This is a genomic window from Micromonospora cabrerizensis, from assembly GCF_022230955.1.
GTDB lineage: Bacteria > Actinomycetota > Actinomycetes > Mycobacteriales > Micromonosporaceae > Micromonospora > Micromonospora cabrerizensis.
This window is the reverse complement of record NZ_JAKKFI010000013.1, coordinates 57,534-106,005: the sequence shown is the minus strand read 5'-3', so window position 1 is coordinate 106,005 and position 48,472 is coordinate 57,534. Positions and strand designations below refer to the sequence as shown.

The 48,472-nt window shown below is 72.0% G+C and carries 47 protein-coding genes and 1 pseudogene; 24 read left to right on the top strand and 24 right to left on the bottom strand.

What is annotated here, in order from left to right; genetic code table 11:
* Nucleotides 1-332: pseudogene (locus LADH09A_RS02170) on the bottom strand (chromosome partitioning protein); the annotation flags it as partial.
* Nucleotides 333-426: 94 nt separating this feature from the next.
* Nucleotides 427-1,575 carry a diacylglycerol kinase family protein gene (locus tag LADH09A_RS02165; protein WP_238643040.1) on the bottom strand — a complete coding sequence of 383 codons (1,149 nt, stop codon included), beginning with the start codon at nucleotides 1,573-1,575 and terminating at the stop codon, nucleotides 427-429.
* A gap of 124 nt (nucleotides 1,576-1,699) precedes the next feature.
* Here LADH09A_RS02165 and LADH09A_RS02160 point away from each other — a divergent pair, with 124 nt between their 5' ends.
* The 3 genes from LADH09A_RS02160 (at nucleotide 1,700) to purD (ending at nucleotide 5,526) form a co-directional block, all read left to right on the top strand.
* Nucleotides 1,700-2,989 carry an adenylosuccinate synthase gene (locus LADH09A_RS02160; protein WP_238643039.1) on the top strand — a complete coding sequence of 430 codons (1,290 nt, stop codon included), beginning with the start codon at nucleotides 1,700-1,702 and terminating at the stop codon, nucleotides 2,987-2,989.
* Between the two features lie 181 nt (nucleotides 2,990-3,170).
* On the top strand, nucleotides 3,171-4,127 hold the full coding sequence (locus tag LADH09A_RS02155) for a type IV toxin-antitoxin system AbiEi family antitoxin (protein WP_372492208.1): 957 nt from the start codon (nucleotides 3,171-3,173) through the stop codon (nucleotides 4,125-4,127).
* A 148-nt stretch (nucleotides 4,128-4,275) separates the two neighbouring features.
* Nucleotides 4,276-5,526 (top strand): phosphoribosylamine--glycine ligase, encoded by a 1,251-nt coding sequence (gene purD, locus LADH09A_RS02150; RefSeq protein WP_238643037.1) that lies wholly within the window; start codon nucleotides 4,276-4,278, stop codon nucleotides 5,524-5,526.
* A 91-nt stretch (nucleotides 5,527-5,617) separates the two neighbouring features.
* Here purD and LADH09A_RS02145 read toward each other — a convergent pair whose 3' ends face one another.
* From LADH09A_RS02145 to LADH09A_RS02135, 3 genes are all read right to left on the bottom strand, one after another.
* Complete coding sequence (locus tag LADH09A_RS02145) at nucleotides 5,618-7,180, bottom strand: AMP-binding protein (RefSeq protein WP_238643036.1); 1,563 nt, start codon at nucleotides 7,178-7,180, stop codon at nucleotides 5,618-5,620.
* A gap of 194 nt (nucleotides 7,181-7,374) precedes the next feature.
* On the bottom strand, nucleotides 7,375-8,589 hold the full coding sequence (locus LADH09A_RS02140) for an acyl-CoA dehydrogenase family protein (RefSeq protein ID WP_238643035.1): 1,215 nt from the start codon (nucleotides 8,587-8,589) through the stop codon (nucleotides 7,375-7,377).
* Between the two features lies 1 nt (nucleotide 8,590).
* On the bottom strand, nucleotides 8,591-9,043 hold the full coding sequence (locus tag LADH09A_RS02135) for an SCP2 sterol-binding domain-containing protein (RefSeq protein WP_238643034.1): 453 nt from the start codon (nucleotides 9,041-9,043) through the stop codon (nucleotides 8,591-8,593).
* A gap of 67 nt (nucleotides 9,044-9,110) precedes the next feature.
* On the opposite strand from LADH09A_RS02135, the gene LADH09A_RS02130 reads away from it, so the two are divergent.
* Nucleotides 9,111-9,749, top strand: coding sequence for a TetR/AcrR family transcriptional regulator (locus tag LADH09A_RS02130; RefSeq protein WP_238643033.1), 639 nt, complete (start codon nucleotides 9,111-9,113; stop codon nucleotides 9,747-9,749).
* 11 nt (nucleotides 9,750-9,760) lie between these two features.
* Here LADH09A_RS02130 and LADH09A_RS02125 read toward each other — a convergent pair whose 3' ends face one another.
* Nucleotides 9,761-10,405, bottom strand: coding sequence for a DedA family protein (locus LADH09A_RS02125; protein WP_238643032.1), 645 nt, complete (start codon nucleotides 10,403-10,405; stop codon nucleotides 9,761-9,763).
* Nucleotides 10,406-10,575: 170 nt separating this feature from the next.
* On the opposite strand from LADH09A_RS02125, the gene LADH09A_RS02120 reads away from it, so the two are divergent.
* Nucleotides 10,576-11,727, top strand: a complete 1,152-nt coding sequence (locus tag LADH09A_RS02120) for a sensor histidine kinase (RefSeq protein ID WP_238643031.1) — start codon at nucleotides 10,576-10,578, stop codon at nucleotides 11,725-11,727.
* Entirely contained in the window at nucleotides 11,724-12,365 is a 642-nt protein-coding gene (locus tag LADH09A_RS02115; RefSeq protein WP_238643030.1) for a response regulator, read from the top strand. Before LADH09A_RS02120 ends, LADH09A_RS02115 begins: the two co-directional genes overlap by 4 nt.
* Nucleotides 12,366-12,390: 25 nt before the next feature.
* Here LADH09A_RS02115 and LADH09A_RS02110 read toward each other — a convergent pair whose 3' ends face one another.
* The 7 genes from LADH09A_RS02110 to LADH09A_RS02080 form a co-directional block, all read right to left on the bottom strand.
* Nucleotides 12,391-13,008, bottom strand: a complete 618-nt coding sequence (locus tag LADH09A_RS02110) for a DedA family protein (protein WP_238643029.1) — start codon at nucleotides 13,006-13,008, stop codon at nucleotides 12,391-12,393.
* Nucleotides 13,009-13,121: 113 nt separating this feature from the next.
* The gene (locus tag LADH09A_RS02105; RefSeq protein ID WP_238643028.1) at nucleotides 13,122-14,384 is read right to left on the bottom strand and encodes an adenylosuccinate synthetase; all 1,263 of its coding nucleotides are present in this window, start codon (nucleotides 14,382-14,384) and stop codon (nucleotides 13,122-13,124) included.
* Nucleotides 14,381-15,340: a hypothetical protein gene (locus LADH09A_RS02100; protein WP_238643027.1), complete on the bottom strand. Its 960-nt coding sequence runs from the start codon at nucleotides 15,338-15,340 to the stop codon at nucleotides 14,381-14,383. Before LADH09A_RS02100 ends, LADH09A_RS02105 begins: the two co-directional genes overlap by 4 nt.
* A gap of 9 nt (nucleotides 15,341-15,349) precedes the next feature.
* Entirely contained in the window at nucleotides 15,350-16,351 is a 1,002-nt protein-coding gene (locus tag LADH09A_RS02095; protein WP_238643026.1) for a BUD32 family EKC/KEOPS complex subunit, read from the bottom strand.
* On the bottom strand, nucleotides 16,348-17,100 hold the full coding sequence (locus LADH09A_RS02090) for an NUDIX hydrolase (RefSeq protein WP_238643025.1): 753 nt from the start codon (nucleotides 17,098-17,100) through the stop codon (nucleotides 16,348-16,350). The genes LADH09A_RS02095 and LADH09A_RS02090 overlap by 4 nt, the downstream gene beginning before the upstream one ends.
* A gap of 80 nt (nucleotides 17,101-17,180) precedes the next feature.
* On the bottom strand, nucleotides 17,181-17,999 hold the full coding sequence (locus LADH09A_RS02085; RefSeq protein ID WP_238643046.1) for a MaoC/PaaZ C-terminal domain-containing protein: 819 nt from the start codon (nucleotides 17,997-17,999) through the stop codon (nucleotides 17,181-17,183).
* 143 nt (nucleotides 18,000-18,142) lie between these two features.
* Nucleotides 18,143-19,507, bottom strand: coding sequence for a 3-oxoacyl-ACP reductase (locus LADH09A_RS02080; protein ID WP_238643024.1), 1,365 nt, complete (start codon nucleotides 19,505-19,507; stop codon nucleotides 18,143-18,145).
* Nucleotides 19,508-19,562: 55 nt separating this feature from the next.
* On the opposite strand from LADH09A_RS02080, the gene LADH09A_RS02075 reads away from it, so the two are divergent.
* A complete protein-coding gene (locus LADH09A_RS02075; protein WP_238643023.1) occupies nucleotides 19,563-20,855 on the top strand; it encodes an acetyl-CoA C-acetyltransferase in 1,293 nt (430 codons plus the stop codon).
* A gap of 67 nt (nucleotides 20,856-20,922) precedes the next feature.
* On the top strand, nucleotides 20,923-22,347 hold the full coding sequence (purB, locus tag LADH09A_RS02070) for an adenylosuccinate lyase (protein WP_238643022.1): 1,425 nt from the start codon (nucleotides 20,923-20,925) through the stop codon (nucleotides 22,345-22,347).
* A 194-nt stretch (nucleotides 22,348-22,541) separates the two neighbouring features.
* Here the strand turns inward: purB and LADH09A_RS02065 are convergent, their stop codons facing one another.
* Nucleotides 22,542-23,105 carry a YbjQ family protein gene (locus LADH09A_RS02065; RefSeq protein WP_238643021.1) on the bottom strand — a complete coding sequence of 188 codons (564 nt, stop codon included), beginning with the start codon at nucleotides 23,103-23,105 and terminating at the stop codon, nucleotides 22,542-22,544.
* Nucleotides 23,106-23,129: 24 nt separating this feature from the next.
* Nucleotides 23,130-23,813, bottom strand: a complete 684-nt coding sequence (locus tag LADH09A_RS02060) for a S1 family peptidase (protein ID WP_238643020.1) — start codon at nucleotides 23,811-23,813, stop codon at nucleotides 23,130-23,132.
* Between the two features lie 355 nt (nucleotides 23,814-24,168).
* On the opposite strand from LADH09A_RS02060, the gene purS reads away from it, so the two are divergent.
* From purS to LADH09A_RS02040, 4 genes are all read left to right on the top strand, one after another.
* Nucleotides 24,169-24,432 (top strand): phosphoribosylformylglycinamidine synthase subunit PurS, encoded by a 264-nt coding sequence (gene purS, locus LADH09A_RS02055; RefSeq protein WP_030491392.1) that lies wholly within the window; start codon nucleotides 24,169-24,171, stop codon nucleotides 24,430-24,432.
* Entirely contained in the window at nucleotides 24,429-25,112 is a 684-nt protein-coding gene (gene purQ / locus LADH09A_RS02050) for a phosphoribosylformylglycinamidine synthase subunit PurQ (RefSeq protein ID WP_238643019.1), read from the top strand. Before purS ends, purQ begins: the two co-directional genes overlap by 4 nt.
* A 127-nt stretch (nucleotides 25,113-25,239) precedes the next feature.
* A complete protein-coding gene (purL, locus tag LADH09A_RS02045; protein WP_238643018.1) occupies nucleotides 25,240-27,909 on the top strand; it encodes a phosphoribosylformylglycinamidine synthase subunit PurL in 2,670 nt (889 codons plus the stop codon).
* A 4-nt stretch (nucleotides 27,910-27,913) separates the two neighbouring features.
* A complete protein-coding gene (locus LADH09A_RS02040; protein ID WP_238643045.1) occupies nucleotides 27,914-28,669 on the top strand; it encodes a 2-phosphosulfolactate phosphatase in 756 nt (251 codons plus the stop codon).
* Nucleotides 28,670-29,346: 677 nt separating this feature from the next.
* On the opposite strand, the gene LADH09A_RS02035 is transcribed toward LADH09A_RS02040, so the two are convergent.
* Nucleotides 29,347-31,398, bottom strand: coding sequence for a carboxypeptidase-like regulatory domain-containing protein (locus LADH09A_RS02035; protein ID WP_238643017.1), 2,052 nt, complete (start codon nucleotides 31,396-31,398; stop codon nucleotides 29,347-29,349).
* A 161-nt stretch (nucleotides 31,399-31,559) separates the two neighbouring features.
* Between LADH09A_RS02035 and LADH09A_RS02030 the strand changes: the two genes are divergently transcribed.
* The 5 genes from LADH09A_RS02030 (at nucleotide 31,560) to amcA (ending at nucleotide 36,259) form a co-directional block, all read left to right on the top strand.
* Nucleotides 31,560-31,913, top strand: coding sequence for a sterol carrier family protein (locus LADH09A_RS02030; protein WP_238643016.1), 354 nt, complete (start codon nucleotides 31,560-31,562; stop codon nucleotides 31,911-31,913).
* 167 nt (nucleotides 31,914-32,080) lie between these two features.
* The gene (purF, locus tag LADH09A_RS02025) at nucleotides 32,081-33,619 is read left to right on the top strand and encodes an amidophosphoribosyltransferase (RefSeq protein ID WP_088950947.1); all 1,539 of its coding nucleotides are present in this window, start codon (nucleotides 32,081-32,083) and stop codon (nucleotides 33,617-33,619) included.
* Between the two features lie 59 nt (nucleotides 33,620-33,678).
* Complete coding sequence (purM, locus tag LADH09A_RS02020; protein ID WP_238643015.1) at nucleotides 33,679-34,833, top strand: phosphoribosylformylglycinamidine cyclo-ligase; 1,155 nt, start codon at nucleotides 33,679-33,681, stop codon at nucleotides 34,831-34,833.
* Between the two features lie 126 nt (nucleotides 34,834-34,959).
* The gene (gene amcB / locus LADH09A_RS02015; protein ID WP_308194454.1) at nucleotides 34,960-36,051 is read left to right on the top strand and encodes a cyclophane-forming radical SAM peptide maturase AmcB; all 1,092 of its coding nucleotides are present in this window, start codon (nucleotides 34,960-34,962) and stop codon (nucleotides 36,049-36,051) included.
* Nucleotides 36,032-36,259, top strand: coding sequence for a multiple cyclophane-containing RiPP AmcA (amcA, locus tag LADH09A_RS02010; RefSeq protein ID WP_088950950.1), 228 nt, complete (start codon nucleotides 36,032-36,034; stop codon nucleotides 36,257-36,259). The genes amcB and amcA overlap by 20 nt, the downstream gene beginning before the upstream one ends.
* 139 nt (nucleotides 36,260-36,398) lie before the next feature.
* Here the strand turns inward: amcA and LADH09A_RS02005 are convergent, their stop codons facing one another.
* The gene (locus LADH09A_RS02005) at nucleotides 36,399-36,614 is read right to left on the bottom strand and encodes a DUF3073 domain-containing protein (RefSeq protein WP_238643013.1); all 216 of its coding nucleotides are present in this window, start codon (nucleotides 36,612-36,614) and stop codon (nucleotides 36,399-36,401) included.
* A gap of 301 nt (nucleotides 36,615-36,915) precedes the next feature.
* Nucleotides 36,916-37,998, bottom strand: a complete 1,083-nt coding sequence (locus tag LADH09A_RS02000; RefSeq protein WP_238643012.1) for a Glu/Leu/Phe/Val family dehydrogenase — start codon at nucleotides 37,996-37,998, stop codon at nucleotides 36,916-36,918.
* A 193-nt stretch (nucleotides 37,999-38,191) separates the two neighbouring features.
* Between LADH09A_RS02000 and LADH09A_RS01995 the strand changes: the two genes are divergently transcribed.
* The gene (locus LADH09A_RS01995; RefSeq protein WP_238643044.1) at nucleotides 38,192-39,031 is read left to right on the top strand and encodes a DUF8083 family protein; all 840 of its coding nucleotides are present in this window, start codon (nucleotides 38,192-38,194) and stop codon (nucleotides 39,029-39,031) included.
* A 251-nt stretch (nucleotides 39,032-39,282) separates the two neighbouring features.
* Complete coding sequence (locus tag LADH09A_RS01990; protein WP_007073996.1) at nucleotides 39,283-39,492, top strand: BldC family transcriptional regulator; 210 nt, start codon at nucleotides 39,283-39,285, stop codon at nucleotides 39,490-39,492.
* A gap of 108 nt (nucleotides 39,493-39,600) precedes the next feature.
* On the opposite strand, the gene LADH09A_RS01985 is transcribed toward LADH09A_RS01990, so the two are convergent.
* Complete coding sequence (locus LADH09A_RS01985; protein ID WP_238643011.1) at nucleotides 39,601-39,990, bottom strand: PPOX class F420-dependent oxidoreductase; 390 nt, start codon at nucleotides 39,988-39,990, stop codon at nucleotides 39,601-39,603.
* 54 nt (nucleotides 39,991-40,044) lie between these two features.
* On the opposite strand from LADH09A_RS01985, the gene LADH09A_RS01980 reads away from it, so the two are divergent.
* Nucleotides 40,045-40,824, top strand: a complete 780-nt coding sequence (locus tag LADH09A_RS01980; protein WP_238643010.1) for a class I SAM-dependent methyltransferase — start codon at nucleotides 40,045-40,047, stop codon at nucleotides 40,822-40,824.
* 50 nt (nucleotides 40,825-40,874) lie between these two features.
* On the opposite strand, the gene LADH09A_RS01975 is transcribed toward LADH09A_RS01980, so the two are convergent.
* A complete protein-coding gene (locus LADH09A_RS01975; protein WP_091396025.1) occupies nucleotides 40,875-41,162 on the bottom strand; it encodes a hypothetical protein in 288 nt (95 codons plus the stop codon).
* A 175-nt stretch (nucleotides 41,163-41,337) separates the two neighbouring features.
* On the opposite strand from LADH09A_RS01975, the gene LADH09A_RS01970 reads away from it, so the two are divergent.
* Together LADH09A_RS01970 and LADH09A_RS01965 are read left to right on the top strand one after the other, a co-directional pair.
* Nucleotides 41,338-42,195 (top strand): 3-hydroxyacyl-CoA dehydrogenase family protein, encoded by an 858-nt coding sequence (locus LADH09A_RS01970; protein WP_238643009.1) that lies wholly within the window; start codon nucleotides 41,338-41,340, stop codon nucleotides 42,193-42,195.
* A 52-nt stretch (nucleotides 42,196-42,247) separates the two neighbouring features.
* Nucleotides 42,248-42,991, top strand: a complete 744-nt coding sequence (locus tag LADH09A_RS01965) for an enoyl-CoA hydratase/isomerase family protein (RefSeq protein WP_238643008.1) — start codon at nucleotides 42,248-42,250, stop codon at nucleotides 42,989-42,991.
* A gap of 64 nt (nucleotides 42,992-43,055) precedes the next feature.
* On the opposite strand, the gene LADH09A_RS01960 is transcribed toward LADH09A_RS01965, so the two are convergent.
* Nucleotides 43,056-44,399 carry an ABC transporter substrate-binding protein gene (locus tag LADH09A_RS01960; protein WP_238643007.1) on the bottom strand — a complete coding sequence of 448 codons (1,344 nt, stop codon included), beginning with the start codon at nucleotides 44,397-44,399 and terminating at the stop codon, nucleotides 43,056-43,058.
* A gap of 156 nt (nucleotides 44,400-44,555) precedes the next feature.
* Here LADH09A_RS01960 and LADH09A_RS01955 point away from each other — a divergent pair, with 156 nt between their 5' ends.
* On the top strand, nucleotides 44,556-44,945 hold the full coding sequence (locus LADH09A_RS01955; RefSeq protein ID WP_238643006.1) for a hypothetical protein: 390 nt from the start codon (nucleotides 44,556-44,558) through the stop codon (nucleotides 44,943-44,945).
* 57 nt (nucleotides 44,946-45,002) lie between these two features.
* Here the strand turns inward: LADH09A_RS01955 and LADH09A_RS01950 are convergent, their stop codons facing one another.
* Nucleotides 45,003-45,443: a hypothetical protein gene (locus LADH09A_RS01950; RefSeq protein WP_238643005.1), complete on the bottom strand. Its 441-nt coding sequence runs from the start codon at nucleotides 45,441-45,443 to the stop codon at nucleotides 45,003-45,005.
* Nucleotides 45,444-45,570: 127 nt separating this feature from the next.
* On the opposite strand from LADH09A_RS01950, the gene LADH09A_RS01945 reads away from it, so the two are divergent.
* Complete coding sequence (locus tag LADH09A_RS01945; RefSeq protein WP_238643004.1) at nucleotides 45,571-46,278, top strand: DUF2786 domain-containing protein; 708 nt, start codon at nucleotides 45,571-45,573, stop codon at nucleotides 46,276-46,278.
* Nucleotides 46,279-46,291: 13 nt separating this feature from the next.
* Here LADH09A_RS01945 and LADH09A_RS01940 read toward each other — a convergent pair whose 3' ends face one another.
* A complete protein-coding gene (locus LADH09A_RS01940) occupies nucleotides 46,292-46,816 on the bottom strand; it encodes an SRPBCC family protein (RefSeq protein ID WP_238643003.1) in 525 nt (174 codons plus the stop codon).
* An 891-nt stretch (nucleotides 46,817-47,707) separates the two neighbouring features.
* Nucleotides 47,708-48,064 (bottom strand): hypothetical protein, encoded by a 357-nt coding sequence (locus tag LADH09A_RS01930; RefSeq protein WP_238643002.1) that lies wholly within the window; start codon nucleotides 48,062-48,064, stop codon nucleotides 47,708-47,710.
* Between the last annotated feature and the right edge of the window lie 408 nt (nucleotides 48,065-48,472).

Here is a 48,472-nt window from a genome sequence, read left to right as displayed (position 1 = left end):
CCGCCGGCCGGGCCGCCGACACCCCAACCCCCGGGTGCCGGAACGGCGCCGCTCAGCGACGGGTAGTCGGACGGCGAAGGTGGCGGCAGCGGGGCAGCTCCGGGCTGCCCGGGAACCGGCGGCCGGTTGATCGGCGGTGCCGCCACCGGCGGCGTCACCGGCCCGGGCGCGGACGACGACGGCGCGCCCCGCTGCTCGGCGACCGCCGCCCAGGGCGGTACGACGGGCCCGGCGCCCCGGTCGGCCGGATCCGGTGGCCAGAGTGGTTCGATGTCCCGCTCCGGCACCGGCTGCTGGCCGTGCACCTGCGCCCGGTCGGCGTTCTCGTCCATTAGGGCCCTCCCCAGTCCTCCTGCGAGGATAGGCGCATCCGCCCACGAGGGGCGGTCGGCGCAGCCGAGGTCGGCCGCTCCGCGCGGCCGGAGGTCAGATCGACCAGACCGCCCAGGCGCCCGGCTCGACCCACCAGGAACGCTTCCGGGTCAGCTCGCCCTCGACACCGTCGTCGAGGTACGGCACCTTCCCCTCCCTGGGCAGCACCGAAACCGCCCGGCCACGGGCCCGCCGCACCTCGAGACGTACCCGTTTGCGGCCGAACGCCGACCGGACGACAACCGGCACGGCAACCGCGACCTCGACCTGGCCGTCGGCCGGGTCCGGTGCGGTCAGCAGCGTCACGTCGTCGAGCGTCGCGTAGCCGCCGGCGTTGGCGACCGCGCAGGCCAGCAAGGGCTCGTCACCGTCGGTGAGGATGGCGTCGTCGACCTCCACCCGAGCCCGCCAGTGCAGCGGCCGTCCGGCGTCGTCGGCGGCACCGAGCAGAGCGCCGTCCAGCGTCACCGAACCACCGTCGTTGCGCAGCAGGTCCAGTCGGCGCGGCGTGCCGTCCAGCACCGCGGCGGCCACCACCGCCGGGTCACGGGGCAGCCCGAGCTGCGCGGCCAGGTCGCGGTGGGTGCCGCCACGGGCCGGGTCGAGCGGGAGTACGGCCACCGGCGGCAGGTCGGGCAGAGTCCGGTTGCCGGGCAGATCCGCCGGGCGCTTGCTCGGCGCCGGGGCGTACCGCCGGACCAGCCGGCGCAGCACGGCGCGCAACTGCCCGTCGTTGGCCGTGGCGACGACCAGCCGGGTCTTGCCGTCGGTGTCCGGCCAGGTGAGCCCGTCCGGGCGGGCCGGACCGTCGAGCCGGGCCAACACCGCGTCGATCTCCGCGTCCGAGCGGGCGGTGACCATCTCGACCCGGGCGCCACGGGCGTTCAGCGCGTCGGCGCAGGCCAACACCGGCACCCGCGGCCGCTCGGTGACGCACCGTTCGGTGTCGCCGCCGGCGCCGGCCTGGGCTGCCTGGCCGGTGTCGGTGTGGCTGGTGTGGGTGTGGCTGGTGTCGGCCTGGTTGGTGTGAGCCTGGCCGGTGTCGGCCTGGCGCGTCGCGCTGTTGTCGGTCGGGCTGTTGTCGGTCTGGCTTGTCGGGTCGGTGGCGGCCTCCGCCGCACCGCCGCAGCAGGCCCCGCCGCTGCCACAGCCCCCGGGAGCGTCCCGCTCCGAACCGAGGGTGAGCAGCACCACGTCGTACACGGAAGGAGCCTCCTGCCTCTCGACGCGACCCCTGCCGGCCGCGCCGTCACTACTTGTTAACCTGACACCCCGGGCTCGCCAACCGGTCGCCACCTGGCACCCGAGCCTTCTGGAGGCGGAAAAGATGCCAGCGATCGTGCTCATCGGCGCTCAGTGGGGCGACGAGGGCAAGGGCAAGGTTACCGACCTGCTGGGTGAGCGGGTCGACTACGTCGTTCGCTACTCCGGCGGCAACAACGCCGGCCACACGGTGATCACCCCGGACGGCCAGAAGTACGCGCTGCACCTCATGCCGTCCGGAGCGCTCTCGCCCAACGCGATGATCGTCATCGGCAACGGTGTGGTGGTCGACCCGAAGGTGCTGCTCGCCGAGATCGACGGCCTCGCCGAGCGTGGCGTCGACGTGTCCCGACTGCGGATCTCCGGTGACGCGCACCTGATCATGCCGCACCACCGGGCACTGGACCGGGTGATCGAGCGCTACCTCGGCTCGTCCCGGATCGGCACCACCGGCCGGGGCATCGGCCCGGCGTACGGCGACAAGGTCGCCCGGATCGGCATCCGCCTGCAGGACCTGCTCGACCCGGGCATCCTGCGCAAGAAGCTGGAACTCGCGCTGCGCGAGAAGAACCAGATCCTGTTCAAGGTCTACAACCGCAAGGCGATCGACCTTGAGGCGACCGTCGAGGAGTACCTGGCGTACGCGGAGCGGCTCAAGCCGTACATCGCGGAGACCCGGGCGATGCTCTGGGACGCGCTGGACCGGGACGAGACGGTCCTGCTGGAGGGTGCCCAGGCCACCATGCTCGACATGGACCACGGCACGTACCCCTTCGTGACCTCGTCGAACCCGACCGCCGGTGGTGCCTGCGTGGGTGCCGGCATCCCGCCGACGGCGATCAACAAGGTCATCGCGGTGAGCAAGGCGTACACCACCCGGGTCGGCGCGGGACCCTTCCCGACCGAGCTGTTCGACGCCAACGGTGAGCACCTGCGCAAGATCGGCGCGGAGTACGGCACGACCACCGGGCGGGAGCGCCGGTGCGGGTGGTTCGACGCGGTCGTCGCCCGGTACGCCTGCCGCCTCAACGGTGTCACCGACCTGGTCATCACCAAGCTTGACGTGCTCACCGGTATGCCCAAGGTGCCGATCTGCGTCGGCTACGAGATCAACGGCGTCCGGGTCGACGACATGCCGATGAGCCAGACGGACTTCCACCACGCCAAGCCCGTCTACGAGGAACTCGACGGCTGGTGGGAAGACATCACCAAGGCAAGGACCGCCGCCGACCTGCCGGAGAACGCCCGCCGCTACATCGCCCGGGTAGAGGAACTCTGCAACACCCAGGTGAGCGTCGTAGGCGTAGGCCCAGGCCGAGACGAAAACGTGGTCCTCCACCCCCTCCTCCCCTAACCCACGGCGCCCCCCAGGCCACCCACCCACCCACCCACCCACCCACCCGCCCACCCTGGTGATCAAGAAGTTTGCGTCAGGAATCCGCGTAAAATTGACGGAAACCTCTTGATCACCAGGGTTGGCAGGCGGTTATCCCCAGGGCTGCTGAGGTTATCCACAGGGGCTTCGGTTGGACGGGGTGACTCGGCAGGGTGTGGGGGTGGGACAACACCAACTTCTTCGTCGTATCGCGGCCGGGCAGGACGGGATGATCACCCTGGGTCAGGCGTTGCGTGCCGGCCTGACCAGGGACCAGGTCCGACAGCTGCACCGATCCGGCAGGTGGCGACGGATTCTGCGCGGCTGCTTCGTGCTGGACGTGGAGCTGAGTGAATCGACGCTGCGGCGCGCACGGATCCGCGCCGCAGCCGTCAGCCTCGGCCCAGGTGCCTTCGCTGTTCTGGACACTGCGCTGGAGCTGCATGGAATTGCGGGTCTCTGGCGGACCGCGCAGGTCCACGTCTCGGTACCGGTCGACCGACCCCGGCCCCGGCGCGCCCTGGCGCCGTGGCTGACCGTGCATCAGGTGACTGTCAGCCCTGGCGATATCGGTGAGGTTGCTGGCATTCGGACGACCTCTCCGCTCCGCACCGTCTCGGATGTGGTTCTGCGGGTTGATCGGTATCCCGCGGTCTCAGTCCTCGATTCGGCGCTGAACCAGCGACGTATCGATCCAGCGCAACTGGCGGCGATCCCTAGACTCATTCGGGGGCGGCGAGGCGCGGTTGCGGCCCGCACCTACCTGGCCGAAGCGGACGGGCGGGCGCAGTCACCGCTGGAGACCCGTAGCCGACTGCGATGCATTGACGGACGGGTTCCGCCAGACACCCTCCAACTTGAGGTACGCGACGACGACGGATACCTGCTCGGCATTGGCGACCTGGGTTGGCGCGGCCCCAGAGTGATCGCCGAAGCGGATGGTCGTGACGCGCACGGCACTGTGCAGGCGGCCTTTGCCGACCGTCGCCGTCAGAATCGCCTGGTCAACGCTGGTTGGACCATCCTCCGCTTCACCTGGCAGGACACCCTGCACCCCACCTACATACCTCACACGGTCCGCCAAGCGATTGCGGCTGCCCGACACCAGCAACGCTGATCAAGAAGTTTTGCGTCAGACATCGGCCCGTTTTTGACGCAAACCTCTTGATCACCGACGGCGGGGCGGGCGGGGTGGGACGGGGTGGGGTGGGCGGCGGCTGGGCGGTGTGGGTGGGGTTGGGGTGGGGGACAGTAGGATCTCGGTCGTGCGGGTTCTCTTGGTTGGTGGCGGTGGGCGGGAGCATGCGCTCGCCCTCGGGTTGGTGGCGGATCCGGCTGTTTCCGCGGTTGTTGCTGCGCCTGGCAACCCGGGGATCGCGAGCCTGGCCGAGCTGCGGACGGTTACTCCGACAGATCCGGCGGCGGTGGCGGCGCTGGCCGTGGAGACCGCTGCTGACCTGGTGGTGATCGGGCCGGAGGCACCGTTGGTTGCCGGGGTCGCCGATGCTGTCCGCGCCAAGGGCATCGCCGTGTTCGGTCCATCCGGCGCGGCCGCTCAACTGGAGGGCTCCAAGGCGTTCGCCAAGGACGTCATGACCGCCGCCGGCGTGCCGACCGCTCGGGCGTACGTCTGCACGGACGAGGACAGCACCGCTCGGGCGCTGGACGAGTTTGGCGCCCCGTACGTGGTGAAGGACGACGGGCTGGCTGCCGGCAAGGGCGTGGTGGTGACCGACGACCGGTCCGCCGCGCTGGCCCACGCGAACGAGTGTGGTCGGGTCGTGGTCGAGGAGTTCCTCGACGGCCCGGAGGTCAGCCTCTTCGTGGTCACCGATGGTGAGGCGGCGCTGCCGCTGCTGCCAGCCCAGGACTTCAAGCGCCTCGGTGACGGCGACACGGGGCCGAACACCGGTGGCATGGGGGCGTACGCGCCGTTGGCCTGGGCGCCGCCCGGCCTGGTCGACGACGTCATGCGCGACGTGGTCCACCCGACGCTCGCGGAGATGCGCCACCGGGGCACCCCGTTCGCTGGTCTGCTCTACGTCGGGCTCGCGATCACCGCTGCCGGCCCCCGGGTGATCGAGTTCAACGCGCGCTTCGGTGACCCGGAGACCCAGGTGGTGCTCGCGTTGCTGGAGACCCCGCTGGGCGGGCTGCTGCACGCGTCGGCCACCGGCACGCTGGCCGAGCATCCGCCGCTGCGGTGGCGGGACGGCAGCGCCGTCACCGTGGTGCTCGCCTCCGCGGGCTATCCGGCCGCGCCGCGCACCGGCGACGTCATCACCGGCGCGGACCGGCCGGGCATCATCCACGCGGGCACCGCCCGCCGGGCCAGCGACGGCGCGTTGCTCTCCGCGGGCGGCAGGGTTCTCTGCGGTACGGCCACCGGCTCCGACCTGGCCGCCGCGCGGGACGCCGCGTACGCGTTGGTGGACGGGGTGGAGTTGGCCGGCTCGCAGCACCGCACCGACATCGCCGCCGCCGCCCTCGACGGCCGGATCACGATCCCAAGCTGAGCCGGCCAAGCTGAGCCGGCCGGGCTGGATGCCGGCCGGGCTGAAAGCCGGCCGGGCTGAGCGCCCGCGGAGCTGTGAACTGAGCGGCGACTCAGCCGTAGTAGCGGCGCAGTTCCCGGGCGAGCACCTTGCCGGTGGCGTTACGGGGCAGGTATTTCACGAAGATCACGTCCCGAGGGACGCTGAAGCGCGCCAGATAGTGCCGGACGTACTCGCGTACCGCCTCGGGGTCGAGCGTCTCGTCGGGGTGCAGGGCGAGGAACGCGGACAGGCGCTGGCCGTACTCGGGGTCGGGTACGCCGATCACGGCCACTTCGCGGACCTGCGGCAGTTGGGCGAGCAGATCCTCCACCTCGGAGGGGAAGACGTTCTCGCCACCGGAGACGATCATGTCGTCGGCCCGTCCGTCGACGAAGAGCAGCCCGTCGGCGTTGAGCCGGCCGAGGTCGCCGGTGTCGAGCAGGCCGTCGTGGGTTTCCCGGTTGACGCCGGAGGTGTAGCCCTCGAAGAGCATCTCGTTGCCGACGAAGATCCGCCCGACGCGTCCGGCCGGCACCGGCTGGCCGGCGTCGTCGAGCATTTCCAGCCGGGTGCCGTGGGGTGGCCGGCCGGCGGTGGTGGGTGCCTGTCGCAGGTCCTGCGGGTCGGCGATCGACGCCCAGGAGACCTCGGTGGAGCCGTAGAGGTTGTACAGGACGTCGCCGTAGGCGTCCATGAACTTCGGCGCGAGCCCGCCGGGCAGGGCCGAGCCGCTGACCGCGACGACCTTGAGCGGGGGGCGCGGGTCCGGCGGGGGCACCTCCAGCAGTCGCTGCACCATCACGGGTACGGCGAACAGCGCGTCGCACCGGTTGGCGGTCAGGGCGGCGAGCGTGGCGGCCGGGTCGAAGCGTCGGTGCAGCACGATGGTGGCCCGCAGTGCCAGGCAGACCTGGAGGGCGGCGAACCCCCAGGTGTGGAAGATCGGTGCGGCGATCATCACCCGGTCCCGGGCGTGCAGCGGGATGCGGTCGATGATGGACACCAGTGGGCCGAAGCCGCTCGGGGTGGGACGGCGGGCGCCCTTGGGCGTACCGGTGGTGCCGGACGTGAGCACGATGATCCGGCCGTCCCGCTCCGGCGGGTGCAGGTCACCCGGCAGCGCGCCGGCCACCAGCTCCTCGCGGGTGCGTTCGTCGAGCCGGGGCAGCTCGGCGGGGAGACCGAGGACCCGGTCGGCGAACTCGTCGTCGTGCACGAGCAGTCGCAGCCTTTGCTCCTCGGCGACGGTGCCGAGCTGGGCTGCGGAGAGGCCGGTGTTGACCAGCACCGCGTCGACGCCGAGCAGGGTGGCGGCGACGATCGTCTCGATCAGCCCGTGGTGGTTGCGGCAGAGCACGCCGATCCGGTCGCCGGCCTGCACGCCGAGCCCGGCCCGCATCGACCTGGCCATCCGTTCGGCCCGGTCGAGCAGGTCGTGGTAGGTCAGCTCGACGCCGTCCTCATCGATGACCGCCGCGCGGCCGGGGTCCCGGGCGGCCGCCTGGCGCAACTCGCCCGCCAGGCTCCATCCCCAGGTACGCAGGGCGTTGAGCTGCGAGGCGACCCGGACCGGGCTGCCGGGGGTGAGCAGCCCGCGACGGGTCAGGGTGGCGATGACGAACGGCAGGTCCATGCCGCAGACCTCCTAGGGTGGTGCGCGGACGGGGCAGTGGCCTGCCCGTCCATCAGGGCTTCTTCCTTGATCATGCACTGGGCGCGGCTGAAGGCCCAGTTGGCGTCGGCGCGGGGTGACGAAGACGGCACAGATCGTGGAATCCGGGCCACCGTCGGCCCGACCCTCCTGGTGAGGCGCCGGGCCGACGGTGGTCAGCGGATCTGCATCCCGGAGATCGCCCGGGAGATCACCAGTCGTTGGATCTCCGAGGTGCCCTCGAAGATGGTGTAGATCTTGGCGTCCCGGTACCAGCGCTCGACCGGGTGGTCGCGCAGGAAGCCCGCCCCGCCGAGTAACTGCACCGCCTTCTCGGTGACCGACACCGCCACCTCGCCGGCCTTCAGTTTGGACATCGAGCCCTCACCCGCGGTGAACGGGCGGTTGTTGCGGCCCATCCACGAGGCACGCCAGACCAGCAGCCGCGCCGCGTCGATCTCCATCCGCATGTCGGCGAGTGCGAACGCGACCGCCTGGTTCTCGATGATGGGTCGTCCGAACTGGACCCGGTCCTTCGCGTAGTCCAGGGCGTACTCGTAGGCGGCCCGGGCCACACCGAGCGCCTGCGCGCCCACCGTGGGTCGGGACAGCTCGAACGTGCGCATCGCGGCCTGGCCGGTGGCCCGCTGACCGGATCGGGCCCGGTCGAGGCGTTCCAGCAGTGCGTCCCGCCCGCCGAGCAGGCAGCGGCCGGGCACGCGTACGTCGTCGAGGAAGACATCGGCGGTGTGTGACGCGCGGAGGCCGAGTTTGCGCAGCTTGCGGGTGGCGGCCAGGCCGGGGGTGCCCGGTGGTACGACGAACGCCGCCTGGCCTCGGGAGCCGAGCGTGGGGTCGACGGAGGCGGTGACCACGTGCACGCCGGCGATCCCGCCGTTGGTGGCGTACGCCTTCTGGCCGTTGAGCACCCATTCGTCGGTGGCCTCGTCGTAGACGGCCCGGGTGCGCATCGCGCCGACGTCGGAACCGGCCTCGGGTTCGCTGGTGCAGAACGCAGCGACGGTCGGCGAGTCGACGTCGCCGAAGCACTGCGGCACCCACTCGACCATCTGGTCGGGGGTGCCGGCGCCGTAGATGGCGGCGACGGCGAGGGAGGTGCCGAAGATGGACAGGCCGATGCCGGCGTCACCCCAGAAGAGTTCCTCGCTGGCGATCGCCAGGGAGAGCCCGGTCGGGTCGGCCCAGCAGGTGGCGAGGAACTCGAAGCCGTAGAGGCCGACCTTGGCGGCTTCCTGGATCACCGGCCACGGGGTTTCCTCGCGCTCGTCCCACTCGGCGGCGGCCGGGCGCACGACCTCGGCGGCGAAGCCGTGCACCCAGTCGCGTAGATCCCGCTGTTCCTCGTTCAGGTCGAGCGAGAACTCAGCCATGTCAGGCCTTGGGGATGTCGAACAGGTTCGCGATGTTGGCGGCGAGGCCGAGGTCGCCCTTCGCCTTCAGCTTGCCGGTCATGAACATCATCACCGGGTTGGCGCCACCGGAGACGATCTTCAGGAACTCGACCGGGCCCATGGTGAGGCTCAGCTTCGGGTCGTGCTGCGGGGTCTCGTTCACGACGCAGGTGCCGTCGGCGATGACCACCTCGTAGGTGTCGCTGCCACCGTCGGGGCGACCGGTGATGACCCAGTGGATGACCGCGTTGGTCGAGCCGGCCCGGTCCGCGCGGAACAGCGACGGCATACGGCCGAACACCTCGCCCAGTACCTTGTCGCGCAGGTCACCGGACATCACCTGAGCGATCTTGTCGTCCGGGGTGGACTTGACCAGCTGGGCGAACTCCTTGGGGCCGACGTTGGCGAAGGTGGCCGGGTCGAAGTCAGTCATCAGGTGCGCCTTCCGAAAGATTGGCTACTCGCGCGTAACCCTACGCACGAGTAGGTATGCTCGCAAGGTGTCCACCGTTCCCGCGTTCAAGCGCCTGCCACGCGCCGTCCGCGAGCAGCAGATGCTCGACGCGGCCGTGAAGGTCTTCTCCCGTCGCGGCTTCCATGCCGCCAGCATGGACGAGATCGCGGAGGATGCCGGCATCTCCAAGCCCATGGTGTACGCGTACCTCGGCACCAAGGAGGAGCTGTTCGTCGCCTGCCTGCACCGGGAGGGCACCCGGATGATGCAGGCCATCGCGGGAGCCGCCGCCCCCGACCTGCCGGCCGACGAGCGGCTCTGGCGTGGGCTGAGGGCGTTCTTCGGCTTCGTGGGCGCATACCGGGACGGCTGGGCGGTGCTCTACCGGCAGGCCCGGGGCGAGCAGCCGTTCGCCGGGGAGTTGGCCACCATGCGGGCCCGGCTCGTCGAGGTGGTCGCCGGGATGCTCGACCACGCGTTGCGCGCCGAGGGCCGTGAGATCGCCGCCGTCGACCTGGAGGTCGTCGCGTACGCCCTCGTCGGCGCGACCGAGTCGCTGGCCGACTGGCTCGCGGACCACCCGGACGCCGACCCGGAGAAGACGGCCACCCGGATGATGAATGTGGCCTGGCTCGGTGCCGCCCAGCTCCTGCACGGGGCGACCTGGCGGCCACCGGTCGACTGACCGCCCGCCCGTCACCGCACCGGGGTCCGACCCAGCGGCTCGGTCACCGGTGCAGGCCGCGCGGACCGGCGACGGTTGCGCAGCCAACGGACCACCTCGACGATCAGCGTCACCGTCAGGGCGAGGCCCAGGCCGAGCAGGAGACCGCGCAGCGGGTCCTGCTCGAAGGCCAGCCCGCCGACGTAGCCGACCAGCGCCGAGTAGAGCCCCCACGAGCCGGCGGCGAGCGCGTCGAAGGCCAGGAAGCGTCGGCGGGGGTAGTGCACCGCGCCCATGGTGAGGGTGACCGCGGTCCGGCCGCCCGGCACGTAGCGGGCCACGGTGAGGATCAGCCCGCCGCGTGTCGCGATTCCCCGCCGTGCCCACTCGATGGCGGCCCGGCGTCGTCCGTCGGGCGGCAGCCGGTCGAGCAGCCGCGTGCCACCACTCCGCCCGATGGCGTACGAGACGTGGTCGCCGACCAGCGCGCCGGCGGCGGCCACCAGGATCACCGCGGGCAGGTACGGCGCGCCGGAGGCGGCGAAGACTCCGGCGGTGATCACCGCCGTCTCGCTCGGCACCACCGGAAAGAAGCCGTCGAGCACCGCGATCGCGAAGATCGCCAGGTACACCCAGGGCGAGGACATCGTCTCGTGCAGCAGGTCGAGTAGATCCATGGTCGTGATGCTGGTGTGGGCGGCGGCTCCCGCCATCGGCCAGTGGTCAGACGGGCACCACTACTTAGGTCGCATCCGGCCCCGACGGCGGGTAGGGGTGATCCCCCACCCCACCCCGGTCTGGCTGCGCGGGACGCCTCGATCCGTCCGCAGAGCCCTAAGCTCGCTGCGTGGCCTCCAGCGCCGTCGCCGTCCGGCGGGCCGTCCAGCGGTACGCCCCGGTGCTGCTCGCCGTCACCGTCGCGGCAGCCGTCTGGGCCAGCTCGACCGGTGCCATCGGCGTCCGCTCGTCGCTGCCGGGTGTCGTCTCGCTGCTCCTCGCGGGGGCCTCGGGTTGGGCCGCCGGCATGATCGGGACGCGCCGCTGGCCGTTGTACCTGACCGCTGCGGCGGGCTGGCTGGTGCTCGCCGCCGCGGCGGCCGGGGTGGTCGCGTCGTACCAGGCGGGTCTGCGGCTGCGTGGTCGACGGCTTGCCGGCTTCCTCGCCGCCGCGGCCCTGGTGCTCGCCGCTGGGGTGCTGGTCGGGCTGGAGGTGGGCGGCACCCGCCGGATCACCACCGCCACCACCGGCAACGTGCTGTTCCTCGCCGTCTGTCTGGTCGGGCTCCCGTTGGTCTTCGGCCTCTGGGTGCGGGCACGCCGGGACGTCCTCGCCGCACTGCGCGACCGGGCCGAGCGGCTGGAACGCGAGCAGGAGGCCCGCACCGACCAGGTCCGTGCCGAGGAACGGACCAGGATCGCCCGGGAGATGCACGACGTGGTGGCGCACCGGGTCTCGTTGATGGTCGTGCACGCCGGGGCGCTGGAGGTGACCGCCGCGGACCCGGCGACCGTCGAGGCCGCCGCGCTGATCCGGACGACCGGTCGGCAGGCGCTCACCGACCTGCGCGAGGTGCTGGGCGTGCTGCGACAGGCCGGCCCGGCCGTGGTGCCGGAGCGCGGGATCGACGCGTTGGACGAGCTGATCGGGGAGTCCCGGGCCGCCGGGCTGCGGGTGTCCCGGTGCGACGAGGGCGTGCCGACGGCACTTCCGGCGACGCTGGGGCGTACCGCGTACCGGGTGGTCCGGGAGGCGTTGACGAACGCGCGCAAGCACGCCGCGGACGCCGAGACGGTCGTCGGCCTGCACTACCTGCCCGACGGGCTGGAGGTGGTGGTCCGCAACGGTCCGTCCGAGGGCGGGTCGGCGCTGCCCGGTGCCGGCCAGGGGCTGCTCGGGCTGCGCGAGCGGGTGGAGCTGCTCGGCGGCCGACTGGAGGCCAGGCCGGTGGACGGCGGCTTCCTGGTCCGGGCCCTGATCCCGCTGGCGGGCGCGGCGTGATCCGGGTGGTGGTGGTCGACGACGAGCACCTGGTGCGCGCCGGCCTGCGGCTGATCCTGGAGGCGGCGGAGGACATCACGGTCGTCGGTGAGGCGGCGGACGCTGCCGGCGCGCTGGAGCAGGCCCACCGGTTACGCCCCGACGTCGTGCTGCTCGACGTGCGGATGCCGGGCGTCGACGGGCTGACCGTCGCGCCCGAGGTGGTCTCCGCCGGGCCGAAGGTGATCATGTTGACCACATTCGACCTCGACGAGTACGTACACCGGGCGCTCCGGGCCGGGGCGGTGGGCTTCCTGCTCAAGGACACTCCGCCCCGCGAGCTGGCCGCCGCCGTCCGTACGGTGGCCGCCGGCAACGCGATGCTCGCCCCGACGGTGACCCGACGCCTGATCAGCTCGTTCGCCGAGCGTGGTCCGGCCCGTCGGGACGCGGCACGTCAGCGGCTCGCCCCGCTCACCGCGCGCGAGCTGGAGATCGTCCGGGAGGTGGCGCGCGGGCTCGGCAACGCCGAGATCGCCCGACGGTTGACGATGAGCGAGGCCACCGTGAAGGCGCACGTCAGCCGGGCGCTGGCGAAACTCCAGGCGGGCAATCGGGTGCAGCTGGCCATCCTGGTGCACGACGCCGACCTGCTGTGACGGGTGGCAGGTCGATCCGGGCCCGTCAGTGGCGGGCGGCGGCGCGGCGGTGCGCCCGGTGCCGCAGCCACCGGACGCCCTCGATGCCCAGCGTGACGATCACCGAGAGGCCGATCCCGGCGAGGACGCCCTTCACGGGGTGGCGCTCGAAGGCCAGCCCACCGAAGTAGCCCAGCAGCCCGCAGTACAGGGCCCAGGTGACCGTCGCGATCACGTCGTAGAGCAGGAACGACCGGCGGGGGTACCGCACCGCGCCCATGGTGAGGGTGACCGCCGTCCGGCCGCCCGGCAGGTAGCGGGAGGTGGTCAGGATCAACCCGCCGCGCCGGTTCAGCGCGCGGCGGGCCCACTCGGAGCTGGCCCGCCGTCGGCTGCCGTCGGGAAACCCGGCGAGCCGGTTCGCGCCACCACCGCGCCCGATCGCGTAGGAGACGTGGTCGCCGGCGCAGGCGCCCAGCGCGGCGGCGACGATCACCGCCGCCAGGTTGGGGTTGCCGCTGGTGGAGAGCACGGCGGCGGTGATGACGGCCGCCTCACCGGGTACGGCCGGGAAGAACGCGTCGACCGCCGTGAGCCCGAAGATCAGCAGGTACACCCATGGCGAGGTGACCAGCTGTCGGAGCAGGTCGAGCGCGGAGTCCATGCCCCCCATGCTCGCCGGGTGCGCCCCGCCCGGTGGCCGAGTCGGCGGATCACCCCCTCCGGTCCCCTGCGTCAGCCCGAGCCGACCAGGAGCTGACGGACCGCCGTGGGCGATCAGGCCGACCGGACCAGGGCGGGTGGGGCGAGCAGCGGGCCGTGCGGGGTCTTGTCGTCGGCGGTGGGGCCGTGGGAGGTCAGCACCACCGGGGCGCCCAGCTCCGTGCCGACCGCCTCCGCCCAGTCCGTCGGTGGGTCGTCGTAGAGCGGGCGGGAGCGCAACAGCCGGGCGGTGAGCGCGGCCTGCCGGTCCAGGTCACCGGGTGGGCCCGGGGTGAGCCGGTCGGTGGTGTCGTAGCGGCGGCAGATCCGCAGCTCAGGGCCGGCGAGGTCGAGGTGGGTCAGTGCCAGGCCGTCGACCCTACCGGCGGCGGCGAGGGCGTACCGGTGGGCGACCGCGTCGAAGTGACCGAACCGGAACCGGCCCTGCCACGGGTTCGTCGGATTGTGCGGATCGGCCAGCGGCAGGGTCGGGTCCTCGGTCACCAGCGGGCCGGCCCCGTGCCGGGTGGTGACCAGCCGGAGCACCCCGATCCGGGTCGCGCCGCCGGCCTGGCCCGCCTCGGCCAGCAGACTGTCGGCGTTGGCGAACGTGGTGGTGCTCCACGTCGTGTACGGGTGGAAGCCGTGCCACTCGTCGAGCAGCACCCCCTGCGCACCCTCGAAGACGCAGGTCCCCGCGCGCAGCGCCCCGGCGAGCCACGTCCCGTCGACGACCGCGACCCGTCCGGCGAAGCCGGTGAACGCGGGCAGGCAGTCCTCGACCGGTGGCGCGTCCAGTGGGCCGAGCTCGGCGGTCAGCCGGTCCCGCAGGACGGTCAGTCGGCGGCGCAGCAGCGCTGGGCTGCGGCAGTCGGCGACCCGGGGCGCGTCGTGCGGGTGGGCGAGACCGTACGCGACGGCCTCGCCCACCCCCAGCCCGCAGGAGCCGTGCCGGTCGGCTCCCCGGGCGATCTCCCGGGCCTGGTTGGCGGCCCGGTGGTACGGGGTGGCGAGCAGCGCGTCTCCGTCGACGGTCAGTCGGTCGAGCGCGTCGGTCACCCCTACCGTGGCGAGGTGGTCGGCCTCGGCGGCCAGCGCCAGCGGGTCCACCACGACGTGCCGCGACAGGTGCGTACGGACACCGCGATGGAACGTCCCGGCACCGAACTGCGCGAACGTGTGGTGCCGCCCGTCGCGCAGCACGACGTTGTGCGCCGCCTGCGCGCCCCCGTTGAAGCGGACCACCGTGTGGACGGGGCGGGTGGCGCAGAGCCAGTCCACCACCGTGCCCTTGCCGGCGTCCCCGTAGCCGAGGTCGACCACCGCCACGTGCCTCACAGCCTCTTCACCCCACCGGCGGTGTCGGTGAACGCGGGCAGCGTCGACACCTCGGCCCGCCGTCCACGGCCGAGCCGGGCCAGGGCTTTCGAGACGGTGCCGGTGGCGCTGGAACCGGCGTGGTCCAGGTGGCGCAGGCCCTCGTCCAGGTCGATGGCCTGCTCGCCGAGGCCGATGGTGAGCGCGATGGTCTCGCAGACCGCGTCGAGGTCGTCGAGCACGACGGTGTTCTGCCCGAGCAGGTCGCGCCAGAAGTCGAGGACCTTGGCGCTGCCGGCGTAGTGGCTGCCGGCGGGGAGCAGGTAGTAGGTGTCCCAGCGGCGGGTCACCTCGTCGACGATCTGCCGCAGCGGCACGTCCTCGGCCAGGTCGTCACCGATCAGGCGGGTCACCTCCTGGCTCTTGACCCGCTGGTACGCCAGCTCGTCGCCGATGATGAACAGGTAGCCGCGCCGGCCGCGCTTCTCCCAGTTGTCCGTGGCGGTGTGCCGGGCCATGAAGTACATGGCCAGCTCGTACGACTCGCTCATCTGCCCGCCGCCACCGCCCTCCAGCACGATCCGGCCGAGGTCGTCGTCCATCCGGTTGTCCGACTCGAACTGCCCGACCTGCAACGGCACCCGGTCGCAGGTGGCGTCGCCGATCGCGCCGAACATGATCTGCGGGTCGCTGGCGTAGCCCTGCCGTTGCAGCAGCCCGAGCAGCTGCGGCAGCTTGGTCTGCAGGACGCGCGGCACCGTGCGCATCGAGCCGGTCACGTCGAAGAGCACCGCGACGGGAGTGGACTGCGGGTGCTCGTCGGAGTCACGGCTCTCGCGCATCGCGTCACGGGGGTCGAGCGCGGCGTGCACGGTGCGCGCCCCGCTGTCGCTGTAGGAGAAGGCGCTCCGGCCGGTGGACCGGCGGTAGCGGTCGGCGGCGTCGTACACGTCGGTGGACCAGATTCCACTGCCCATGACAGCTCCTTAGGGGGTGAGGGTGAAGGGTCGAAAGGTGCGTGGCCCGTAGAGCCGTTCCAGCACCTGGTCGAGTTCGCGCAGCAGACGCCAGGCGTCGTCGGGTCGGGCGTCCAGCGACCGCTGTCGGCAGCCCTCCGCGAAGGCGTGCAGCTCGCGGGGCGCGCGTGACCCCATCAGCCAGCTCATGCAGCGGCTGGCCATCGCGATGTCGGTGCCCGGGCCGCAGGGTCGCTTGCGGGGGACCTCCTCCGGGTACCAGTCCGAGTGGCCGGGCACCATGTACCACGCGGAGTCGTGGCCGGGCACCATCGCCGGGATCGTGGTGCCGGTGGGCGCGGAAAAGCACCAGTCGACCAGCACGACGCCGTGGGCGTCCGGCTCGATGAGCACGTGTCGCGGCAGGACCGCGCCGTGCACCACGCCCGCCCGGTGGGCCAGGCCGAGCACCACCAGCAGCCGCCGCCACATCCAGGCCGCGTCCCGGGGGTCCAACCCGCCGGGGTACGCGCGCCGCACCTCGTCGAGGTCGTGCAGCCCGGGTGCGGTGGCGAGCACGGTGATCCGCCGTTCGGCGCCGGAGGCGGCGTCGCGGTGCGGGAACTCGTCGACGAGCCGGGGCACGTACGGCAGGTAGCGGGGGTCGCCGCGCTCGGCGATGGTGCGCAGCGCGTGTGCCTCGCGGGCCATCAGGTCGTTGTCGGTCGGCCGTCGGGGGAGCTTGAGCAGCCGGTCGGCGCCGACGTCGTAGAGGTCGGCCAGGTCGCCCGAGTGGGCCGGCGCGCCGAGCCGGTAGTCGCCGAGAACGGTGACCTGCCGGGCCTGCCAGCGGGTGGTGACGTGGACGAACGCGTCGAGTGCCTCGGCGCGTACCGCCGGGTCTGCCGGCAGGCGGTCGGGGTGCAGGGCCGCGACCAGCTCGCGGTAACGCCGGGCCGGCTGGTCCGTGCCGAACAGGTCGGCGTCGGTGCGGGCGGCCGTGACCAGGTCGATGGCCGCCGCCGTCCTCATCGCACCGTCTCCTCGCTGGCGGGGCGCAGCAGGGCCGGGTGCAGCAGTCGGGCGTCACCGGCCCGGTAGAGCCGGGCGCGGGGGCCGCCCCGGGCGCCGCCGCGCTCGGTGCTGGCGCCGGTGCTCTCCACGAAGCCCGGCACGGAGAGCACCTTGCGGTGGAAGTTGCCGGCGTGCAGCGGGTGACCCCAGACCGTCTCGTAGACGGCACGCAGCTCGCTGATGGTGAACTCGGCGGCGAGGAAGCGCGTGGCGAGCGGCGTGTATTCCAGCTTGGAGCGGGCCCGTTCCAGCGCGTCGTCGATGATCCGGCCGTGGTCGAAGGCGAGCTGCCGGCTGGTCAGGGCGGTCACGGGCAGCCAGATCGCCTCGTCGGCGTCGGTGCCGGCGGCCGGGTCCGGCAGGTCGGGGGCGAACGCGAGGTGGGCGATCGAGACGACGCGCATCCGCGGGTCGCGGTCGGGCGTGCCGTAGCTGCCCAACTGCTCCAGGTGTACGCGGCGCAGCCGCTCGCCGCCGAGCCCGGTCTCCTCGGCCAGCTCGCGCCGTGCGCCGGCGGTCAGGTCCTCGTCGGGGCGGACGAACCCACCGGGCAGTGCCCAGTGCCCCTCGAAGGGTGCCTGGCCACGCCGGATCAGCAGCAGGTGCAGCGCGTCGTCGCGGATGGTCAGCGCCACCACGTCGACGGTCACCGCGACCGACGGATAGGCCCGGGGGTCGTACGCGGCCAGAAACTCCTGCTCGTTCATCGCGTCTCTCTCATCTTGAGAATATCTCTCTGTGAGAACAACTTAGCCCATGCGAGCGCGCTTGCCAAGGGGGCGCTGATTCAGCGCAGCAGGCCCGCCAGGTGCGGTCTGCCGCGCGAGTCGTGCAGGGCGAACCCGCCGTCCGGCAGGAGGGCGAAGCTCACCGTGCTCGGAAGTGGGACGGGAAGCTTGAAGGCGACCTCGACGGCGTAGGCGTCCGGCAGGCGGTTCTCCAGTGCGGCCAGGCAGCGGGCCTTGCTCCACATGCCGTGGGCGATCGGCCGAAGGAACCCGAACAGCCGCGCCCCGAGCCGGGACGTGTGGATCGGATTGTGGTCCCCGGACACCCGCGCGTACTCCGTGCCGACCCGGGGCTCCACCCGCCAGCGTGCCGAGCCGGTCGGCGCGTCGGGCCGTCCACCGCGGTCGCCCCCGCCGGGCCTGCGTTCCCGACCCAGGTACGTCGAGACGCCCTCCCAGACCTTCTCGCCACCGACCGAGCCGACCAGCACCACGTCCACCTGCCGCCCCCGGTCGTGCGGGCGCAGGTTCTCCGCGTACGTCGTGAAGTCGAGGGTCTCGTCGGCGGTGATCGGGCGGTGCACGGTGATCCGGTTGCCGACGTGCACCAGACCGATCAGTGGAATGGGGAACTCCGGCGCGGTCATCAGCCGCAGGCTCAGCGGGAAGCCCAGGACGTGCGGAAAGGTGCCGGGCAACCGGTCGGTGAGCCGGAACCCGCAGACCCGGTCGTAGTCGGCCAGCTGTGCCCGGTCGACGGTCACCCCGCCCACGGCCAGCTCGACGGCCGGCAGGTCGGGACCCCGTCGCCGCCCGGCTCCGGGGACGGGCAGCGATCCGAGCAACGCCCGCCGGTAGAGCGCCCCGGCCGCCGGCATCCGGGGCAGGTCGACCCGATCACGGCCGCCGGGCTGCGGCCGGAGTGCCGCGGCCCGCGTCTCCGCCGACAGGATCTCCGTCGGGCCGTCGATCAGCTCGTGCAGGGAGAGGTCGTCGTCCGGCTGCCTCCGGGTGCTGCCCATCACGCCCCCAGCAGGCTCTGGCCGCAGACCCGGACCACGTTTCCGCTGACCGCACCGCTGGCCGGCCAGGCCAACCAGCCGATCGTCTCGGCCACGTCCTCCGGGAGCCCGCCCTGGGCCAGGCTGTTCATCCGCCGGCCCGCCTCGCGGACCACCAGCGGGATGCGCGCGGTCAGCCGGGTCTCGATGAAGCCGGGGGCCACCGCGTTGACGCTGATGCCCCGCTCCCGCAGAGCCGGGGCAAGCGAGTCGACCAGGCCGATCACGCCGGCCTTGCTGGTGGCGTAGTTGGTCTGCCCCCGGTTGCCGGCGATCCCGGCGATCGAGGAGACCGCGACGATCCGACCGCCGGTCGGGATGAGCCCCCGCTCCAGCAGCACGTCGTTGATACGTTCCTGGCTGGAGAGGTTGACGTCGATGACCTGGTCCCACCGGTCGGCGTCCATCCGGCCGAGCGTCTTGTCCCGGGTGATGCCGGCGTTGTGCACCACCACGTCGACCCGGCCGTGTCGGCTGGCCAGGTGGTCGGCGAGCCGGGTCGGCGCGTCCGGTGCGGTCAGGTCGAGTTGCACCGCCGTGCCGCCGATGTCGTTCGCCACCGCGGCCAGCGCGTCACCGGCGGCCGGGATGTCCAGTGCCACCACCCGTGCGCCGTCGCGGGCGAGCACCCGGGCCAGCGCCGCGCCGATGCCCCGGGCGGCGCCGGTGACCAGCACGACCTGGCCGTCCAGCGGGCGGTCCCAGTCGGCCGGGACGGTCGCCTCGCCGGTGCCGACCCGGATCACCTGGCCCGAGACGTACGCGGACCGCCCGGACAGCAAAAACCGGAGCGTCGACTCGAGGCTGGTGAGGACGCCGTTCTCGGCGCGGCTCACGTAGACGAGTTGGGCGGTGGTGCCCCGGCCGAACTCCTTGCCGATGCTGCGCACCAGGCCTTCCAGGGCGCGCTGGGCGGTCGCCTCGCGGGGCGTCGGGCACTCCTGCGGGGCGGTGCCCAGCACGATCACCCGGCCGCCGGGCAGAACGGCCCGGGCCTGCGGGTGGAAGAAGTCGTAGAGCTGACGCAGCTCGGTCGAATCGGTGATCCCGGTGGCGTCGAAGAGCAGTGCGCCGTACCGCCGCGGGTTGTCGCCGGGGGCGGTGGTGGCGGCCGGGTCGGCCAGCTCGACCCCGGCGGCGGTCAGGATCCTGGCGACCGGCTCGGCGAGCCGGCCGTCGGTGGCCGCGCCGAGCAGGGCCGGCCCGGGCAGCAGCGGGTCGCCGGGAGAGTGCCGGCGCAGCCGGGGCGGGTCGGGCAGCCCGAGGCGCTTGACCAGCGTGCGGCCGGCAGCCGATTGGACGAAGCTCGCGTACCTGTCGGTCATGGGCGTAGCCTACTGGCGAGTAGGGTTCGAGCAACACATGTCGAGGAGGCGGATCGTGCAGAGCATCCGGAGGGTCGCGGTCATCGGGGGCAACCGCATCCCCTTCGCCCGTTCCAACTCGCGCTACGCGGACGCGTCGAACGCCGACCTGCTCGGTGCCGCGCTGGACGGCCTGATCGCCCGGTACGGGCTGGCCGGGCAGCGCGTCGGTGAGGTGGTGGCCGGTGCCGTGCTCAAGCACTCCCGCGACTTCAACCTCACCCGCGAGGTGGTCCTCGGCTCCCGGCTCGACCCGCACACCCCGGCGTACGACCTCCAGCAGGCCTGCGGCACCGGCCTGGAGGCGGCGATCCTCGTCGCCAACAAGATCGCCCTCGGTCAGCTCGACGTGGGCATCGCCGGTGGCGTCGACACCACCTCCGACGCGCCGCTCGCGGTCAACGAGGAGATGCGCCGCACCCTGCTCAAGCTCAACTCGGCCCGCACGCTGGGCGAACGGCTCAAGGTCGCGGCGAAGCTACGCCCACTCCAGCCGTTCAAGCCGGAGATCCCCCGCAACGCCGAACCCCGCACCGGCCTGTCCATGGGCGACCACGCCGCCCGCACCGCCGTGCGCTGGCAGATCGACCGGCGATCCCAGGACGAGCTGGCCCTGCGCTCGCACCAACGGCTCGCCGCCGCGTACGACCGGGGCTTCTTCGACGACCTGATGACGCCGTACCTGGGGTTGACCCGCGACGCGAACCTGCGTCCGGACACCAGCGTGGAGAAGCTCGGCACGCTCAAGCCGGTCTTCGGCACCCGCGGCCCGGACGCCGAGCAGGCCACCATGACCGCCGGCAACTCGTCACCGCTCACCGACGGGGCATCCACCGTGCTGCTCGCCAGCGAGGAGTGGGCGGCCGCGCACAACCTGCCGGTGCTGGCCTGGTTCAGCTGGTCGGAGACGGCCGCGGTGGACTTCGTGCACGGCGACGAGGGGCTGTTGATGGCCCCCGCGTACGCGGTGCCCCGGATGCTGGCCCGGGCCGGGCTGACGTTGCAGGACTTCGACTACTACGAGATCCACGAGGCGTTCGCGTCCCAGGTGCTGGCCACCCTCGCCGCCTGGGAGTCGCCGGAGTTCTGCAAGGACAGGCTCGGCCTGGACGCGCCGCTGGGCGCGATCGACACCGACCGGCTCAACGTGAACGGCTCGTCGCTGGCCGCCGGGCACCCGTTCGCCGCCACCGGCGGGCGGATCGTGGCGACCCTGGCCAAGCTGCTGGCCGAGAAGGGCAGCGGACGCGGGCTGATCTCCATCTGCGCGGCCGGTGGCCAGGGAGTGACCGCCATCCTGGAGCGCTGAGCGCGGCAGCACCGGACAGCCCGGCCCGGTCCAGGTGCCGGCCGGCGGGTGCGGGACAATGAGGTACGTGACGACGATCCCCAACGTGCTGGCCAACCGGTACGCCTCGCCCGAACTGGTCGCCCTCTGGTCTCCGGAGGAGAAGGTCCGCATGGAGCGGCGGCTCTGGCTCGCCGTCCTCCGGGCCCAGCGGGATCTGGGCGTGGCGGTGCCCGACGGTGTGGTCGAGGCGTACGAGCGGGTGCTCGACCAGGTCGACCTCGCCTCGATCGCGGAGCGGGAGCGGGTCACCCGGCATGACGTGAAGGCCCGGATCGAGGAGTTCAGCGCGCTCGCCGGGCACGAGCACGTGCACAAGGGCATGACCTCGCGGGATCTCACCGAGAACGTCGAGCAGCTCCAGGTGCGCGCCTCGCTGGAGCTGATCCGGGACCGCGTGGTGGCCACCCTGGCCCGACTCGCCTTCCTCGCGTACGAGCACACCGACCTGGTCATGACCGGCCGTTCCCACAACGTGGCGGCGCAGGCCACCACGCTGGGCAAGCGCTTCGCGTCGGCGGCGGAGGAGCTGCTGATCGCGTACGAGCGGCTGGAGGACCTCATCGCCCGCTACCCGCTGCGGGGGATCAAGGGCCCGGTCGGCACGGCGGCCGACCAGTTGGACCTCTTCGACGGCGACGCCGACAAGGTGGCCGAGCTGGAGCGGCGGGTCGCCGAGCACCTGGGCTTCTCCCGCGTACTGAACAGCGTCGGGCAGGTCTACCCACGCTCACTGGATTTCGACGTGTTGGCCGCGCTGGCCCAGACCGCCGCCGCGCCGTCGTCACTGGCCACCACGATCCGCCTGATGGTCGGTCAGGAGCTGGCGACCGAGGGCTTCAAGCCGGGCCAGGTCGGCTCCAGCGCGATGCCGCACAAGATGAACACCCGCTCGTCGGAGCGGGTGAACGGCTTCGCGGTGATCATCCGGGGTTACCTGTCGATGGTCGGGGAGCTGGCCGGCGACCAGTGGAACGAGGGCGACGTGTCCTGCTCGGTGGTCCGCCGGGTGGCCCTGCCGGACGCGTTCTTCGCCGCCGACGGGCTGTTCCAGACGTTCCTCACCGTGCTCGACGAGTTCGGCGCGTACCCGGCGGTGATCAACCGGGAGCTGGAGCGCTTCCTGCCGTTCCTGGCCACCACGAAGATCCTGGTGGCGGCGGTCCGGCGTGGCGTCGGCCGCGAGGTCGCCCACGAGGTGATCAAGGAGCACGCGGTCGCGGTGGCCCTGGCGATGCGCGAGAAGGGCTCGCCGGAGAACGACCTGTTCGACCGCTTGGCGGCGGACGGTCGACTCGGCCTGTCCCGCGCCGACATCGACACCCTGGTCGCCGACCGCTCCGCCTTCGTCGGCGCGGCCGCCGCCCAGGTGGCAGCGGTAAGCAGCCGCATCACGAAGGTGGTCGAAACCCACCCAGAAGCGGCCACCTACAGCCCGCCCCCCATCCTCTAACCCACCCACCCACCCCGCCGCCCCACCCGCCGCGCCGCCCCACCCCACCCACCCTGCCGCCCCACCCGCCCCGCCGCCCCACTCCGGTGATCAAGAAGTTTGCGTCAACTTTGATCTCCTACTTGACCGAAACCTCTTGATCACCGGGCCGGGTGGGTTGGGGCGGGTGGGTTGGGGTGGGTGGTGGGTTGGTGTTATTCGCCGGTTGGGGTTTCGGCGGCGGTTCTCAGGTTGGGCGCGCTGGCCGGTTCGGCGATGCCGCCGGGCGACTCCGTGATGCCAGCGACCTCCGCGGTTCCGGCGGCCACCGCCGGCTGGTCGGCCGGCATGACCTCGGGCATCTTGGGTACGGCGACCACGGCCGTTCCGTACGCGCAGATCTCCATCCACATCTCACCGCAGTCCCGGCTGTCGAAGCGCATGCCGATCACCGCGTTCGCGCCGAGCCGCAGGGCCTCCTCGCCGAGCCGGGCCACCGAGTCGGTGCGCCACCGGGTCAGGTTGTCCGGAGCCATGGGGTCGTACGCGCCACCGCGCAGGTTCTTGACCCCCTCGCGGTACGGGTTGCGCGTCCTGGCCATGGATGACACCACCTCACCGAGAATCTGGCGGATCTCGTAACCGGGCAGTTGCTCTGTCGTCACGACCAGCACGTTTCCGATGCTGTCAGGAGTGGCGTGACCCGATCGGGTGCATTGTTCACCTGATCGGATGCTGCAAAACGACGCGGCGCGGACGGCCGGCACGCCGCCGACCATCCGCGCCGCACCGGGCGTTAACCGTCAGACACCGGCCACCGAGGTGATCCAGGCCCGGTTGTACGCAACGCTGCCGTAGTTCTGGATGCTCTGCCCGTCGGCCGTGGAGGCGACTCCGACCTGCTGGCCGTTGTAGAACTGCGGGCCACCGGAGTCACCGCGCCAGGCGTTTCCGTTGATCCGGGTGCTGCGGATCGCCTGGCCGCCGTACGCGTCGGTGACGCTGTTGCTGGTCACCCGGACGCTGGCGGTCTTGAGCTGGGTGGACGCCGAGCAGCCGCTGTAGCAGGTCATGCCCCAGCCGTAGATCGAGTTCGTCGAGTTGAGGGGCGGGTTGCTGCTGGCCAGGCTGACCGCCGAGGTGCTGACGCTGCTGGAGAGCCGCATGAGTGCGAGGTCGTAGCGGGTGTAGGTGGCGCTGACCGTGCGGGTGACCCCACCGGAGGTGCGGTTGACGCTCCCGACGCGCACCGACATGGTGCCGCTGATGCAGTGCCGGGCGGTGAGCACCCACTGCGCGGCGATGACGCTGCCGGAGCAGGTGAACGAGCCGTTGCTGAGCACCGCGGCGGCCCAGGGCGCGGAGGAGACGGTGCCGCCGCCGATGATGGGTTGCGGGCCGGCGGGGGCGGCGGACGCGGCGGACGTGACGCCGAGGGCGCCGACCAGCGCGATGCTGAGTGTGGCGAGCAGGGGGCGGATGCGCATCGGGTGGACTCCTTGGACGGGCGGACCCGGGGTCGCCGGGTGCGGATGGGCGACAGCGGGAGGTCCCCGCTGGCACCTTAATCGACTTACGTCGATGTACAGTAGGGCCCGCGCCGAGCGTTATCAAGGACCTGATCGAGGATCGCCGATGTAACGATTCGGCCTCCCCTTGCGCCCTGTATGCCCTGCTGAGGGCACCTGCCCCGCCTGTGGAGCCGCTCAGAGCGTCGGCAATGTCGATCACTGCTTGAACTGCGGCCGGCCGGTGCGTCCGCGGCCGTATCTGCCAGGTACGCTGGCTGCGCTCGCCCGTTGTGGGTCGGCACCCAACTGCGTACACAGTCAGGAGTGCCCAGTGCCTCGCGTCGTCGTCGACGTCATGCTCAAGCCCGAGATCCTCGATCCGCAGGGCCAGGCCGTCGCAAACGCGCTGCCCCGGCTCGGCGTCGGTGACGTCGCCTCGGTTCGGATCGGCAGGCGGATCGAGATCGAGTTCACCGGTGAACCGGACCTGGACCGCGCTCGGGAGATTGCCGACAAGCTGCTCGCCAACCCGGTCATCGAGGACTTCACGGTCCGCCTGGTCGAGGCCGACGAGACCGCGGACGCCCGCTCGTGACCGCCCGGGTCGGTGTGGTCACCTTCCCCGGCTCGCTCGACGACGGGGACGCGGCCCGAGCGGTCCGGATCGCCGGCGCCGAGCCGGTCCGGCTCTGGCACGGCGACCCGCAGCTGCACGGCGTCGATGCGGTCGTGCTGCCCGGCGGTTTCTCCTACGGTGACTACCTGCGGTGCGGCGCCATCGCCCGGTTCGCCCCGGTGATGGAGACGATCGTGGACGCCGCCCAGGGCGGTCTGCCGGTGCTCGGCATCTGCAACGGCTTCCAGATCCTGTGCGAGGCGCACCTGCTGCCCGGCGCGCTCACCCGCAACCAGCACCTGCACTTCCGCAACCGGGACCAGGTCCTGCGCGTGGAGTCGGCCGGCACCGCGTGGACCAACGCGTTCCAGCCCGGCCAGGAGGTGCTCGTCCCGGTCAAGAACGGCGAGGGCTGCTACGTCGCGGACACCGCGACGCTGGACCAGCTCGAAGCCGAGGGTCGGGTGGTCGCCCGCTACGTCGGCGGCAATCCCAACGGGTCGATGCGCGACATCGCCGCGATCACCAACGCCGCCGGCAACGTTGTGGGCATCATGCCGCACCCCGAGCACGCGGTGGAGGCACTCACCGGCCCTTCGCTGGACGGCCTCGGCTTCTTCACGTCGGTCCTCAAGCACCTGGTGGGGGCGCCAGCGTGAGCGCGAGGAGTGAGCCGGGTCTGCGAGCCCCGCAGTCGCGAACAGAGACGGGGGCGGTGACCGGCGACACGATCATCGGTCTGCTCAACCGCCGGCCTGGCGGGCACGAGCGCAGCGAGGAGAGGTCATGACCACCCATCCGGACCCGGTACGGGACACACCGGAGGCGTACTCCGCCCCGTCGCAGCCAGCGGAGCCCAGCCTGGCGCAGCCCGTCGCGCCGGCCGCCGCCCCCGCCCAGCCGGCTCCCGCCGTCTGGACCGAGGGCGTGGACACCGTTCCGCGCGCCGACGGCACCCCGGGCGAGCTTCAGCCGTACACCGAGCTGGGCCTGCGTGACGACGAGTACGACCGCATCCGGCAGATCCTCGGCCGCCGGCCCACGCAGTCCGAGCTCGCGATGTATTCGATCATGTGGAGCGAGCACTGCTCCTACAAGTCGAGCAAGGTGCACCTGCGCCAGTTCGGCGAGAAGGCCCCGCCCAGCGATCGGATGCTCGCCGGCATCGGCGAGAACGCCGGTGTCGTGCAGATCTCCGACGAGCTGGCGGTGACATTCAAGGTCGAGTCGCACAACCACCCGAGCTTCGTCGAGCCGTACCAGGGCGCGGCCACCGGCGTCGGCGGCATCGTCCGGGACATCCTCGCCATGGGCGCCCGCCCGATCGCGGTGATGGACCCGCTGCGCTTCGGTGCCGCGGACCACCCGGACACCGCCCGCGTGCTCACCGGCGTGGTTGCCGGCGTCGGCGGCTACGGCAACTGCCTCGGTCTGCCCAACATCGGCGGTGAGCTGGTCTTCGACCCCTCCTACCAGGGCAACCCGCTGCTCAACGCGCTCTGCCTGGGCGTGCTGCCGGTCAGCCGGTTGCAGAACAAGGCCGCCGCCGGCCCGGGCAACGTTGTCGTGCTGATGGGCGCCAAGACCGGCCGCGACGGCATCGGCGGCGTGTCGGTGCTGGCCAGCGCCACCTTCGACGAGGGCAGCGAGGCCCGCCGCCCCGCCGTGCAGGTCGGCGACCCGTTCACCGAGAAGCTGCTGATCGAGGCGTGCCTCGAGCTGTACGACGGGCAACTGGTCGTCGGCATCCAGGACCTCGGCGGCGCCGGTCTGACCTGCGCGCTCACCGAGACCGCCGCCGCTGCCGGCACCGGCATGCGGGTCTGGCTGGAGCGGGTGCCGCTGCGCGAGCCCTCGATGGACCCGCACGAGATCCTGGCCAGCGAGTCGCAGGAGCGGATGCTGCTGGTCGTCGAGCCCGACAAGCTCGACGCGGTGCTCAAGACCTGCGAGAAGTGGGGCGTCCTCGCCACCGCGATCGGCGAGGTCACCGCACCGGAGCCGGACGGCCGCCCCGGCCGACTGGCGATCACCTGGCAGGACCACCTGGTCGTCGACGTGCCGCCGGGTTCGCTGGTCGACGACGGCCCGGTCTACGCCCGGCCGATGCGTGAGCCGGCCGACCTGATCCTGCTCCAGGCCGACCGTGCCGAGACGCTGCCCCGCCCGGCCGACCCGGAGGCGCTGCGGGAGACCGTGCTGCGCATGATCGCGTCGCCGAACCTGGCCGACAAGACCTGGGTCACCGAGCAGTACGACCGTTACGTGCTGGGCAACACCGTGCTCGCCCAGCCGGAGGACGGCGGCGTGATCCGGGTCGACGAGCGGACCGGTCTCGGCGTGGCGCTGTCGTTGGACGGCAACGGCCGGTACGCCCGACTGGACCCGTACAACGGCACCAAGCTGGCCCTGGCCGAGGCGTACCGGAACGTGGCGGTGACCGGCGCGAAGCCGATCGCCGTGACCAACTGCCTCAACTTCGGCTCCCCGGAGGACCCGGGCGTCATGTGGCAGTTCGCCGAGGCCGTCCGCGGCCTCGCGGACGGCTGCCTGGAGCTGGGCATCCCGGTGACCGGCGGCAACGTCAGCTTCTACAACCAGACCGGTGCGGCGGCCATCCACCCGACCCCCGTGGTCGGTGTGCTGGGCGTGCTGGACAACGTCGCCGACCGGGTGCCGATGGGCTTCGTGCCGCGCGCCGGGGGCGACCACGACCAGCTCTACCTGCTCGGCGAGACGAACGTTGAGCTGTCCGGCTCGGAGTGGGCCTGGGTGACGCACGAGCACCTCGGTGGCATCCCGCCGCAGGTCGACCTGCTCCGCGAGAAGGCGCTCGCCGACCTGCTGGCCGAGGCGGCCCGGGTCGGTCACCTGGCCTCCGCGCACGACCTCTCCGACGGCGGTCTCGCCCAGAGCCTGGTCGAGTCCTGCCTGCGGCGCGGCGTCGGTGCGCGGGTCGCGGTGCCGGAGCAGTTCGCCGAGGGCTCGATGCCGTTCGTCTACCTGTTCAGCGAGTCCGCCACCCGGGCGCTGGTGTCGGTGCCGCGTGGCCACGACAAGGCGTTCGCGGCGCTCTGCGCCGAGCGGGGGGTGCCGTTCGAGCTGATCGGCGCCACCGACCCGTCCGGCGGTGCGCTGGAGGTGCACGGCCAGTTCCGGATCGGCCTGGACGAGCTGCGGACGGCACACACCGAGACGCTGCCGCGGCTCTTCGGGGGCGCCGCCGCCGTCGAGGTGCCCGCGCCGGCCGCCGGTGTGGCGGGTGCGGTCGAGGCCGTCCCGCTGCCCGTCGCGCAGGCCGAGCCGGTCGATCCCGCAGAGGTGGTCTCCGAGCCGATCGCCTCGTTCGGGCCGGTCCCGCAGACCGGTGCCGTCGAGCCGATCGAGTCGGAGCAGGCTGACACCGCCGCCGAGTCTGACACCGGTGTCACCGAGCCGTCGCCTGACGAGCGCTGAGGCGTTGGCGGCCGCCGTCCACGGCCAACCCGGTTCCGGTGCCCGGTTCGACTGGGGGCTGACCGGGGCGGCCGAGCTCGGTCGGGTCTGCGCGGCACTGGTGGTGGTGGACGTCCTCTCGTTCACCACCTCGGTGGAGGTGGCGGTCGCCCGTGGCATGAGGGTGCACCCGTTCCCCTGGGGCGAACAGGCCGCGGACTACGCCGTGCGGGTCGGCGCGACCGCTGCGGTGGGGCGGCGGCAGGTGAGCGCGGAGCATCCGTGGTCGCTGTCGCCGGCCGCACTGAGCACCGCGCCGGTGGTAGCGGATCTGGTCCTGCCCTCACCCAACGGCTCCGCCATCAGCGCCGCCGCCAGCGCCACCGGCCTGCCGGTGGTCGCGGCGTGTCTGCGCAACGCACCCGCCGTCGGGCGTTGGCTGCGCCGCCAGGGGTACGGCACAGCGGATGCCCCGATCGGCGTGATCGCCTCGGGGGAGCGGTGGCCGGACGGCTCGCTGCGCCCATCGGTGGAGGACCAACTCGGTGCCGCCTCGGTGCTCGACGCCCTCTCCGGAGTGCCGGGCGGGCTGTCCGTGGAGGCGGCCATGGCGCTTGCCGCGCTGGCCAGCACTCCCGACGTGCCCGCCGCCGTGCGCGGGAGCGTCTCCGGGCGGGAGCTGACCGAGAGCGGCTTCGCCGAGGACGTGGACGTCGCCGTCCGGATCGGCGTGTCGGAGGTCGTGCCGGTGCTGCACCAGGGCGTCTTCTCCGCGGCCTGATCGAGGGGTGCGGACCTCGCCCGCTCGGGCCTGCTTTCCGCTCAGACCTGTTTTCCGCTCTGGCCGCGCCCCGGTCGCCTGCTTCCCGCCTGGCCTTGCACGGATGCCGGCCGCCCACTTGGCCGCGCCCTGCCGCGTCCGCTTGGCCGCGTCCGCTTGGCCGCGACCGCTTGGCCGCGACCGCTGCCCGCGCCTGGCGCTGCACGGCTGCTCGCCGAGCCGCAACCGGGCGCCTGGCGCTGCACGCTGCTCGCCGGGCCGCAACTGGGCGCCTGGCGCTGCACGTCTGCTCGCCGGGCGCAACTGGGCGCCTGGCGCTGCACGTCTGCTTGCCGAGCCGCAACCGGGTGCCTGCCCGCCGGGCCGCGCCGGAGGCCGGCCGCTGGCCGTGATCGACTCGCGTTTCAGGAAATCGGGGTCTCCAGGTCCTTGGGACGCCGCGACTTCCTGAAACGCGAGTCGATCTTGCCAAAGGTTGGGCACTGACGCGGCGTGCGCAATGACGCGGCGTGCGCAATGACGCGGCGTGCGCAATGACGCGGCGTGCGGGCTCACGCGGCGTGGGCACCGAAAAACGCGGGGGCTGGAGCAGGTTCGGTCCTGGGTCGCCGTCTGTCCTGCCACGACGAAACGGCCACCCGGATCGCCGGGTGGCCGTTTTCGTGCGTTGTGATCGGTCAGTCGTCCAGCCAGTCGAGGCGTCGGCCGCCCCGCTCGGTCGGCGGCGGGGTTTCCGGCCGGGCCCGGCCGGCCTGCTGGCCGTATCCGCCCTGGTCATAGCCCCGTTCGTCGTAGCCGCCGCGCTGCTGCGGCGGTGGAGGCTCCTGGCCGTATCCGCCCTGGTCGTACCCGCCGGCCTGCTGGCCGTATCCGCCCTGGTCGTAGCCCTGGTCGTCGTAGCCGCCGCGCTGCTGCGGCGGTGGAGGCTCCTGGCCGTATCCGCCCTGGTCGTACCCGCCGGCCTGCTGGCCGTAACCACCCTGGTCGTAGCCACCGGCCGGCTGACCGCCATACCCTGCGGTCGGTTCGGCAGCCCGGCCGCCGTACGGGGCCGGGTCCGGCTGGCCGTACCCCTGCCCCTGCTCGGGCTGGTAGACGCCGGTCGCGTACGGGTCGGCCGGAGCCGGGTACTGGGTGTTGTCGCCGGTGTAGCGGCCGGTCGGCTCGTCGTACCGCTCCCCGTAGGCCGCTCCGCCAGCGGGAGCCGGCGGGTAGCCGGCCGTCCCGGCCTGGGCGGTGTAGTCACGGCTGCCGTAGCCGCCACCGGAGGCCGGCGCGTTGCCGTAGCCGCCACCGGAGGCCGGCGCACCGCCGTATCCAGCGCCGGAGCCGGGCGCGGCGCCGTAGCCGTCACCGGCCGCGCCAGCGCCGTACGCGCCCTCGGCACCTGCCGGAGCACCGTAGCCGCCACCGGAGGCGGGCGCGTTGCCGTAGCCGCCACCAGACGCGGGGGCGTTGCCGTAACCGCCAGCGCCATAACCGCCGGTTGCTGGCTCGTCGCCGTAACCGGCGCCACCCCAGCCCTGCTGGCCCGCACCGCCGTACGCCTGCGCCGGCGCACCGTACGGGTCCGGCGGGACGTCGTCGACCACCGGGCGGTGCATCATCGTCGGGGCCTCGCTCAGCGCCGCGCCACCGACCATGGTCGGGTCCGCCCCGCCACCGGGCCGTCCACCGACCACGCGGGTCTCTTCGGCGCCACGGAAACCGCCTCGTGCAGGTGGGACCGGACCGCCGCCAGCCGCCGCGGGCGCGTCGTCGTCCTCGCCGCCGTTCTCCTTGCGCTTCATCCAGAGCAGCACGATGGTGCCGACGCCGGCCGCGACCAGGAGACCGCCGAGCAGGATGATCAGGTAGTTACCCGCGCCGCCGCTGTCCTCGTTGTTCGAGGCGTTCGCCGCAGCACCTGGGCTGGGGTCGTCGGCAGCCTGGTCCTCGTTGCCCTCCGGGAGCGCCTCATCGGTGGGAGCGGCCTCGGTGCTGGCCGACGGCGTGGGGCTGGGCGTCCCCTCGACCTTGATCGCGAGGCTGATCCGCTGCCCGGTGATGGACTGCCCGGCGGCAGCGTTGATGGTCTTCCTGGCCACCACGTTGTCGAAGGTCGCGCCCAGGTCGATCCGGCCCGGTGCGATCGGGTTGGCCGTGGTGCCGGTGAAGCGGAAGTTGCCGCTGCCGTCGCTGGTGGTGTCGAAGGTCTTGCCGGTGCTGTCCAGCAGCATGACCACCGCGTTGGGCACGGCCTTGCTGTCGGCCTGCGCGACGACCTTGCCGGAGACCGACTGCACGGTCTGCTTCGGCGGCGGCGCGGCTGCCTTGCCCTTGACCGTCAGAGCGACGGAGGCGGTGCCCGGGCTCGAATCGGCCTCGACGGCGACCGTGACGTTTGCAGTCGCGTCGCCGGCATTGTCGTTGGCCGCGATCCTGACCAGCACGGACTTTGTCGGGTTGCCCAGGCCGCCGTCAGGGAAGTCGAAATCGCCGCAACCGCTGGCGCAGCTGACACCGGAGGGCAGGCCGGAGAGACTGATCTTTCCTTCTTTGTCGCCGTTACCGCCTGTGACGCGCACGGTGACCGTGGCATCGCTGCCGGCGTTGACGGTGACGGAGCCGGGGGAAACCTGAACATCTGCGGCCATGGCTGGTGTGGCGGGGACGGCGAGCAGAGCGCCGGCAACCAGCGCTACGACCACACCGGCCCGCTGCTTCCAGGCACGTCGGTGTGTTGACACGTCCACCGCCTTCCGGGCTGACTTCCCTCTGACCGGCGGGGCGCCGGGCCGGGGATCATCACGGTTCGAATACGCCGTCGGCAACTATGCCTTGTCCGACCGGATCGGCGCGACCCAGGGCCAGCGTCAGGTAGTTGGCCTGCGGGTCGTATCGTCCCGTCGTGTCCTCTCCGCACAGTAAGTCCGCTGCCGTTACGGCGGCGTTGTCGGCGCTCGACGAGGGGCGTACGCCCGAAAGGCCGGTGTTCCGAGAGGCGGTCCGGTCGTTGTTGACCGTCCTCGCGGAGCGCGCCCCCGGCCGATCGGTTGAGGTGCGCGTCCCACCATACGGGGCGATCCAGTGCGTACCCGGACCTCGACACACCAGGGGAAACCCGCCAAACGTGGTCGAGATGGCTCCCGACACCTGGCTGCGTTTGGCGACCGGGGGGATCGACTGGGTCGACGCGGTTGCCGAGGGGCGCGTCCAGATGAGTGGTGTCCGCGCGGACCTCTCGGCGTATCTGCCCCTCTAATTATCTCGGAGTCCCACTCACGGTGACGGCGTGCGCAGGAACCGTGACTATCTGTATTGATAGCGATTCGCGTACACTGTCAGGCGACGACAGTGGTCCCGGCAGAGAAGTGTGGATCCGCCCGTGATCCCGCCCGGCCGGTCCAGACCAGCATGAGGGAGCGGTAGGTGCCCCGAGGCGACGGCCGGCTGAGCCACGACCTTGACCCCCAACGACCTGGCCCCCAGGATGCCTGTGGCGTCTTCGGCGTCTGGGCCCCCGGCGAAGAGGTTGCCAATCTGACCTACTTCGGCCTCTACGCCCTGCAGCACCGCGGCCAGGAGGCGGCGGGCATCGCGGTGAGCGATGGCTCGGGTGTGGTGGTCTACAAGGATCTCGGCCTGGTGGCCCAGGTCTTCGACGAGCCAACCCTGGCGAGCCTGCGCGGCCACCTGGCCATCGGGCACGCCCGCTACTCCACGACCGGCGCATCGAACTGGGAGAACGCCCAGCCGACGATCCGGTCGACCACCTCCGGCACGACCATCGCGTTGGCTCACAACGGCAACCTGGTCAACACGGCAGAGCTGGAGAAGGAGGTCGCCGAGCGCGGCCTCGTCGCGGACGGTTCGACCAACGACACCTCCCTGGTGACGATGCTGCTCGCCAGCCGACCGGATCTGTCGGTCGAGGCGGCCGCCCTGGAGGTGCTGCCGCAGCTGCGTGGCGCGTTCAGTTTCGTCTTCATGGACGAGTCGACCCTCTACGCGGCCCGCGATCCGCACGGCGTCCGTCCACTGGTGCTCGGCCGCCTGGAGCGGGGCTGGGTGGTGGCCAGTGAGACGGCCGCACTGGACATCGTCGGTGCCAGCGTGGTGCGCGAGGTCGAGCCGGGCGAGCTGATCGCGATCGACGAGAACGGCCTGCGCTCCACCCGGTTCGCCGCGCCGGAGCCGAAGGGCTGTCTTTTCGAGTACGTCTACATCGCCCGCCCGGACGCCACGATCGCCGGGCGCAACGTCCACTCGGCGCGGGTGCAGATCGGCCGGCAGTTGGCCAAGGAACACCCGGTCGAGGCCGACCTGGTGATCCCGGTGCCCGAGTCGGGCACCCCGGCCGCGATCGGCTACGCGGAGGCGTCCGGCATCACCTACGGCGCCGGCCTCATGAAGAACCCGTACGTGGGGCGCACCTTCATCCAGCCGTCGCAGACCCTGCGGCAGCTCGGCATCCGGCTCAAGCTCAACCCGCTGCGGGAAAACGTCCGGGGCAAGCGGTTGGTGGTCGTGGACGACTCGATCGTGCGCGGCAACACCCAGCGCGCCATCGTGCGGATGTTGCGTGAGGCGGGGGCGCTGGAGGTGCACGTCCGGATCTCCTCCCCGCCGGTCAGCTGGCCGTGTTTCTACGGCATCGACTTCGCCACCCGGGCGGAGCTGCTGGCCAACGGGTTGGACAACGACGGCATCCGGCGTTCCATCGGCGCCGACACGCTGGGTTACGTCTCGCTTCCTGGCCTGATCGCCGCGACCGAGCAGCCGAAGACCAGGCTGTGTCGGGCGTGTTTCGATGGGGAGTACCCGATCGAGTTGCCGGCCGGCAACCTGATCGGCAAGCACGTGCTCGAAGGGGTGGGCCGACGGGTCGCCAACTCGGCGCCGGAGGCCCCGCACACCAACGGCTCGTTCGTCGCCACTCCGGGTGGCGTTACCGCAAACCGCCCGTAGCACCAACCGGCGCGGCCCGGCCACCGCCGGCGTGGCACCGAGAACCAAAGGGGAGAACCGTGACGCACGTGTCCGAGCGCAGTGGCGCAGGAAGCAGCCCGACCGGCGCCGGCGGCGACCGCCAGCTCTGGACGGCCGGCGCTGGCCGTCAGGCGCGCAAACGCTCGGTCTCGTACGCCGATGCCGGGGTCTCCATCGACGCGGGCGACCGCGCCGTGGAGTTGCTCAAGTCGAAGGTGCGCCAGACCCGCCGGCCCGAGGTGATGGGTGACCTCGGCGGGTTCGCTGGTCTGTTCCGACTGGACACGAAGAAGTACAAGAGCCCGATCCTGGCGTCCTCCACCGACGGGGTGGGCACCAAGCTGGTGATCGCTCAGCAGATGGACATCCACGACACGGTCGGCATCGACCTGGTGGCCATGGTCGTGGACGACCTGGTGGCCTGCGGTGCCGAGCCGCTGTTCCTGCTCGACTACATCGCGACGGGCGAGGTCGTCCCGGACAAGGTCGCCGAGATCGGTGCGGGCATCGCCGACGGCTGCCGTTACGCCGGCTGCGCGTTGCTGGGCGGGGAGACCGCGGAGCACCCCGGCGTGCTCCGCCCGGACGAGTACGACATCTCGGCGACCGGTGTCGGTGTCGTCGAGGAGGCCGACATCCTCAGCCCGGACCGGGTCGAGGTGGGCGACGTGGTGATCGCCATGCGCTCCTCGGGTCTGCACTCCAACGGGTACTCGCTGGTCCGGCACGTGCTGCTCGGTGCGGCCCGTATGCGCCTGGACATCGTCATCGACGACTTCGGTCGGCAGCGGACCCTCGGCGAGGAGCTGCTCACCCCGACCAAGATCTACGCCAAGGACTGCCTCAAGCTGATCGCCGAGGCCGAGGTGCGGGCGCTGTCCCACATCACCGGCGGCGGCATCCCCGGCAACCTGGTCCGGGTGCTCCCCGAGCACGTCGACGCGGTGGTCAACCGCTCCACGTGGAAGCCGCAGCCGATCTTCGACCTGATCCAGTCGAAGGGTCGGATCGACGACCACGACATGGAGTCGACCTTCAACATGGGCGTCGGCATGTTCGCGATCGTGTCGGCCGAGGACGCCGACCGGGCGCTGGCCACGCTGACCGGCCGTGGGGTCGAGGCCTGGCAGGCCGGCGAGATCATCGAGGGCACCGGCAACGTGCAGATGGTCGGTCAGCACACCCGAGGATGATCACTATCCGGTGATCGTACGGACACCTGATCAGGGCTTCACCCGAGTGGCCTGTGCCGCCTAGCCTGAAGGGCTCAGGCTTGGCGGAGGAGGGCGATGGCTGCTCGGGGACAGTCGTTCAGCGGGATGCGGGGTCTGGCCACCGTCCCGTCGTACGTCGTCATGCAGCCCACGACCCTCTGCAACCTCGACTGCGCGTACTGCTACCTGCCGTTCCGGGCCACCGACCAGCGGATGCCGGTGGCGGTGGCCGCGGCGGTGGCGGCGGCGGTCAACCCGTGGGCGACGGCCGGCCGGTTCTCCGTGGTGTGGCACGGCGGCGAGCCGTTGGCGGCCGGCCGGGAGCACCTGGCCGACCTGATGGCGCCGTTCGGCCCCGAGGTCGAGCACCACGTGCAGACCAACGCCACGCTGATCGACGACGACTGGTGTGACTTCTTCGCCCGGCACGAGATGCGGGTGAGCGTGAGCGTCGACGGGCCGCGGGCCCGCAACGGCGACCGGGTCAACCGGGGCGGCCAGCCGGCGTACGACCGGATCCTGCGCGGCGTCGCGGCGCTGCGCCGTCATGGCCTGCCGTTCTCCGCCCTGGCCGTGGTGTCGCAGCCCGCGCCGGGGCTCGCCAACGAGTTGTACGACTACTTCCTCGAACTGGGCTGCGACGTGCTGGGCATCAACATCGAGGAGACCGAGGGCGTCAACACCCGCGACAACCGCCACGACTCCTCGGCGGTGACCGCGTTCTGGGCGGAGCTGGTCGCGGCGTGGCGGCGTGAACCCCGGATCCACCTGCGCGAGGTCGAGTGGACGTTGCGCTACGCCGCGGCGGTGCTCGACAACTCGGCTGACGGTGTGCTGCCCCGCCAACTGGACCCGATCCCGACCATCGGTCACGACGGCTCGGTGACCGTGCTGTCCCCGGAGTTGGCCGGCTTCACCGACCCGCGCTACGGCGACTTCAGCAGCGGCAACGTCCTGAAGACCCCGCTGGCGGAAATTCTCGGTCGAGCGGCGGGGACACCGTGGGTGGGGGAGTTCCTGGCCGGGGTGGAGGCCTGCCGGGTGTCCTGCCCCTACTTCGGCTTCTGTGGCGGTGGCCACGCCGCCAACCGTTACTTCGAGCTGGGGCGTTTTGACGGTACGGAGACCGAGCACTGCCGCAACAGCAAGATCCGCCTATTGGATGGAGTGTTGGAGCATGCCCGAGAGCACCAGTAACCGGCGGCCTGAGCGCGAGGCGGATGACGGAGTCAACGAGCGGGTGCGGGAGGCGGCTCCTGCGCTCGTCGCGCTGCTGCAGGAGGCCGAGGACGCCCGGCGGCTGCGCTCGGAGGTGTCCGGCGGGGACGGTGCCAGCGCGGTCTGCGCGTGGAACCACTTCGAGAACATCCCGACCTTCTACAACTGGAACAACCGCCCGCGCTGAAGTGAGCCGCGATCAGGGGCCTGTCGAGCGGCCGGAGTGGCTCCGGTCGGGCCAGGCCCCTTGATCGTCGGCCAGCTGCACCTGCACGGGACGCGCGTGAGCACGCGGGGGTTACCGCGTGCTCAGGTGCGTCGAGAGGTCAGCGGGTCGGACGGACCCAGGGATCCGGATCGTCGTCCGCGTGATCCTCATCATCCTCATCGACGGACTCTTTCGAGTCGTCGACGAAGTGGTGCTCAGACTTACCAGCACCCGCCAGTTCGCGCTGCAAGGCGGTGAGGTCGGTGTTCGGGGAGTGGTACTTCAACTCCCGGGCCACCTTTGTCTGCTTGGCCTTAGCACGGCCGCGCCCCATGGCTCGACCCCCTCGCACAGAATGCGGGGCAGCCCGAAGGCGGGCCCCGATGACGTCAGGCATCTCTCGTGGCTCTTACGGTACATGGGGATGCCACCGTTCGGCACCTCGGGTTACCGTCAGCCGGCTCTGCGCGTCGCGTCGATCCGGCCGTCACCCAGTGTACCGGGTAAGGAGCGGAACGGTTAGCGCCCGTGACACCGGACAAACCGGATCAAAATTCGATCCGGCCTCAGCTTAGCGAGCCACGCCGGCACAGGTGGCCCGGAGGCGGATCCCGTCGACCCGCCCCCGGGAGTGCTCAGCGCAGGTGGATCGCCCGCAGGCGGCCGACGTCCGCCATCCGTCGCTCGGCCAGCCGGTCCGCGGCGACCGCGGGCGGCACGCCCTCGGCGTCGGCCAGGCGCAGGATCTCGCGGGTGGTGTCGTAGATCCGGGTTGCCCGCAGCTTCGCCCGATCGAAGTTGAAGCCCTCGATCTCGTCGGCGACCTGGATCACACCGCCGGCGTTGACCACGTAGTCCGGCGTGTAGAGGATGCCGCGGTCGGCCAGCAGTTTCTCGATGCCCGGGTGGGCGAGCTGGTTGTTCGCCGCACCGGCCACGACCTTGGCACGCAGCGCCGGCACGGTGTCGTCGTTCAGGGCGCCGCCGAGCGCGCACGGCGCGTACACGTCGATGTCCGCGGCGACCAGCGCGCTGGCGTCGTCCACCAGGGTGACCTGCGGGTGGTTGCTGCGTACCCAGGCCAGCGCCTTCGGGTTGACGTCGGTGGCGACCACCTCTGCGCCGTCCTCCAGCAGGTGGCCGGTGAGGTACTTGCCGACCTTGCCGAGACCGGCGACGCCGACCCGGCGGCCCCGCAGGCTCGGGGTGCCCCAGACGTGCTCGGAGGCGGCCCGCATGCCCTGGAAGACACCCCAGGCGGTGAGGATCGACGAGTCGCCGGCGCCGCCGTGCTCCACGCTGCGGCCGGTCACGTAGCGGGTCTCCCGGGCCACGACGTCCATGTCCGCCACGTAGGTGCCGACGTCGCACGCGGTGTAGTAGCGACCGCCCAGCGACTCCACGAACCGCCCGTACGCGCGAAGCAGCGCCTCGCTCTTGATCTGCTCCGGGTCACCCCAGATGACGGCCTTGCCACCACCCAGGTCCAGCCCGGCGAGCGCGTTCTTGTACGCCATCCCGCGGGACAGGTCGAGCACGTCGGCGAGGGCGTCGTCCTCGCTGGCGTACGGGTAGAAGCGGGTGCCGCCCAGCGCCGGCCCCAGCGCGGTGGAGTAGATCCCGATGATCGCCTTCAGGCCGCTCTGCTTGTCCTGGCAGAACACGACCTGTTCGTGACCGGTCGATCCCGGGTCGTCGGTGCTCGCGAATACGCCCATGGTTGGCTCCTGGAGTGGTGTGCGTCCTTGTGGGACGCGGACCTGGTGGACCCCGGCGGGGATGCTGCCGGTGTGATCGAGCCTAGTATCGGCCGCCCTGAGGTCGCTCGACGCGCCGCCGGTGTCCCACGTTGCGGCGCGCGTGGTCCGGCCGCTGACCGCGTACGGCTTCGGTTCGTGGGAGGATCGCGCCGTGCCGTCGCTCTTCGCTTCTTACCTGCGCGTGTACGAACCGTTGACCGCCTTCGACCGGGACCGGCAGAGCTACTGGCGCCGCTACGTGTCGGAGGGCCGGGCGGTGGCCCCGGTCGAGGGGCCCGGCCGGCAGCGGACGGCGGTGATCGAGGCGCTGGGCGCTGGTTGGACCCGGCTGCCGGACCTGCCGGAGGAGGCGTACGTCCTGGAGACGGACGACAGCCTGCTGGTCTGCCCATGGAACCTGCGCATCCGGGTCGCTGAGGCGGCCCTCAGCGCTCGGGACGGGGTGCCCTCGGTGCTTGCCGACGCCTTCGTGCCGCCGGTGCTGGCCGGCCAGGCCAGGGCGGTCGTCGACGACTGGCGCAGCGGTGCCCGGGTGCTGGAGCACGGGGTGCCCCGGGTGCACGAGCAGATCGCGACCTGGGGAGTGCCCCTGCGGTGGTTCGTGCTCTTCGACCCGGCCGAGCGGGACCTGGTCACCCAGCCGGGCCGTCGGGCGCTGCGCTACCGGACCGAGATCTCCAAGGCCCGTCGCCGGTCCTCCCGGGCGCTGTCGGTGCTGCGCAAGTCGGTGGGCGAGGCGCCGATCACCGAGGCGGTGGAGGAGGCGGCGCGCTGGCTGGAGGAGTTCCATCCGCGCTCGGTGGTCGAGTTGGACTACGGCGGTCTGGTCGACCTGCTCTCCGACGAGACCCTCACCGCCGACGACTCGCCCGAGTTGGTCGCCAGCGGCCTCGCGGGGCTGTCGCGCGGTGAGGCCGAGGAGGCGTCCGCCGCGTACGACACGTTGGTGGCCCGGTGGCGCGCGGTGCAGTTGCTGGAGCGGTGCAACTAGGGGCATATCGCCCGAGGAGCGCTCCCAAGGTGAGGTGTGCTCGTAGTTGACGCATCACGAACCGTGATCATGAGTCCGAATAAGGTACTTTCTGCCGTGTAAAAGTCGTAAAAATCGGGCATGGTTCATCCGTCCGTCTAGGGACCTTCATCCGTTCGGCCCATGTCGGACATCGGGGACTAGCCGGACCATGGGAGACGCGTCGGCCGGCGGGACCCCGGCCGATGTCTATACATGTGGAGGAGTGACCGATGGCATCGCGAACGCACGAACCAGAGCCGCTACTCACGCCGGCCGAGGTGGCGTCGATGTTCCGTGTCGACCCGAAGACGGTGACCCGGTGGGCAAAGGCTGGCAAGCTCAGTGCCATCCGCACCCTGGGTGGCCACCGTCGATACCGCGAGTCGGAGGTCAGGGCGCTGTTGCAGGGTCAGATCCCGCAGCAGCGGCAGGGCGACTGAGCGGCAATAGTTTTCCGGTAAAGGGGCGGTGGATCTCGATCCGCCGCCCCTTTCCACGTCCTCCAGTCGCCGCCGTCGCGTCTTCAACGCCGCGTCTTCGTCAGCGTCTCAGCGCCGCGTCTCGGTCAGCGTCAACCGGATGCCGACCGTGCCGCCCTCGCCGCGCCGCAGCCGGCTGCCGAGCAGGCTGAGTCGACCGATCAGGCGGTACTTGTGCTTGAGCAGGTCGCGGACCCGACCGGTGTCGCCGCTGCCGTAGATCGTCGCGTGGGCCGGCACCTCCGGCCCGTGCGGCCGTCCCCGCACGTCGCACGGGGCCACGGTCACCTCACCGTTGTGGCGGATGCGCTTCACCTTGCCCGAGTCGGCCCCGGTCCAGACCGCCAGCGCCTCACCGTCGCGTACCGCCCAGACCGGGGTCGGCACCGCCCGACCGTCCTTGCGGAAGGTCGTGAGCAGGATGTACTTCTCAGCCGACAGCCGGTCCAGCGTGGTCACGCCGCCAGGATACGGCCGCTACCGGCCGCTGAGTGGACAGATAGCGTGAACGCCGTGACGGGTGAGCCTCGAATCGGTGACGTGGTCGGCGAACTGCTGCGGGACACGCTCGCGGTGGCCAGCGGGGTCGGACCCCGGCCGCTGGTCGGCGGGCGGCTGCCCCGGCCGGTCATCGAGATCATCGAACGGGACGACGGTCTGATCAACGGCGCGCCAGCCGCGCACTATCTCGACGGTCCGCAGGACTGGCAGCCGTACGACCACCGGGCGGTGGAACGGGCCCGCGGCGAGACGCTGGACATCGGCACCGGCGCCGGCCGGATCGCCCTGCTGCTCCAGGAGCGCGGCGTACCGGTCACCGGGCTGGACACCTCCGCGGGCGCGCTGGCGGTGAGTCGGCGTCGAGGCGTCCGGCGACTGGTGCACGGCACCGTCGACACGCACGTCGCAGACGGGCAGCGGTACGACACGTTCCTGCTGCTCGGCAACAACCTCGGGCTGTTCGAGGGGCGCGAGCGTGCCCCCGGGTTCCTGGCCGCGCTCGCCGCGCTGGCCCGACCGGGGGCGCAGATCATCGCGCACGGCACCGACCCGTACGGCACCCGGGACCCGCTGCACACGAGTTACCACGAGCGCAACCGCAGTCGGGGTCGGCTCGGCGGTCAGCTTCGGCTCCGGTTGCGCTACCGGGAGCTGGGCACCGAGTGGTTCGACTATCTGGTCTGCTCGGCGGAGGAGTTCGCCTCGCTGGTGCACGGCACCGGCTGGCGGTTGACCGATGTGGACGACCGCGACGCGCCCTACTACCTGGCCACCCTGCGGCTCGCCGACTGAGCGACGGCCCCCACGCTCCGCGTCACGGAGGGCGGGGGCCGTCGTACGGCTCAGACCTGGACGGTCGGGGGAAGCTGCTCGGGCGGCAGACCGCCATCGCCGTCGACCACCTCGTCCGGCTGGCCGTCCTCGTCGATGTCGACCATGGTGATGTCCACCTTGCCGTCGCCGTCGGTGTCGAACTGGAACAGGTCGGCCTTGCCGTCGCCGTCGGTGTCCACCACCCACACGTCGGTCTTGCCGTCGTTGTTGGTGTCGGCGCGCAGCAGCTCGACCCGCTCGTCGCCCCGGGTCTCCACGATCTCCCCGTCAGTGACGCTCTCCGGTGCCTGGCTCATGTCGGTGGTCCTTCCCTCGGTTGACGGGCGGTCATTACCCGATCCCGCGCTCCCCCACGCATGAGCCGGGTCGTCGAGCTGTCTAGGGTCGCACCATGAGCGAGCGGAGCGGGCGGAACACCCCGGTCGGCGTGGCGGGGACCCCGCGCGTCGGCGGGCGGGACAGGGAGGCGTGATGAGCGATCGTTTCGTGGTCGTCGGTGCCGGCACGATGGGGCTCGGCATCGCGTACGTGGCGGCCGGGGCCGGGCACGCCGTGGAGTTGGTCGAGGTGGACCCCGAGCGGGGCGCCTCCGCGCTGAACCGGCTCGCCGAGCTGTGGGAGCGGGCGGTGCAGCGCGGGAAGCTGAGCGCCGACGAGGCCGCCGCGAACCGGCAGCGGGTCACGCTGCGTCCCACGCTCGCCGATGTCGCTCCCGCCCCCGGGGTGATCGTGGAGGCGGTGCCGGAGCGGCTCGACCTGAAGCGGGCGGTGCTGCGGGACGCCGCCGCCCTGCGCCCCGTGCTGCTGGGCAGCAACACCTCCAGCATCGCCATCGGTGAGCTGGCCGCCGGGCTGGACGCGCCCGAGCGCTTCCTCGGCCTGCACTTCTTCAACCCGGTCTGGGCGATGACCCTGCTGGAGATCGTGGTCGGCCCGGCTACCGCCGAGGAGACCACGGCCGCGGCCGTCGCGCTCGCCGGCCGGCTGGGCAAGGACCCCGTCGTCGTACGCGACCTGCCCGGCTTCGCCACCTCCCGGCTCGGGGTCACCCTCGGGCTGGAGGCGATCCGGATGGTCGCCGACGGGGTGGCCAGCCCGGCCGACATCGACAAGGCGATGGTGCTGGGCTACCGGCACCCGATCGGGCCGTTGGAACTCACCGACCTGGTCGGCCTCGACGTGCGGCTCGACATCGCCCGCACCCTCCAGGCCGCGTACGGCGACCGCTTCGCACCGCCGCCCCTGCTCGTCGAGATGGTGGCCCAGGGGCGGTTGGGCAAGAAGTCCGGGCACGGCTTCTACCAGTGGAACGCCGGGGTCAAGCAGTGAGCGCGAGGAGTGAGCTTGCGAGCCCCGCAGTCGCGAACACAAGGTGGACGCAGTGAGCGGGCTGCGGATCGAGGAACGGCCGGACCGGCTGGTGGTCACCCTGGACCGACCGGAGAAGCGCAACGCCATCGACGCCGACCTGATCGCCGAGCTGCACCAGGTCTGCGCGGAGTTGGAGGCGCGTCCCCGGCTCCTGCTGCTCACCGGTGGCGCGGCGGGCATCTTCGCGGGTGGCGCCGACATCGGCCAGCTCCGCGAACGGGGCCGCACCGATGCCCTCGCCGCGATCAACTCCGCCGCCTTCGCCCGGATCCGGGCGTTGCCGATGCCCACCGTCGCCGCCGTCGACGGCCCGGCGCTGGGCGGTGGCGCGGAGCTGGCGTACGCCTGCGATCTGCGGGTGTGCACGGCGCGGGCGGTCTTCGGTCAGCCGGAGGTGCGGTTGGGCATCCTGGCCGGCGCTGGCGCGACCCACCGGCTGCCCGCGTTGGTCGGTGAGGGCCGGGCCAAGGAGCTGCTCTTCACCGGCCGACGGGTGGACGCCGCGGAGGCCCTGCGGATCGGTCTGGTGAACCGGGTGGTGGACGAGCCCGACGAGTTGCTGACGGCGACGCACGCCCTGCTGGACGAGATCGCCCTGGGCTCCCCGCTGGCGCTGCGGCTGACCAAGCTCGCGGTGGACGCGCCCGCCGCCGCGCATCCGCAGCTCGACCTGGTCAGTCAGGCGGTGCTCTTCGAGGACGAGGAGAAGCACCGGCGGATGACCGAGTTCCTGGAGCGCCGCCGGCAGCGGTGACTCCTCGAAACGAAGAGGCCGCACCGGCAAGCGCCGGTGCGGCCTTCGTGTGCCCGTGGTCGTGCTACTGCCGGATCTGCACCTCGGCGTCGGCCAGGCCGCGGATCACCTGGGCCGACTCACCGAAGCCGATGATCAGCACGGCGTCCGCGCCGAAGTCCTTGATCTCCTTCGCGCCCCGGCTGAAGTCGACAGGGGCCGCCTTGGCGTCGGCCGGCGGCTCGTACGTCAGCAGCTTGAGTCGGTCGGCAGCGATACCGGCCTTCTCCAGCTCCTCACGGACGGTGCCCTGGAGGCCCTCACCGTAGGAGTCCTTGCGCGCCACGATGACGATCTTCTGCGACCCGTCGCGGAGGATGACGTCGGCCAGCGCCCGGCCCTGGAGGCTGTCCGGCGGGGCAGTGCGGAAGTAGAGGCCCTCGTCGTCCACGTCGGTCAGGCTGCTGTCGGTGTTGGACGGGGAGAAGAGGATCTTCCCGGCCTGCACCACGTCCGGCAGAACCGCCCGGGAGATGCCCGAACCACCCGCGCCGATGATCACGCTGACGCCGGCAGTCGCGTGCTTGGCCACCGTCGCCTTGGCCACCGCCGGGTTGGTGCCGTCGTCGCCCTCCAGCCACGTCACCGGCTTGCCCAGCGCGCCGCCAGCGGCGTTGATCTCCTTGATCGCCAGCGCGGCGCCGGCGGCCATCGGCGGGTACGCGATCGACAGGTCACCGGTCTTGGGCAGCAGACCGCCCAGGATCAACGGCTCCTGGTCGGCGGGCACGTTCGGGCGCTGCTTCTTCGGCTTCGGCGGCGTCTTGGTGCTCGCCGCCGACTCGATGCCCGCACCGACGAACTCGGTCTTGCCGTCGTTGATCTGCTGCCCGTCGAAGGTCAGCGTGGCGTAGCTCGCGGTGGCCGGCTCACCCTTGTCGGTGAAGCCCGCCCGCGTCAGCGAGACGCCGCGGTACTCGATGTCCTGGCCGTTGCGGGCCAGCGTCAGGCAGCTGACCGGGTCCTCGCAGCGCTGCCCGTCGTTGGTCACCGCGACGATCTGCTTCGCGATGGCAGCCGGGTCCGTGCTGCCGGACAGCTGCGCGGCGAGCACGGCGATCACCACCGCGTCGTACGTCTCGGCCGAGTACACGTAGTCCGTCAGCGCCGGATTGACGGTCCGTAGCCTGCCCTTGAAGTCCTCGGGCAGCGGAACGAGGGGCGTGGTGCCCTTCATCCCGTCCACGAGACTTGCGCGTTCCTTCAACTCCGCAGGGTAGGAGTTGAGCATGTTGCCGTCCGTGCCGTAGAGGCGCACCTGTTGGGCGCTGGTCTCCTTGGCCTTGTCATCCCCGCAAGCGCTTGTGGCGAGCAGGATCGTCGCGCAGGCAGCCAGTGAGGCCACCCGCGAGCGGCGTGATACGAGCATGGTCGTCCTTCCTCCGGCGAAGGTCCGCTGCGCACATTAGCGTGCCGAGGCCGACGGCGGGACCGTGGAGGTGGCGTAAAGCGCAGGTAGCTCGCGTTGAACACGGACAGTGACGGTCTTCGGGGGGCCTTGACCACGCGTCCTACTGTGCGCTGGGTGACGGACCTACCACAGCAGACGTTCGACGACGCGGCCGCCGTGCTCCGCTCAGCGCTGACCGGGGATGGGGAAGCGGTGGTGGGAGCGTTCGACGCGGTCGTCGACCGGGCCGGCCTGAGCGGCGCGTACGGGGTCGCCTGGTGCCTGGCCGCGACGATGCTCGGTGACGCGCCGGCGGCCAGCGGTGCGGCCCTGGACTTCCCGGGAATCGACCAGGCGGAGTACGACACCCGCTGGGTGGCCCGCTTCGTCAGCGCGTACGCCAACCGGGACGAGCCGACCGGCGAGGCGTTGTTCGGCGCCGCGGCAGCCGACGGGCTGCTGCCCGACTGCCTGCTCACGCTCGCCGGCTCGACGATCGCCACCCTGCGCAGCCGTGCAGGGTGACCGGCCGCCGGCTCGCGGCGTCCGTCGGGGGGCGGACGCCGCGACCGCGCGGACCGCTCAGAACGCGTGGTACGCGATCAGCGGCTCGTACTCGTAGCGCAGGTTCTCGAAGCGGACCCGGAAGTTGACCCCGTCCCGGACGTCGGTCGCCACCGTGATCCAGCCCGAGTTGGCCGGCAGGTACGTCCAGTAGTTGCAGGCACTGGTCTTGTCCACGAAGATCACGCACGCCTCGGTGGCGTACACGCTGGCGTTGCGGACGTTGATGTCGCGACAGCGGGTCGTGGTGCGGTACTGCCCGGCCGAGCCGCCGTAGCGGCCGCTCTCGAAGTACGACCGGACCGCCCCGCCGTAGCAGGTGGCCAGCGGGGCGAACGCGTTCGCCCCGGAGCTGACCGGTGCGGTCGGTGTGGTCGGCTCCGCCTGGGCGGGTGTGCCGGCGAAGAGCAGTGTGGTGGCCGTGGCGACGGCGAGCAGGCGAGCGGTCGGGGATGACATGCGGGCCTCCGGAAGAAGCTGACTGACCGTCCGTATCGGACTGATCATGCGACCGTGACGATGATACTTATCGATCAATGCCGGCGTGACCCCGGTGATGTCCGGCCCATGTGGTAGCTCTGTAGGCATGTCCGAGGCGATGCTCAGCAAGGTGCGCAAGCTGCTGGCCCAGGCCGAGGACCCGGCCTGCACGCCCGCCGAGGCCGCCGCGTTCACCGCCAAGGCGACCGAGCTGATCGCCCGCTACGGGGTGGACCGGGCGCTGCTTGCCGTACGTGACCCGACCACCGACCCCGTCGGTGACCGGGTGCTGGACGTCGTCGCCCCGTACGCCCGCGACAAGGTCGGCCTGCTGGCCGCGGTCGCCGAGCCACTGCGCTGCCGCTGCGTACGCCGCCGGCAGGGCAACGGTTTCACGCTGCACCTGTTCGGCTTCGCCAGCGACCTGGAACGGGTCGACCTGCTCTTCACCTCACTGCTCGTGCAGGCGGCGCACGGCCTGGCCGCCACCGCCGTGCCGGCGGACGACCACCCCGCCGCCTTCCGCCGCTCCTGGCTCGCCGGTTTCGCGGAGGTCATCGGGGGCCGGCTCTGGGCTGCCGAGACGGCGGCGGCCAGCGAGTCGGGCACGCCGTCGGTGGCGCTGGTGCTGGCCGACCGTTCCGACCGGGTGCAGCGACGGCTCGCCGAGGAGTACCCACGGCTGCGCACCGCACCGCCGCGCCGGCTGGGCGGCACCGGCTTCGGTTCGGGGGCGGAGGCCGGCCAACGCGCGAACCTGGGTGGTCGGGACCTCGGCGGCCGCGCCGCTGGTGACCGGCGGCTCGGCCGGTGACGCGGAGCGCTCGTCAGGCCGGAGTGCCGGGGCGGCGTGAAACCGTGGCGACGTAGCGGGTGAGCAGCTCGTGCCAGCCGGCGGTGAGCGCCTTGCGGTACCCCTCGGCAGCCTCGCCGTGCCGGTCGAAGTGCCGGTGCTCCAGCTCGACCCGGGTGCGCTCCGGCCCTTCGGGAAGAAACAACACCTCGACCTCGCTGGCCCGGGCCGGGTCCGGCACCGGCGCCCGGTCGGGGCCGATCTGCCAGACGAAGACCAGCCGCCGCGGTGGGTCCCAGGTGAGCACCCGGCCCCAGTCGGCGCGGAACCCGTACGGGCCGATCTCGTAGAGCATCCCGCCGGCGCGCGGCTCCATGCCCAGCTCCGCGAGAGCGTCGGGGCCGGACCAGGTGTACTCGGTGACCCACCAGTCAGTCAGTTCGTCGGTGAAGACCGCGAACGCGTGCTCGGCGGCGCCCGGGACGAGGAGACTGCACCGTAGGGAGAACTGGTCGGCGTCCTGCCGGATGTCGGCCGGATCAGTCATTTCCTGTCCCATAGGCCCGGACCATACCGGCTGATGCCCGGGTGTGCAGCTTCGCGCGGCGCCTTTTCCAGACAGAGGGTTGCCGACTCGTCACGGACGGGATGCCCCGCCGGAAAGCGGGTAACCGCGCCGAACGGCCCGGACGACCGGGACGGTGTGCAGGCGGGGCGGGAGATCATGAGCGAGAGCGCGCAACAGCGAGGACCGGACCGGAACGTCGAGAGCCCGGACCCCGACGTCCTGCTCGACATCCCGAAGGTCTCCGTCGACTCGATCCGGCTGGCCGTCGACGGCTTGGACGCCGACCTGTCCCTGCGAGCCCGGGTGGCCAACCTGCTCCAGGTCGACGCCGGCGTACGGGTGCACCTCGACGGCGGCGAGCTGGACATCAACGGGGTGCAGGCGGAAGCGCAGTTGCGGGTGCGGTTGGAACAGCTGACCAGGATCCTGGGCCGGGCGCTCGACACGCTCGACACCAACCCACAGATCATCGAGGCGCTCGCCCGGACCGCCGGCACCGCCGTCGACGACGTGAACCGCGGCGCACAGCAGTTGGTGCCGGAGGCTGCTGAGGTACGGGCGTCGACGCGGCGCTCCAACGGCGTGGATGAGTCAGGTCAGCAGGCGGGCGCGGTCGGTGCCGTCACCGACCGTGCCCAGCCAGGCCCGGGTCGCCCGGAACTGGGTGCGGGCCAGGGTCGGTCAGGTTCGGACCGGTCGAAGGGGGATCACGGCGGGTCTGGTGCGGGTCCGGGTGGGCCAGGTTCAGGTGCGGGCGGGCCTGGTGCAGGTCCGGGTGGGCCAGGTTCAGGTGCGGGCGGGCCTGGTGCAGGGGCGGGTGCGGGGCCGGGCGGCCCAGGTCCAGGTGCGGGCGGGCCTGGGTTGGGTCCGGGCGCCCCAGGTTCAGGTCCGGGTGGGCCAGAGGCGGGGTCGGGTGGCGCGGGGCCGGGTGCCGGGGGTCCCGGGTCCTCTGCCGGAGGTCCGGGACCCAGTGCGGGGGGACCCGGGGTTAGAGCTGGTGGCCCTGGGCCGGGCGAGAAGTCGCAGCCGGAGTCCGGCGGTCCGGAGGGCCGTCGCCCGGAAGGTCGGCCGCACGAGGAGCAGCGCGGCCCAGGCGGCGGGCAGCGTGAGGGTGAGCGTGGCCCCGAGGGCCGGCACCCCGAGGGTCAGCGGCACCCCGAGGGTCAGCGGCACCCCGAGGGTCAGCGGCACCCCGAGGGTCAGCGGCACCCCGAGGGTCAGCGGCACGGGGAGCGGCATCACCCCGAGGGTCAGCGGTCCGCGGGCCCGGGTGGGGGGAAGCCGACCGGCGCGGATCGGAACGCCGAGGATGCGGCAGGGCCGTCTACCGGGGGGCCTGAGAGCCGACCTGGTCGCTCGGCTGGCCCCGGGCCAAGCCCGTCCGGCGATCGTGACGGCGGGGGTGGGTTGCTGGGCGGGGCACAGAGCGCAGCGCAACTGGCCGAGCAGGCGGGAGAGACACTGCGGCAGGCCGGGCGCAGCGTGTGGGAGGCGATCCAGAGTGGCGTGGCGCAGCACCGCCAGCAGGGACGCCGAGACCAGTGACGCCTTGCGCGGCCAGACCAGTGAACGCCCGCGCGACGGAGACGATGACGCCGAGCCCAGTGACGCGCGTGCGGCCGAGACCAGTGACGCGCGTGCGGCCGA

What these genes read in the sequence shown, in the direction of transcription:
- LADH09A_RS02160 (WP_238643039.1), top strand. Translation starts at nt 1,700, where the DNA reads ATGCCAGCGATCGTGCTCATCGGCGCTCAGTGGGGCGACGAGGGCAAG.
- LADH09A_RS02145 (WP_238643036.1), bottom strand. Translation starts at nt 7,180, where the DNA reads ATGGACCTGCCGTTCGTCATCGCCACCCTGACCCGTCGCGGGCTGCTC.
- LADH09A_RS02140 (WP_238643035.1), bottom strand. Translation starts at nt 8,589, where the DNA reads ATGGCTGAGTTCTCGCTCGACCTGAACGAGGAACAGCGGGATCTACGC.
- LADH09A_RS02135 (WP_238643034.1), bottom strand. Translation starts at nt 9,043, where the DNA reads ATGACTGACTTCGACCCGGCCACCTTCGCCAACGTCGGCCCCAAGGAG.
- LADH09A_RS02125 (WP_238643032.1), bottom strand. Translation starts at nt 10,405, where the DNA reads ATGGATCTACTCGACCTGCTGCACGAGACGATGTCCTCGCCCTGGGTG.
- LADH09A_RS02110 (WP_238643029.1), bottom strand. Translation starts at nt 13,008, where the DNA reads ATGGACTCCGCGCTCGACCTGCTCCGACAGCTGGTCACCTCGCCATGG.
- LADH09A_RS02100 (WP_238643027.1), bottom strand. Translation starts at nt 15,340, where the DNA reads ATGGGCAGTGGAATCTGGTCCACCGACGTGTACGACGCCGCCGACCGC.
- LADH09A_RS02095 (WP_238643026.1), bottom strand. Translation starts at nt 16,351, where the DNA reads ATGAGGACGGCGGCGGCCATCGACCTGGTCACGGCCGCCCGCACCGAC.
- LADH09A_RS02090 (WP_238643025.1), bottom strand. Translation starts at nt 17,100, where the DNA reads ATGAACGAGCAGGAGTTTCTGGCCGCGTACGACCCCCGGGCCTATCCG.
- LADH09A_RS02085 (WP_238643046.1), bottom strand. Translation starts at nt 17,999, where the DNA reads ATGCCGGCGGCCGGGGCGCTCTACCGGCGGGCGTTGCTCGGATCGCTG.
- LADH09A_RS02080 (WP_238643024.1), bottom strand. Translation starts at nt 19,507, where the DNA reads ATGACCGACAGGTACGCGAGCTTCGTCCAATCGGCTGCCGGCCGCACG.
- LADH09A_RS02065 (WP_238643021.1), bottom strand. Translation starts at nt 23,105, where the DNA reads ATGGTCGGCGGCGTGCCGGCCGTCCGCGCCGCGTCGTTTTGCAGCATC.
- LADH09A_RS02060 (WP_238643020.1), bottom strand. Translation starts at nt 23,813, where the DNA reads ATGCGCATCCGCCCCCTGCTCGCCACACTCAGCATCGCGCTGGTCGGC.
- purL (WP_238643018.1), top strand. Translation starts at nt 25,240, where the DNA reads ATGACCACCCATCCGGACCCGGTACGGGACACACCGGAGGCGTACTCC.
- amcB (WP_308194454.1), top strand. Translation starts at nt 34,960, where the DNA reads ATGCGGGGTCTGGCCACCGTCCCGTCGTACGTCGTCATGCAGCCCACG.
- amcA (WP_088950950.1), top strand. Translation starts at nt 36,032, where the DNA reads ATGCCCGAGAGCACCAGTAACCGGCGGCCTGAGCGCGAGGCGGATGAC.
- LADH09A_RS02005 (WP_238643013.1), bottom strand. Translation starts at nt 36,614, where the DNA reads ATGGGGCGCGGCCGTGCTAAGGCCAAGCAGACAAAGGTGGCCCGGGAG.
- LADH09A_RS02000 (WP_238643012.1), bottom strand. Translation starts at nt 37,998, where the DNA reads ATGGGCGTATTCGCGAGCACCGACGACCCGGGATCGACCGGTCACGAA.
- LADH09A_RS01990 (WP_007073996.1), top strand. Translation starts at nt 39,283, where the DNA reads ATGGCATCGCGAACGCACGAACCAGAGCCGCTACTCACGCCGGCCGAG.
- LADH09A_RS01975 (WP_091396025.1), bottom strand. Translation starts at nt 41,162, where the DNA reads ATGAGCCAGGCACCGGAGAGCGTCACTGACGGGGAGATCGTGGAGACC.
- LADH09A_RS01970 (WP_238643009.1), top strand. Translation starts at nt 41,338, where the DNA reads ATGAGCGATCGTTTCGTGGTCGTCGGTGCCGGCACGATGGGGCTCGGC.
- LADH09A_RS01960 (WP_238643007.1), bottom strand. Translation starts at nt 44,399, where the DNA reads ATGCTCGTATCACGCCGCTCGCGGGTGGCCTCACTGGCTGCCTGCGCG.
- LADH09A_RS01950 (WP_238643005.1), bottom strand. Translation starts at nt 45,443, where the DNA reads ATGTCATCCCCGACCGCTCGCCTGCTCGCCGTCGCCACGGCCACCACA.
- LADH09A_RS01945 (WP_238643004.1), top strand. Translation starts at nt 45,571, where the DNA reads ATGTCCGAGGCGATGCTCAGCAAGGTGCGCAAGCTGCTGGCCCAGGCC.
- LADH09A_RS01940 (WP_238643003.1), bottom strand. Translation starts at nt 46,816, where the DNA reads ATGGGACAGGAAATGACTGATCCGGCCGACATCCGGCAGGACGCCGAC.
- LADH09A_RS01930 (WP_238643002.1), bottom strand. Translation starts at nt 48,064, where the DNA reads ATGCCGCTCCCCGTGCCGCTGACCCTCGGGGTGCCGCTGACCCTCGGG.